The 57671-nt window shown below is 39.3% G+C and carries 58 protein-coding genes and 1 pseudogene (2 of these 59 running past the window's edge); 46 read left to right on the forward strand and 13 right to left on the reverse strand.

Annotated elements, in window-relative coordinates:
* The 3 genes in view from ORH16_RS09715 to ORH16_RS09725 are tightly spaced (at most 21 nt apart) and all read right to left on the reverse strand, a layout consistent with a single transcriptional unit that may run on beyond the window.
* Nucleotides 1–69 carry the 5' end (the start) of a glycosyltransferase family 2 protein gene (locus ORH16_RS09715; RefSeq protein WP_265458397.1) on the reverse strand. Its footprint begins 666 nt before the window's first position, so 69 of the gene's 735 nt are visible here — the first part of the coding sequence; the start codon lies at nucleotides 67–69; its stop codon lies beyond the left edge, outside the window.
* Nucleotides 66–893, reverse strand: coding sequence for a glycosyltransferase family 2 protein (locus ORH16_RS09720; protein WP_265458398.1), 828 nt, complete (start codon nucleotides 891–893; stop codon nucleotides 66–68). Before ORH16_RS09720 ends, ORH16_RS09715 begins: the two co-directional genes overlap by 4 nt.
* Nucleotides 894–914: 21 nt before the next feature.
* Nucleotides 915–1706, reverse strand: a complete 792-nt coding sequence (locus tag ORH16_RS09725; protein ID WP_265458400.1) for a glycosyltransferase family 2 protein — start codon at nucleotides 1704–1706, stop codon at nucleotides 915–917.
* 174 nt (nucleotides 1707–1880) lie between these two features.
* Here ORH16_RS09725 and ORH16_RS09730 point away from each other — a divergent pair, with 174 nt between their 5' ends.
* The 9 genes from ORH16_RS09730 (at nucleotide 1881) to ORH16_RS09770 (ending at nucleotide 12320) form a co-directional block, all read left to right on the forward strand.
* Nucleotides 1881–3005, forward strand: a complete 1125-nt coding sequence (locus ORH16_RS09730; protein ID WP_265458402.1) for an MraY family glycosyltransferase — start codon at nucleotides 1881–1883, stop codon at nucleotides 3003–3005.
* A gap of 129 nt (nucleotides 3006–3134) precedes the next feature.
* Nucleotides 3135–4004: a glucose-1-phosphate thymidylyltransferase RfbA gene (gene rfbA / locus ORH16_RS09735; protein WP_265458404.1), complete on the forward strand. Its 870-nt coding sequence runs from the start codon at nucleotides 3135–3137 to the stop codon at nucleotides 4002–4004.
* Between the two features lie 2 nt (nucleotides 4005–4006).
* A complete protein-coding gene (rfbC, locus tag ORH16_RS09740; protein WP_265458406.1) occupies nucleotides 4007–4588 on the forward strand; it encodes a dTDP-4-dehydrorhamnose 3,5-epimerase in 582 nt (193 codons plus the stop codon).
* Between the two features lie 19 nt (nucleotides 4589–4607).
* A complete protein-coding gene (rfbB, locus tag ORH16_RS09745) occupies nucleotides 4608–5636 on the forward strand; it encodes a dTDP-glucose 4,6-dehydratase (protein ID WP_265458407.1) in 1029 nt (342 codons plus the stop codon).
* Between the two features lie 111 nt (nucleotides 5637–5747).
* Entirely contained in the window at nucleotides 5748–6593 is an 846-nt protein-coding gene (gene rfbD / locus ORH16_RS09750) for a dTDP-4-dehydrorhamnose reductase (RefSeq protein WP_265458409.1), read from the forward strand.
* A gap of 46 nt (nucleotides 6594–6639) precedes the next feature.
* Nucleotides 6640–8211 carry a DUF2142 domain-containing protein gene (locus ORH16_RS09755; protein WP_265458410.1) on the forward strand — a complete coding sequence of 524 codons (1572 nt, stop codon included), beginning with the start codon at nucleotides 6640–6642 and terminating at the stop codon, nucleotides 8209–8211.
* Nucleotides 8212–8614: 403 nt separating this feature from the next.
* Complete coding sequence (locus ORH16_RS09760) at nucleotides 8615–10267, forward strand: CHAP domain-containing protein (protein WP_265458412.1); 1653 nt, start codon at nucleotides 8615–8617, stop codon at nucleotides 10265–10267.
* Between the two features lie 266 nt (nucleotides 10268–10533).
* On the forward strand, nucleotides 10534–11601 hold the full coding sequence (locus ORH16_RS09765; RefSeq protein WP_265458414.1) for an acyltransferase family protein: 1068 nt from the start codon (nucleotides 10534–10536) through the stop codon (nucleotides 11599–11601).
* A gap of 2 nt (nucleotides 11602–11603) precedes the next feature.
* Entirely contained in the window at nucleotides 11604–12320 is a 717-nt protein-coding gene (locus ORH16_RS09770; protein WP_265458415.1) for a hypothetical protein, read from the forward strand.
* Between the two features lie 102 nt (nucleotides 12321–12422).
* Here ORH16_RS09770 and ORH16_RS09775 read toward each other — a convergent pair whose 3' ends face one another.
* Both ORH16_RS09775 and ORH16_RS09780 read right to left on the reverse strand, forming a co-directional pair.
* Complete coding sequence (locus ORH16_RS09775) at nucleotides 12423–12959, reverse strand: 3'-5' exonuclease (RefSeq protein ID WP_265458417.1); 537 nt, start codon at nucleotides 12957–12959, stop codon at nucleotides 12423–12425.
* Nucleotides 12960–12983: 24 nt separating this feature from the next.
* Nucleotides 12984–13739, reverse strand: a complete 756-nt coding sequence (locus ORH16_RS09780) for an exodeoxyribonuclease III (RefSeq protein ID WP_265458419.1) — start codon at nucleotides 13737–13739, stop codon at nucleotides 12984–12986.
* Nucleotides 13740–13831: 92 nt separating this feature from the next.
* On the opposite strand from ORH16_RS09780, the gene ORH16_RS09785 reads away from it, so the two are divergent.
* A complete protein-coding gene (locus ORH16_RS09785; RefSeq protein WP_265458421.1) occupies nucleotides 13832–14746 on the forward strand; it encodes a Gfo/Idh/MocA family protein in 915 nt (304 codons plus the stop codon).
* Nucleotides 14747–14829: 83 nt separating this feature from the next.
* Nucleotides 14830–15741 (forward strand): UDP-N-acetylmuramate dehydrogenase, encoded by a 912-nt coding sequence (gene murB / locus ORH16_RS09790; protein WP_265458423.1) that lies wholly within the window; start codon nucleotides 14830–14832, stop codon nucleotides 15739–15741.
* An 82-nt stretch (nucleotides 15742–15823) separates the two neighbouring features.
* Here the strand turns inward: murB and ORH16_RS09795 are convergent, their stop codons facing one another.
* Nucleotides 15824–16105 carry a hypothetical protein gene (locus ORH16_RS09795; protein ID WP_265458425.1) on the reverse strand — a complete coding sequence of 94 codons (282 nt, stop codon included), beginning with the start codon at nucleotides 16103–16105 and terminating at the stop codon, nucleotides 15824–15826.
* 141 nt (nucleotides 16106–16246) lie between these two features.
* On the opposite strand from ORH16_RS09795, the gene fumC reads away from it, so the two are divergent.
* The 14 genes from fumC to ORH16_RS09865 all read left to right on the forward strand — a co-directional run bounded on the left by fumC (nucleotide 16247) and on the right by ORH16_RS09865 (nucleotide 30405).
* A complete protein-coding gene (gene fumC, locus ORH16_RS09800; protein ID WP_265458427.1) occupies nucleotides 16247–17614 on the forward strand; it encodes a class II fumarate hydratase in 1368 nt (455 codons plus the stop codon).
* A 120-nt stretch (nucleotides 17615–17734) separates the two neighbouring features.
* A complete protein-coding gene (gene metG, locus ORH16_RS09805) occupies nucleotides 17735–19741 on the forward strand; it encodes a methionine--tRNA ligase (RefSeq protein WP_265458428.1) in 2007 nt (668 codons plus the stop codon).
* A gap of 156 nt (nucleotides 19742–19897) precedes the next feature.
* The gene (locus ORH16_RS09810; RefSeq protein ID WP_265458430.1) at nucleotides 19898–21463 is read left to right on the forward strand and encodes a glucosyltransferase domain-containing protein; all 1566 of its coding nucleotides are present in this window, start codon (nucleotides 19898–19900) and stop codon (nucleotides 21461–21463) included.
* 434 nt (nucleotides 21464–21897) lie between these two features.
* Nucleotides 21898–22329: a PTS sugar transporter subunit IIA gene (locus tag ORH16_RS09815; protein WP_265458432.1), complete on the forward strand. Its 432-nt coding sequence runs from the start codon at nucleotides 21898–21900 to the stop codon at nucleotides 22327–22329.
* Nucleotides 22329–22610, forward strand: a complete 282-nt coding sequence (gene yajC, locus ORH16_RS09820; RefSeq protein ID WP_265458434.1) for a preprotein translocase subunit YajC — start codon at nucleotides 22329–22331, stop codon at nucleotides 22608–22610. The genes ORH16_RS09815 and yajC overlap by 1 nt, the downstream gene beginning before the upstream one ends.
* Before the next feature lie 94 nt (nucleotides 22611–22704).
* A complete protein-coding gene (gene agaB, locus ORH16_RS09825) occupies nucleotides 22705–23187 on the forward strand; it encodes a PTS galactosamine transporter subunit IIB (protein ID WP_265458436.1) in 483 nt (160 codons plus the stop codon).
* 27 nt (nucleotides 23188–23214) lie between these two features.
* Complete coding sequence (locus tag ORH16_RS09830; protein WP_265458438.1) at nucleotides 23215–24018, forward strand: PTS mannose/fructose/sorbose/N-acetylgalactosamine transporter subunit IIC; 804 nt, start codon at nucleotides 23215–23217, stop codon at nucleotides 24016–24018.
* Nucleotides 24008–25051: a PTS system mannose/fructose/sorbose family transporter subunit IID gene (locus ORH16_RS09835; RefSeq protein ID WP_265458440.1), complete on the forward strand. Its 1044-nt coding sequence runs from the start codon at nucleotides 24008–24010 to the stop codon at nucleotides 25049–25051. The genes ORH16_RS09830 and ORH16_RS09835 overlap by 11 nt, the downstream gene beginning before the upstream one ends.
* A gap of 209 nt (nucleotides 25052–25260) precedes the next feature.
* Complete coding sequence (locus ORH16_RS09840; protein ID WP_265458442.1) at nucleotides 25261–25983, forward strand: GntR family transcriptional regulator; 723 nt, start codon at nucleotides 25261–25263, stop codon at nucleotides 25981–25983.
* Between the two features lie 34 nt (nucleotides 25984–26017).
* Complete coding sequence (gene nagA, locus ORH16_RS09845) at nucleotides 26018–27169, forward strand: N-acetylglucosamine-6-phosphate deacetylase (protein ID WP_265458444.1); 1152 nt, start codon at nucleotides 26018–26020, stop codon at nucleotides 27167–27169.
* A gap of 161 nt (nucleotides 27170–27330) precedes the next feature.
* Nucleotides 27331–28104, forward strand: coding sequence for a TatD family hydrolase (locus tag ORH16_RS09850; RefSeq protein WP_265458445.1), 774 nt, complete (start codon nucleotides 27331–27333; stop codon nucleotides 28102–28104).
* Nucleotides 28097–28684 carry a ribonuclease M5 gene (gene rnmV, locus ORH16_RS09855; RefSeq protein ID WP_265458446.1) on the forward strand — a complete coding sequence of 196 codons (588 nt, stop codon included), beginning with the start codon at nucleotides 28097–28099 and terminating at the stop codon, nucleotides 28682–28684. Before ORH16_RS09850 ends, rnmV begins: the two co-directional genes overlap by 8 nt.
* Complete coding sequence (gene rsmA, locus ORH16_RS09860; protein ID WP_265458448.1) at nucleotides 28681–29568, forward strand: 16S rRNA (adenine(1518)-N(6)/adenine(1519)-N(6))-dimethyltransferase RsmA; 888 nt, start codon at nucleotides 28681–28683, stop codon at nucleotides 29566–29568. Before rnmV ends, rsmA begins: the two co-directional genes overlap by 4 nt.
* A gap of 261 nt (nucleotides 29569–29829) precedes the next feature.
* Nucleotides 29830–30405 (forward strand): hypothetical protein, encoded by a 576-nt coding sequence (locus tag ORH16_RS09865; protein WP_265458760.1) that lies wholly within the window; start codon nucleotides 29830–29832, stop codon nucleotides 30403–30405.
* A gap of 225 nt (nucleotides 30406–30630) precedes the next feature.
* On the opposite strand, the gene ORH16_RS09870 is transcribed toward ORH16_RS09865, so the two are convergent.
* Together ORH16_RS09870 and ORH16_RS09875 are read right to left on the reverse strand one after the other, a co-directional pair.
* The gene (locus tag ORH16_RS09870; protein ID WP_265458450.1) at nucleotides 30631–31251 is read right to left on the reverse strand and encodes a flavin reductase family protein; all 621 of its coding nucleotides are present in this window, start codon (nucleotides 31249–31251) and stop codon (nucleotides 30631–30633) included.
* Between the two features lie 218 nt (nucleotides 31252–31469).
* Nucleotides 31470–32444, reverse strand: a complete 975-nt coding sequence (locus ORH16_RS09875; protein ID WP_265458451.1) for a ring-cleaving dioxygenase — start codon at nucleotides 32442–32444, stop codon at nucleotides 31470–31472.
* Nucleotides 32445–32629: 185 nt separating this feature from the next.
* Here ORH16_RS09875 and ORH16_RS09880 point away from each other — a divergent pair, with 185 nt between their 5' ends.
* Entirely contained in the window at nucleotides 32630–33283 is a 654-nt protein-coding gene (locus ORH16_RS09880) for an HAD hydrolase-like protein (protein WP_265458453.1), read from the forward strand.
* Nucleotides 33284–33561: 278 nt separating this feature from the next.
* Here the strand turns inward: ORH16_RS09880 and ORH16_RS09885 are convergent.
* Together ORH16_RS09885 and ORH16_RS09890 are read right to left on the reverse strand one after the other, a co-directional pair.
* Nucleotides 33562–34113: pseudogene (locus ORH16_RS09885) on the reverse strand (sugar O-acetyltransferase); the annotation flags it as partial.
* Between the two features lie 359 nt (nucleotides 34114–34472).
* On the reverse strand, nucleotides 34473–35330 hold the full coding sequence (locus tag ORH16_RS09890) for an AraC family transcriptional regulator (protein ID WP_265458457.1): 858 nt from the start codon (nucleotides 35328–35330) through the stop codon (nucleotides 34473–34475).
* A gap of 281 nt (nucleotides 35331–35611) precedes the next feature.
* On the opposite strand from ORH16_RS09890, the gene ORH16_RS09895 reads away from it, so the two are divergent.
* Nucleotides 35612–36481: a class II fructose-bisphosphate aldolase gene (locus ORH16_RS09895; RefSeq protein WP_265458459.1), complete on the forward strand. Its 870-nt coding sequence runs from the start codon at nucleotides 35612–35614 to the stop codon at nucleotides 36479–36481.
* Nucleotides 36482–36527: 46 nt separating this feature from the next.
* Here ORH16_RS09895 and ORH16_RS09900 read toward each other — a convergent pair whose 3' ends face one another.
* Nucleotides 36528–37277: a helix-turn-helix domain-containing protein gene (locus ORH16_RS09900; protein WP_265458461.1), complete on the reverse strand. Its 750-nt coding sequence runs from the start codon at nucleotides 37275–37277 to the stop codon at nucleotides 36528–36530.
* Nucleotides 37278–37459: 182 nt separating this feature from the next.
* On the opposite strand from ORH16_RS09900, the gene ORH16_RS09905 reads away from it, so the two are divergent.
* The 3 genes from ORH16_RS09905 to ORH16_RS09915 all read left to right on the forward strand — a co-directional run bounded on the left by ORH16_RS09905 (nucleotide 37460) and on the right by ORH16_RS09915 (nucleotide 40392).
* The gene (locus tag ORH16_RS09905) at nucleotides 37460–38737 is read left to right on the forward strand and encodes a UDP-N-acetylglucosamine 1-carboxyvinyltransferase (protein ID WP_265458462.1); all 1278 of its coding nucleotides are present in this window, start codon (nucleotides 37460–37462) and stop codon (nucleotides 38735–38737) included.
* The gene (rho, locus tag ORH16_RS09910; RefSeq protein WP_265458464.1) at nucleotides 38734–40029 is read left to right on the forward strand and encodes a transcription termination factor Rho; all 1296 of its coding nucleotides are present in this window, start codon (nucleotides 38734–38736) and stop codon (nucleotides 40027–40029) included. Before ORH16_RS09905 ends, rho begins: the two co-directional genes overlap by 4 nt.
* A 99-nt stretch (nucleotides 40030–40128) precedes the next feature.
* Nucleotides 40129–40392 carry a type B 50S ribosomal protein L31 gene (locus ORH16_RS09915; protein ID WP_265458465.1) on the forward strand — a complete coding sequence of 88 codons (264 nt, stop codon included), beginning with the start codon at nucleotides 40129–40131 and terminating at the stop codon, nucleotides 40390–40392.
* 100 nt (nucleotides 40393–40492) lie between these two features.
* Here ORH16_RS09915 and ORH16_RS09920 read toward each other — a convergent pair whose 3' ends face one another.
* A complete protein-coding gene (locus ORH16_RS09920; protein WP_265458467.1) occupies nucleotides 40493–41725 on the reverse strand; it encodes an MFS transporter in 1233 nt (410 codons plus the stop codon).
* Nucleotides 41726–41944: 219 nt separating this feature from the next.
* On the opposite strand from ORH16_RS09920, the gene ORH16_RS09925 reads away from it, so the two are divergent.
* The 13 genes from ORH16_RS09925 (at nucleotide 41945) to ORH16_RS09985 (ending at nucleotide 53511) form a co-directional block, all read left to right on the forward strand.
* The gene (locus tag ORH16_RS09925) at nucleotides 41945–42154 is read left to right on the forward strand and encodes a helix-turn-helix transcriptional regulator (RefSeq protein WP_265458469.1); all 210 of its coding nucleotides are present in this window, start codon (nucleotides 41945–41947) and stop codon (nucleotides 42152–42154) included.
* Entirely contained in the window at nucleotides 42144–42557 is a 414-nt protein-coding gene (locus tag ORH16_RS09930) for a hypothetical protein (protein ID WP_265458471.1), read from the forward strand. The genes ORH16_RS09925 and ORH16_RS09930 overlap by 11 nt, the downstream gene beginning before the upstream one ends.
* Nucleotides 42558–42863: 306 nt before the next feature.
* Entirely contained in the window at nucleotides 42864–43763 is a 900-nt protein-coding gene (locus tag ORH16_RS09935) for an ABC transporter ATP-binding protein (RefSeq protein WP_265458472.1), read from the forward strand.
* Complete coding sequence (locus ORH16_RS09940) at nucleotides 43747–44607, forward strand: ABC transporter permease (RefSeq protein ID WP_265458474.1); 861 nt, start codon at nucleotides 43747–43749, stop codon at nucleotides 44605–44607. The genes ORH16_RS09935 and ORH16_RS09940 overlap by 17 nt, the downstream gene beginning before the upstream one ends.
* 16 nt (nucleotides 44608–44623) lie before the next feature.
* On the forward strand, nucleotides 44624–45079 hold the full coding sequence (locus ORH16_RS09945; protein WP_265458476.1) for a LytTR family DNA-binding domain-containing protein: 456 nt from the start codon (nucleotides 44624–44626) through the stop codon (nucleotides 45077–45079).
* Complete coding sequence (locus tag ORH16_RS09950) at nucleotides 45080–45493, forward strand: DUF3021 family protein (RefSeq protein WP_265458478.1); 414 nt, start codon at nucleotides 45080–45082, stop codon at nucleotides 45491–45493.
* 241 nt (nucleotides 45494–45734) lie between these two features.
* Nucleotides 45735–46568: a sulfide/dihydroorotate dehydrogenase-like FAD/NAD-binding protein gene (locus ORH16_RS09955; protein WP_265458480.1), complete on the forward strand. Its 834-nt coding sequence runs from the start codon at nucleotides 45735–45737 to the stop codon at nucleotides 46566–46568.
* Nucleotides 46561–47958, forward strand: a complete 1398-nt coding sequence (gene gltA / locus ORH16_RS09960) for an NADPH-dependent glutamate synthase (protein WP_265458482.1) — start codon at nucleotides 46561–46563, stop codon at nucleotides 47956–47958. The genes ORH16_RS09955 and gltA overlap by 8 nt, the downstream gene beginning before the upstream one ends.
* A gap of 300 nt (nucleotides 47959–48258) precedes the next feature.
* Nucleotides 48259–49272: an ABC transporter ATP-binding protein gene (locus tag ORH16_RS09965; protein ID WP_265458483.1), complete on the forward strand. Its 1014-nt coding sequence runs from the start codon at nucleotides 48259–48261 to the stop codon at nucleotides 49270–49272.
* Entirely contained in the window at nucleotides 49269–50135 is an 867-nt protein-coding gene (locus ORH16_RS09970) for an ABC transporter permease (protein ID WP_265458485.1), read from the forward strand. The genes ORH16_RS09965 and ORH16_RS09970 overlap by 4 nt, the downstream gene beginning before the upstream one ends.
* Nucleotides 50136–50145: 10 nt before the next feature.
* Nucleotides 50146–51729 (forward strand): Gldg family protein, encoded by a 1584-nt coding sequence (locus ORH16_RS09975; RefSeq protein WP_265458487.1) that lies wholly within the window; start codon nucleotides 50146–50148, stop codon nucleotides 51727–51729.
* Nucleotides 51730–51738: 9 nt separating this feature from the next.
* On the forward strand, nucleotides 51739–52746 hold the full coding sequence (locus ORH16_RS09980) for a DUF4340 domain-containing protein (protein ID WP_265458489.1): 1008 nt from the start codon (nucleotides 51739–51741) through the stop codon (nucleotides 52744–52746).
* Nucleotides 52747–53043: 297 nt separating this feature from the next.
* Complete coding sequence (locus ORH16_RS09985) at nucleotides 53044–53511, forward strand: Lrp/AsnC family transcriptional regulator (protein ID WP_265458491.1); 468 nt, start codon at nucleotides 53044–53046, stop codon at nucleotides 53509–53511.
* Between the two features lie 172 nt (nucleotides 53512–53683).
* Here ORH16_RS09985 and ORH16_RS09990 read toward each other — a convergent pair whose 3' ends face one another.
* Nucleotides 53684–54592: a lactate/malate family dehydrogenase gene (locus ORH16_RS09990; protein ID WP_265458493.1), complete on the reverse strand. Its 909-nt coding sequence runs from the start codon at nucleotides 54590–54592 to the stop codon at nucleotides 53684–53686.
* A 136-nt stretch (nucleotides 54593–54728) separates the two neighbouring features.
* Here ORH16_RS09990 and ORH16_RS09995 point away from each other — a divergent pair, with 136 nt between their 5' ends.
* The 3 genes from ORH16_RS09995 to ORH16_RS10005 form a co-directional block, all read left to right on the forward strand.
* The gene (locus tag ORH16_RS09995) at nucleotides 54729–55154 is read left to right on the forward strand and encodes a GNAT family N-acetyltransferase (RefSeq protein WP_265458495.1); all 426 of its coding nucleotides are present in this window, start codon (nucleotides 54729–54731) and stop codon (nucleotides 55152–55154) included.
* Between the two features lie 14 nt (nucleotides 55155–55168).
* The gene (locus tag ORH16_RS10000) at nucleotides 55169–55519 is read left to right on the forward strand and encodes a DUF488 domain-containing protein (RefSeq protein WP_265458496.1); all 351 of its coding nucleotides are present in this window, start codon (nucleotides 55169–55171) and stop codon (nucleotides 55517–55519) included.
* A 319-nt stretch (nucleotides 55520–55838) separates the two neighbouring features.
* Nucleotides 55839–57671 carry the 5' portion of an endonuclease MutS2 gene (locus ORH16_RS10005; RefSeq protein WP_265458498.1) on the forward strand. 72 nt of this gene lie beyond the right edge of the window, so 1833 of the gene's 1905 nt are visible here — the first part of the coding sequence; the start codon lies at nucleotides 55839–55841; its stop codon lies off the right edge, out of view.

Below are 57671 nucleotides of genomic sequence, written 5' to 3' on the forward strand. Positions count from 1 at the left end.
TAAAATCGAAACTAATTGTTTTTCAATGACTTTAGCGCCATTATAAGTAGCCATGCAAACTGAAATCATGTCGATCCTCCAGTTAAATTTTTAAAGGCAGCCAGTGTTTGCCGCCAAATTTTACGATTTTTAACTTTGATAAATTGTTTGACAAGTCGTTTGAGTAATTGCTTTTTATGGTTCGGCAGCAATTCTTGTTGGTAGTGTTGATAATAATTTGCTTCAGCTGTTAAGATACTTTGATAGCGTTGATTTGAGACTTGACTATAATTCAAAACAGAGAGTTGATGCTGTAATTGTGAGTCTAAAATTTCAACTGTATAGCCTTGTTGAAAGATTTTCCAAAAGAGCCAATGATCGAGAAAATCTAGTGGAAAGTCTTCATTAAAGCCGCCGATATTTTCAAGAAGGGCTAGCGGTATCAAACTACCAGAATTAATGGCCATCACATGCCGCTGACAACTGCCAGGCGTTGGAAATTGGCTGGCACGATTAATATAAACATCAGCAAAAACTGGGGAAATCTGCTGGCCGCCTGCAACAATTTGCGGCACAATGGCACCGGTAGTGGGTTCGATTACAACGGATGCAATTGTGTCAAAAAAATCCTCAGTAAGAGCAGTATCATCATCTAATAGAAGTAAAGCGTTAGCACCGAATTGCTGGGCCTGATGCCAGGCATAATTATACGCTGTCGCTATACCTAAATTTCGTTGGTCATGGTGATAAAGCACTTGATCAGCAGCAAATGGATTTTCTTGAGGCTGCGGGCTATTATCATAAAAAATAAGTTGAAAATTTTTTTGAGAGGTGAGTTTCTCTAAGACCGCCAAGCTAGGCAGGTCAGAAATTTTTTCTTGGTACAAAACCACCACTGCAGTAATTTTATTCATAGGCACCTTTCAAGGCTGGTTTTAAAAAAAACGCCAGCCCCATTTATTAAAATAGCTGACCATCGAGCACATAAAAATCATAAAGACTTTGCGGCTGCGGTGGGAATCTCGACCGTAAAAATGAATAACAGAAGCTTGCGGGACATACATAATTTCTTTGCCACTTTGGCGCGTTTTTTGGCAGATGTCATTGTCTTCAAAGTACATAAAAAAGCGTTCATCAAAGCCAGCAATTTGATCAAAATCTTTTTTGCGATAAAACATAAAACAACCAGAGACAAACGGAATCTGTTGAATCTCAGTGCGGTCGGTCTGTTCACGGGTTTCAAAAAAAGCTAAGCGTTTTTTGAAAATATCCTTAACAAACTGAAAAGGAATAAAACGTAGCATATAGTCAAAGACATCGAGTTTTTGGCGCATTAAATACTGAGTGGTGCCGTCAGGATATAAAACCTTTGGCGCACTTAACGCAGCCTCAGCATTTTCTTCCATATAATCATACAAAGCTTTTAAACTATGTTGGTCAATTAAAATATCTGGATTGCAAATGACCAGATACTCACTGTCAGTTAAGCGGGCGTTGTGATTGTGGCCAAAACCAAAGCCTTTATTTTCTGGATAAAAGGTAATGGTGACTTGCTCGGAAGCATAGGCTTGCAGCTTCTCTTGATAGTCAGGTGTTGAATTATTGTCAAAAATGAACAGTTCTGCTGAAAAGTGCGGCAGTATTTCTGTTATTAAGTTATCGATAGTTTTAAAGGCGTCACTACTATTATAAGTGACTACGCTTAAAGCGATTCTTTTAATACGCATCCTGCTCCTTTTCATGAAATTATGAAAGTCATGATAATACTACTCAATTTAAGAAAAAAAAGCAATCTGTGACGTATTTTCCAACGGATTCATTAAAAAATCTTAGCCAACCTTGAGAAAATAAGTCGCAAATGTTATGCTTAAAATGATTTTTTATAGAAAAGAGAGTCGGACATGCACATTATGTTTACAGTGATCGTTCGTTTAATTGTCACGATGTTTATCGGCATTATTTTGACCCCCTTGGTAAAGTTATTGTCCTATCAAGTGGGAGCTGTGGATAATCCCGGCCCGCGACGAATAAATACTAAAGTGATGCCTACAATGGGCGGCTTAGCGATTTTTTTGGCCTTTGCTTTTTCCACGATTTTTTTGTTTCAAGATTTGATTCCCCGCAGCTTTATCTTTCCGCTGCTGCTTGGCGGGTTAGCCATTGTGATTACGGGAATTATTGATGATATTTTTGAATTGAAGCCACTGCCTAAAACAATTGGCGTCGTGATTGGCGCTTGTATTGTTTATTTTATCGGCGATGTTCGGTTTGATAGCTTGAGTTTGCCGATGATTGGTTTCATTGATTTAAGTTGGATTTCCTTTCCGTTAACCATTATTTGGATTTTGGCGATTACCAATTCGCTGAATTTGATTGATGGCTTGGATGGGTTGGCCTCTGGGGTTTCGATTATTGCTTTGACGACGATAGGCATTATCGGGTATTTCTTTTTAACGGAGCCGCAGATTTTTGTCCCAATTACAATTTTTGTTTTGGTGGCATCCATTGCTGGATTTTTCCCGTATAATTTCCATCCGGCCCGGATTTATCTCGGCGATACCGGGGCGTTATTTCTCGGGTTTATGATTTCAGTTTTATCCCTACAGAATTTGAAAAATGCCACTTTAATCAGTTTGGTTACGCCGATGGTCATCATGGGAGTGCCAGTCACCGATACTGTTTTTGCGATTATCCGCCGGCATATCAACAAACAAAAAATTTCATCAGCGGATAAAATGCATTTGCATCATCGTTTATTGTCGCTGGGATTTAGCCACAAGGGTGCGGTGCTGACTATTTATGCTTTGGCACTGATTTTTTCCTTTATCGCTTTGATTCTCAGTTACAATACTTCAATTTGGGCAGTGCTTTTATTAGTTGCGGCCGTTGCTATTGGTTTAGAACTGTTTGTTGAATTAATTGGCTTAATGGGCCCAAATCGTCAGCCGTTGATGTGCTTATTTAAATTCTTCGGTGATAAGGATTATCGAACTCAGTTAAAAGAAAAATGGTTTTCAAAAAAATAATCAAGCCTTTAAAGCTATGTTAATTTCTATTGACATAGCTTTGTTTATGGAAAAGGCTATGATATAATCTTAAACTGTTGAGAGCAGAAATTTTGTTAAAAAAATAGATGAATTGAGGTTAAGGAAACGATGAAGGGAATTATTTTAGCAGGCGGTTCTGGTACGCGTTTATATCCGTTGACGAAGGCTACATCAAAGCAGTTGATGCCAGTCTATGACAAACCAATGATTTATTATCCAATGTCCGTTTTGATGTTGGCTGGAATTCGGGATGTGTTGATTATTTCAACGCCGGATGATACGCCGAGATTTGAACGGCTTTTTGGCGATGGCCATGAACTTGGCATGAATATTGAATATGCCGTGCAGGCCAGTCCTGATGGCCTGGCGCAGGCATTTATTATTGGAGAAGAATTTATCGGCGATGACAGTGTCTGCTTAATTCTCGGTGATAATATTTATTACGGCGGCGGCTTGTCTAAAATGTTGCAGCGGGCAGCTCAAAAAGAACAGGGAGCTACAGTTTTTGGGTATCATGTCAACGATCCGGAACGTTTTGGCGTGGTAGAATTCGATGCAAATATGCAGGCGTTGTCGATTGAAGAAAAACCCGAAAATCCCAAATCAAATTATGCAGTCACTGGGCTGTATTTCTATGATAATGACGTGGTTGAAATTGCTAAAAACATCGAACCTTCGCCTCGAGGAGAATTAGAAATTACCGATGTTAATAAAGAATATTTAAATCGTGGAAAATTGTCGGTTGAATTAATGGGCCGCGGCTTTGCGTGGCTGGACACGGGGACCCACGAATCATTATTAGAAGCTTCAACTTTTATTGAAACGATTGAAAAACGCCAAAATTTAAAAGTTGCCTGTTTAGAAGAAATTGCTTATCGCATGGGCTATATTACTAAAGAGCAAATGGTTGAACTGGCGCAGCCTTTAAAGAAAAACGCTTATGGTCAATACCTTTTGCGTTTGGCAAATGAGGAGTAATCATGGGAAAATTAAACGTAACAAAAACTAATTTGACAGATGTCTTAATCATTGAACCAGCAGTTTTTGGCGATCATCGTGGCTTTTTTACTGAAAGCTATTCAGAAGAAGATTTTACGAATGCTGGTATCACGACAAAATTTGTTCAAGATAATCATTCCTTGTCCTCTGAGGCAGGAGTTGTACGAGGCCTGCATTTTCAAAAAGGCCAGGCGAGTCAAACAAAATTAATTCGGGTTGTCACCGGCGCCGTGTTAGATGTGATTGTGGACATTCGAAAAGGTAGTCCGACCTATGGAAAATGGGAAGGCTACATTCTTTCTGAGAGTAACCATCGGCAATTATTAGTGCCTCGTGGCTTTGCCCACGGCTTTATGACATTAACACCAAACGTGAATTTCATGTATAAGTGTGATAATTATTATAATGCTCAAGCAGACGGCGGAATTGCTTTTGACGATCCAGAATTGGGCATTGACTGGCCGATGGATTTAGAAAAGGCCATCACCTCTGAAAAAGATAAGCATCATCCAACTTTAAAAGCTTTTGAAGCTGAAAATGATTTTGTTTATGGCGAAATTTAAGCAAGGAGAATTTTAATTTATGAAAAATATTATTGTCACGGGCGGAGCCGGCTTTATCGGTTCAAATTTTGTCCATTATGTAGTCAATCATCATCCAGAAGTCCACGTTACAGTTTTAGACAAACTAACCTATGCTGGCAACAAAGAAAATATTGCTGGCTTACCTGAAGATCGCGTTGAGTTAGTTGTCGGCGACATTGCCGATGCGCCTTTAGTGGAACAACTGGTTGCAAAAGCTGACGCAGTTGTGCATTATGCGGCTGAATCCCACAATGATAACTCATTGAAAGATCCATTTCCTTTTGTCCAAACCAATATTATCGGTACCTATACTTTAATCGAAGCTTGCCGCAAACATCAAGTGCGTTATCATCATGTTTCAACTGACGAAGTATACGGCGATTTGCCGCTAAGAGAAGATTTGCCCGGTCATGGCGATGGCCCCGGTGAAAAATTTACTGCGGAAACGCCTTATAATCCATCCAGTCCGTATTCCTCAACGAAGGCGGGTTCTGATTTATTAGTGAAGGCTTGGGTTCGTTCATTTGGTTTGGCGGCAACTATTTCAAATTGCTCAAACAATTATGGACCTTATCAACATATTGAAAAATTTATTCCCCGCCAAATTACCAATGTTCTTTCGGGGATTAAACCAAAACTTTATGGCGATGGTAAAAATGTACGGGACTGGATTCATACCAATGACCATTCGTCAGCTGTCTGGACGATTTTAACAAAGGGTAAAATCGGTGAAACTTATTTGATTGGTGCCGATGGCGAAGAAAACAATAAAGAAGTTTTAGAATTAATTTTAGAATTGATGGGTCAATCCAAAGATGCCTACGATCATGTCAAAGATCGTGCCGGGCACGATTTACGCTATGCAATTGATTCAACAAAATTAAGAGACGAGTTAGGCTGGACTCCGGAATTTACCAATTTCCGTGATGGCTTAGCCAATACAATTCAATGGTACACCGATAATCGCCAATGGTGGGAAGCTGAAAAAGCTGCCGTCGAAGCGAATTATGCGAAAAATGGACAATAATTTTTACAATTGAAAGAGGCTGTGGCACTAGTCAACAACCCCAATGAAGCTTTCATTGCTGGCGACTTTTGTTTCAGCCTCTTTTTACATCAGAAAAAAGGAGCAGATTAGATGATTTTAATTACAGGCGGCAACGGCCAATTAGGAACAGAATTGCGCCATTTATTGGATGAACAAAAGGTAGACTATATTTCAACAGATGCGGCAGAAATGGATATTACTGATGCGAAAGCGACGATGGCAAAAGTCAAAGAAGTTCAGCCAAGTTTAATCTATCATTGTGCAGCTTATACAGCCGTTGATAAGGCTGAAGATGAAGGCAAAGAACTAGATGAGCTAATCAATGTAACAGGGACTAAAAATGTTGCTGCAGCAGCCAAAGCTGTGGGAGCAACTCTCGTGTACATTTCCACAGATTATGTCTTTGATGGCACAAAAAAAGGCGGCATGTATCAAGAAAATGACGCCACCAATCCCCAAAGCGAATACGGTCGTACTAAGTTATTAGGCGAGCAAGCAGTTCAAGAAATTATGGAGGATTATTATATTGTCCGTACCTCTTGGGTCTTTGGAATTTATGGGCATAATTTTGTTTACACCATGCAAAAGTTAGCTGAAACTAGAGATACGTTAACGGTAGTCAATGACCAATACGGTCGTCCAACTTGGACTAGAACTTTAGCCGAATTTATTACCTTTTTAAATGCCAATGCTGCTCCTTTTGGCATCTATCATTTATCTAATGAAAACAGCTGCTCATGGTTTGAGTTTGCCACAGAAATTTTGAAGGATACCAATGTTAAAGTTTTGCCAGTAACCTCAGAAGAATATCCGCAAAAAGCGAAACGCCCGCAATATTCTGTGATGGATTTAAGTAAAGCCGAGGCACTAGGCTTTAAGATTCCTACTTGGCAAGAAGCTTTAGCTCAGTTTTTGGAGTTGGAGAAGGGGAAATAGGGTTCGAGTATCATATTAAAAAATATAGGAAATTTTTGGGGGATTTATGAAATTTATAAAAAATTCATTTGCAGAGTTTTTGCAAAATAAAACAATTCTTGTTTGGGGTATTATCATTTTACTTACTTGTCAGTTTGCGATTCAATATCGTGGAGCTTTATGGCCAAAATTATACATGTTGATTGTTGGAGCTGTTTTTGTAGTTGCGCTATTTTTGATTCGAGTTAAAGATCCAAAAAAAATTGCGAGGAATGGTTTTCTGATTATTGTACTATTTGGGTTATGTGATTCTTTAATCACACCAGTTCGTCAAGATCTTGATGAAAACCACCATTATTATAATGCAATGCAGCTAGCTGATGGTAAATTTAGAATTCAAAGTACAGAGATGGACTTTTTAGAAATCTCACCTGATTTTTTAACAATTTCTGGGTTTCCTAGTCGACCAGAAACCGGAGAGCCTACAAATACCAATCTTTATTATGAAGCGTTTATGTCTTTGGAACACCAGCCGTCAAATTATCAAGAAGATTTGCTTACCAAAGGAAATCTTATTAGCCCGTCTTATTATGCTAGTGGTTTAGGAATTGCTGTCGGGCGCTTATTGAGTAATAAAGTTGCTTTTTCTTACTATATGGGACGTTTTTTTAATTTGCTTTCTTTTGCATTGCTCGCTTATTTAGCAATCAAAATTTCAAAAGTATTTAAGCTACAATTATTAGTTATGGCTACTTTGCCATATGCATTATGGATTACGGCTGGCTTTAATTATGATTCGCTATATTATGGTTTAGCTTTATTAGCAGTGAGCTTGTTTACTAATATTCTGCATGAAAAAAAACTTACACCAAAATCAGTATGGCTTTATGGCTTAGTTTGTGTCGGCTTTGTCACAAATAAAGTGCCAGTATTTTTACTAATATTTCTTTTGTTGTTTTTACCAAAAAGTTATTATTCTAAGCAGTTAAATCGTCTAAAAGCTTTCTTTATTACAATTTTTTACTCAATTATTGGTGGAGCTTGGTTAGTACAAGGAATATTTTTCCGTTTATTAGGGGAGAGCTCGGCTAAGGTAGCGTTAGGTAATGATCAGTCATTGTTTTCAAGGATAGCCTATTTTGTTTCTCATCCAGCTTATACAATTGGAGTAATTCTTCGAGGTATTTCAGAATTATTTTTGAGTATCATTGGTTGGATTGGGAAACCTCAGCCCTATAATATGCCATCACAGACTCTCTGGATTATCAATGTAGGGATATTTTTATTGCTATTCATTATGATAAGTTACAATTTAAAAATTTCGCTTTCAAAAAACATGTATATAGTCACTTCAATTACAATACTGATAATAGGACTAGCTTCTATTTTTGCGATTAGTGGCGATATACGAGTGTTCGAATTAGGAGATCTTTATGTTAGTGGTGTTCAGGGAAGGTATTTTTATTTTCTATTTGGTTTCTTACCATTACTGTTGGGTCCTTTAATGAACAAAATGACAGAACAATTAGGAATATCAGTATCTGGATTGAATACTGAAGTTCGGTATACGATGATTGTAAAGATTATTCTTCTAATTACTTTTTTTAATACTTGTATGGGCATGTATGGGTTCCTATAAGATTTAATCAGCAAAAACCAAACTGCTTTCTATTATTTCAAATTAATTTGAAAAATAATAGAAAGCTTTTTTGTTCAAGTATCTTAAGTAAGTATCAATGGATTGAGAAGGTTCAAGGATCTGGGGAATTACATTTTTTCGATGAGCTGTTGATTTAAAAAATGCGATTTTTTTTATTGATATATTTAATTTGCAATCAGTCTTAAAAAAAAAATACCATTATGCTATACTTATGTTGTTAATAATTTTTTTATTTTTGAGTATCTGAATTTTTTTCTTGGGGTAGTTTTTTTAGATAGTCAAGTTGGTTTAACTTTGGGGAAAGTAATTATTATTTGTTGCACATGTGGAGTAATATTGGAGCATTTAATAATGAAATAAGAATATTTGGGGAGGATGAGGAATGAAAAAGTCGATTTACCAAGCAGGTGTAGTCTGCTTGACTGGGGTTTTGATTTTAGGCTTAGCTGAAGGAGCCCAAGCAAGTGAAATTACTGCAACAACAGCAACGACAGCGTCAAGTGAACAATTGCTGACAGAAACTAGTGAAGCTTCAACGGAGGACTCTAGCAGCAATTTAAGTGAAAATAGTAGCACTATCGAAGAAGCCACAGTAGATAGCTCGACAACAATCAATAGCAGTGAGGAAATCCAAGAAGCTTCACAGGCAGAAGAGTTTATTGCTGAACCTCAGATAACTTATCAGGCCCACGTAGAAAATATCGGCTGGCAGGCACCGGTTTTTGACGGTCAGCTTGCTGGAACAACCGGCCAAGTGCTACAAATGGAGGCTCTTAGAATTGGTTTGGAAAATTCACCATATACCGGCGTCCAAATTGAATATCGAACCCACTTAAAAAATATTGGTTGGACCAATTGGGTTAGTGATTCTGAATTAAGTGGAACTGTTGGGAAGAACGTGCCAATTGAAGCAGTGCAAATTCGCTTAGTAGGTGAGATTGCTGAGGAGTACGATGTTTATTATCGGGTTCACTCATCGAATTTTGGCTGGCTCGATTGGGCCAAAGGCGGTATTGATAACAAAGGAGCTGGCACAAGCGGTTTTGCATTAGAAGCTGAGGCAATTGAGATTCAATTAGTCAAAAAAGGCGAAGTCTTTAATCAGCCAACGACTCGACCATTTGTCGAGTTTGCAAATTCAACGATTTCCTATCAGGTTCATGGTGCTGACTACGGATGGCAAAATCCAGTTGGAAATGGTGGAGCTGCCGGAACAGTTGGCCAAGCTCGGCGGCTTGAAGCAATTAAAGTGAATGTAGCTAACCCGAATTTAACTGGGGCTGTTCAAGTCTCAGCCCATGTTCAAGAACTTGGCTGGCAAAGTTATGTTGGCGTTGATCAGGTGGCTGGAACCACTGGTCAAAGATTACGGATGGAAGCTCTAAAAATTAAACTAACCGGCGAGTTAGCTCAATATTTTGATATTTATTATCGGGGTCATGTTCAAGACAAAGGCTGGTTAGGCTGGACCAAAAACAATGGCATAATCGGCAGTATCGGTGCTGCTAAACAAATGGAAGCCATTGAAATTCGATTAGTCAAAAAAAAATCAGTGTATATTCCCGAAAGTAAATCATATTGTACGGCAGAAGATTTTATTAATTATTCCGAAATTAATCGGAATAAACTTTTAAACGTAGCTCGTAGCTATGTATCGAGTTATAAATACAGTCAAAATAATGTATTTACCTCTAAGTATAATAAGCCGCATAACGGCTGGTGTTCCTTATTCATTGAATATGCTTTTGAAAAAGCAGGCTTAGGTAGTCTCTTCTACGGTGGACAATATGAGTGGAATCCACGTATTATCTTTGCCTACCATCAAGCGAGAGGCCAAGTAGTAGCCAACCCACAACCGGGAGATATTGCATTTGTTGACTGGGCAGGACATGGCTACATCACTCATGCAGAAATAGTCGAGACAGTAGGAAACGGTAGCACAGTTGGAGTGATAACTGGAAACTGGGGCGACATGGTGACGCGAGTAAATCGTCCTAAGAGTCAGGTTGTATATTATGTAAGACCTAATTATTAAAAATTATCAAGACTGCAGCCATAGATTTACAGGGAAGATTTTCAGAGGCAGTGCCATTAGTTAAAAAAGATTTATAATTTACGAACGATATGCAGCAGGTGCTAATAATTTTGTGAATTTGTGACGAGGACCGCTTGGACCACGGAGACTAACCCATAAAGTCCGAAATTTCATCTGTCCAAAAGACTAATGGCATGGCTTCAGAGGGATTTCTTTTAATCTGTAATTTTTTTATGCGCAGTCTTTATTTATGAGGTTGTGTAATTGTGAATAAAAGAATGTATCAATTTGAGCTGATTCGAATTGTGGGTATGTTTATGATAGTTCTGCATCATGTAACTGTTCATGGTCATTATGGTGAGAATATGGGGATTTATAGCTTTAATATAGAGCTTTTTTATCCCCAAGCCTTATCAATTTTTGGAAAAGTCGGGGTAATTTTGTACACAATGGTTTCCGGTTACTTTCTAATCGAAAAACAGCCGCAATTAAAAAGACTAGGTCCGATTATCTGGCCGACTCTATTTTATCTGTCGTTAGGATTTATACTTTCAGTCAGGGGTCTCTGGAAAATGGATGCCCTTGACTTATCAACTTTTTGGGAGGTTCTTTGGAATTCCTATTATCCATTTAGTGGGTATTGGTTTGTCAATAGTTATATAGTATTGTATTTTTTTATTCCTTATATAAATCAAGTTTTGATTACTCTAGAAAAAAAAGATTTTGAGAAACTATTAGTAAAACTTCTGTTTATTCTTTCAATTTTTTTCTTATTGACGACAGACTATGCTCCGCTGGGAGGTCTAGGAAATCTTTTAATGGGATATACACTGGGAGCCTATTTGAAACGTTTCCCTCTTAAACTTAAGACTAGACAAATTTGTTTCGGGTTAATTGGCTCTATAGGTCTGACAGTTCTTTTTATTTATATAGCAGACCTGTTTCCTCCGACTAAAGTAGGATTACTTATGCGAATCATTAATTCTCCACTGATTATTGCTTATGATAACAGCTTAATGATGGTCCTAATTGGCTTTTTTGCATTTTTACTTCTGACAAGAGTGCAGATCAAAAATAGTTTTATTCAAAATACCTTATTAATTCTTGGTAACAGCATGTTTGGCGTTTATTTGCTCCACGATAATCGGGTGATTGGCGATCGAATTATGGTCTATTTAGCTCAATTCTTACAGGATACTTCTGTTGTGATTGTTCCCATAATAATTGTTTTGGCGATTGGTTTGTTTGTCTTGTGTACAGTCTTTGAATCAGTAAGACAATATTGTGCAAAAAGGTTTTTCAAAATAATCGGGCGAAAAAAATTTAGGAGTTGACTATGAAAAAATATTTAGGAATGTCCATCACGGCTCTGTTCCTGTTAGCCGGATGTCAGGAAAATAACGATACGTGGGAAGCGAATACTGCCGAGAGTGCTCAGCTACAAGCTCAAACTTCGACAGATTCACAGTATTCTCAAACGGAGGGTCTTTTGACTTATAATTATGACGACAGCCGTTCAACTTGGCTGTACCTCAATGAAGCTAATGATGTTGTAGAGGCAGAGGGAAATTATCAAACGGTCCTCGCAATGGAATCAGTGATTAGCAACGAGTTTCGCCAAGAACTACAACAATATTATGATGATGGTTATGCACTGGAGTTGGAAACTGGGGAGCCAACTGGTTTAATTCTAGCCAGAAAAGCTGAGGCTGAGACCATTGAGATTTCTGTTGGATTAAGTAATCTTGATTATGATCGAGGTAAAGAAGCTGCTGAAGAAATCTCTGCGGCAGAAAAAGCTACTGCTGAGACGCAAGTTATCACAGACAGTTCTGAAAATAGCAATCAAAAAGTTAACGATTTTGACGAGGCAGTCTCTGCGATAAAAAATGTTCTAGATTTATCTGAGGATGATTCGACGTATACTTTCTACGATTTTGGCATACAAAATGATCAACGAAATTTTTATTATGTGATGTATCGCTTAGCTGATGAGTCAGCAGAAAATTTTGCTAAGGTTTATCAAGATGACGGGGAAGTCGTTTTTGAGTAAGGAAAGCTGAAAAAAAATTATGGTAGTAATTCGTTTTTAAGAGCTAGTAGATAAAAAGTTGTGCTTAGTTTGTCGAATGACATAAGCACAACTTTTTTATTTTTACTGTTCCAACCGCACTAATTTCTTAAGCGGTGCCACGCCGAAATGATCCTCTTGGTAAAGCAAAATATTTGCACAGGCGCGGCTATCCTCTAAGGCATCATGATGATTTTCTAAAGTAATGCCTAACTCTTGGCAAACTGTGTTTAAACGGTGATTTTTCATTTCCGGAAAAAGCTTGCGGCTAGTTCTGACTGTACACAAAGAAAGATACTCAGGTCGAGTCAGCTGGTAATAATCTAAGCAGCCCGCTAAAACTTTCGTGTCAAAGCCGGCATTGTGGGCGACAATCAAACGGTCCCGTTGAAAATATTGCTGAATCGTCTGCCAGACTTCAGGAAATGTAGGCGCTTCACGAACATCTTCTGGATGGATGCCGTGAATTTGAATATTGCGGTAGAAAAATTCTGTTTCAGGTTTAATCAGTGAGTAATACTGACCGACAATCTGACTGTTTTGAACCATGACTAGAGCTAATGAGCAAGCGCTGTGGCTTTGGTAATTAGCCGTCTCGAAATCCATTGCAATAAAATTCAAAAGGATTCCTTCTTTCTTTTAAAACTAAAACGTAAGGTCAACTTCCACAGGACAGTGGTCGCTGCCAAAGATTTCACTATGAATTTTAGACTCTGTCAGCTTACTTTGCAAGTCATCAGAGACGACAAAATAATCAATCCGCCACCCTGCATTGTTTTGGCGAGCATTGAAGCGATAGCTCCACCAAGAATAAGCACCTTCTAAGTCCGGATAAAAATAGCGGAAGGTATCAGTAAAGCCAGTCGCTAATAACTCGCTGAACTTTTCCCGCTCCTGCGGTGTAAAGCCGGCATTTTTTTGATTGGTTTTCCAATTTTTTAAATCAATATTTTCATGGGCGACATTTAAATCGCCGCATAAAATCACTGGCTTATCAGCTTTTAATTTATTTAAATACTCTCTAAAGGCATCTTCCCAAGTCATTCGGTAGTCTAAGCGGCGTAATTCGTTTTGAGAATTTGGAGTATAACAAGTAATCAAATAAAAATCTGCATATTCTAAAGTGATTAGCCGGCCCTCTTGATCGTGTTCCTCAAAGCCCATGCCGTAGCGAACATTCAAAGCTGGCTCCTTGGCAAAAATCGCCGTACCAGAATAGCCCTTCTTCACCGCATAATTCCAGTACTGTGTATAGCCTGGCAAATCTAAATCAATTTGTCCTTCTTGAAGTTTGGTTTCTTGAAGACAAAAAAAGTCGGCGTCCAACTCCTCAAAGACTTCCATAAAATTTTTTTTAACCACAGCCCGCAGACCGTTGACATTCCACGAAATAAATTTCATTGCTGCTACATCCCTTCTTAAATACTTTTCTCTCTTCATTTTAGCGGAATTTATAGTAAGATGAAAGTAACTAAATTCAGGAGGACAACAAAATGAAATTTGGAGTTATTGGTCTAGGGGGCATTGCTCAAAAAGCTTATTTGCCAACCTATAGTCAAAGTAGAAACTTGGGAGAGTTTATTTTTGCGACCCGCAACCCAGAAACCCGCCAAGAAATTCAAGAAAAATATGGTTTTTTCAAAATGGTTGCAACCATCGATGAATTGCTAGCAGCGAATATAGATGCTTGCTTTATTCATGTAGCCACTAAAGCACATTATGAAGTGGCAAAAGCTTGTTTGACAAATGGTGTTCATGTTTTTATGGATAAACCAATTTCTGAGCGGGTTTATGAGGTGAAAGAGCTGCAAGAATTAGCTGCAGAAAAAAATCTGATTTTCATGACTGCTTTTAACCGTCGTTTTGCCCCAATGGTGGATCAATTAAAAAGTTTACCGGAAAAACGCATCATTCAAGTACAGAAAAATCGTGAAAATAATCAAGGAGCAGTTACTTTTGCTATTTATGATTTGTTTTCACATGTGATTGATACGGCAGTTTATCTGTTAGATGGACCGATTCAGCTGATTGACAGTCGTGTGGTGGAAAAAGCTGGCCAATTAGAATTTGTGACGGCCACCTTATCAACACCAACGAGTACAGCTTTTGTCACGATGGATTACCGTAGTGGCGCCAATACTGAAATTTTTCAGGTGACTAGCCCAGAAAAAACCTTGATTCTAGATGATTTGACCAACTTAACGATAATCGAAGGAGAAAAACGGAGCCAAAAATCCTTTGGCAATTGGGACACGACTTTATTTAAACGGGGCTTTGAACAAATGGTGACGAGCTTTATCAGTGCAGTTGACTTAGGGGATGACCGCTTTTTGCGCCAAGAAAAAGTTTTGTTAACCCATGAAATTTGCGGAGAAATTATCGCTCAGCATCAAAGACATTTACTATAGCTTAAGGCTTTCTAGACTGGCTAGAAAACTCTTTTGGAACATGCTAAAATAAGAAGGATGTTTTTAAAGAGAGGAATAAAATCGTGGAAACAATCATTATACCTAAAGAGTTAACTCATATTACAGTATTAACCAATGAACCTTTAAAAAATTATACGTTCACAAAAACGGGTGGGCCAGCTGATTTACTAGCTTTCCCCAAAAATACTTCTGAAGTAGAAGAATTAATGGCTTTTTGTCGGGATGCTCAGCTGCCGTGGCTGGTGCTAGGCAATGCCAGTAACTTAATTGTTCGTGATGGTGGCATTCGTGGGTTGGTCATTATGCTGTCTGAGATGAAGCAAATAACCGTGTCAGGCAACATTATTAGCGCTGAAGCGGGTGCAAAATTAATTGATACCACTTATGCAGCTTTAGAGCATTCCCTGACTGGCATGGAGTTTGCCTGCGGAATTCCCGGCAGCATCGGTGGCGCTGTATTTATGAATGCGGGAGCCTACGATGGTGAAATTAAAGACTGTTTTGATTCAGTCGATATTTTATTGGCAGACGGCAGCTTAAAAACGTTGACTGCCGCTGAGATGCAGTTTACTTATCGTCATAGCGTGATGCAAGAAACAGACGGCATTATTTTAACCGCTCGCTTCGCCTTAGAAAAAGGCGATTTTGCGGTAATTAAACAACGCATGGATGAATTAACCGAATTACGGCAATTAAAACAGCCTTTGGAATATCCTTCCTGCGGTTCTGTTTTTAAACGACCACCAGGACATTTTACCGGCAAGTTAATTCAAGACGCCGGCTTACAAGGTCTAAAATGGGGTGGCGCTCAAATTTCTGAAAAACATGCGGGCTTTATCGTAAATATCGATAATGCCACAGCTACAGACTATGTAGAATTAATTGCCCACATCCAAGCAGTGATTAAAGAAAAATTTGCTGTCAACTTGGAGACCGAAGTGCGGATTATTGGGGAAGAGGTTTCTGATAGCTGATTTTATTTATAAGAAAAAGGGACAAAAATCCAAACAATTTTGGATTTTTGTCCCTTTAAACATTCATTGTCCCTCTCATCTTTTAGTTAATCGAAAATAAAAAGGGCAAGAGTAGATTAAATAAAAAGAAAGCGACATAAAAAAGCATGGCCCGCGTTTTTTGCTGCCGTAGGGCCCAGTAGCCGCCAATAATTGTTAGGATATAAATCAAGACTCTGAAAATTTGGACGGCGATTAAAAAGCCGCCTAATTGATTGTTTGTGTTGAAATATGCGTAGAGAGGCAAATAGCGTAGAGCTAGAATAAAATTTGCCAAAGAAAAGACGATAGTGAGGAGGGCTGTCCATGTTGCCATTTTTTTCATTTAGATAACCAACTTTCTAAAAATTCATTTTATTATAGCAGAAAAAAATCAATTGCTGCAGCCTTTCGCTATTTATTCTTGGATTTTCTTATCGTATGATAAGGACAACGATTTAGTTTTTCATTATAAGGAGGAAAAGTTGTGACAGAATATCGAATTGAAAAAGATTCTTTAGGTCCAGTTGAAGTACCAAAGGCGGCCATGTGGGGAGCGCAAACCCAACGCAGTTTAAATAATTTTAAAATTGGCGGACAAAAAATGCCGCAGGGGCTCTTATTAAGTCTCCTGTTAGTCAAAAAAGTAGCCGCTCAAGCCAATTTTTCAATAGGAAAATTATCGGAAGAAAAAAATCAAGCTTTACAACAGGCAGCGCAGCAAATGCTGGATAAGCCTGATTTTAGTCAGTTTCCTTTAGTGGTTTGGCAAACCGGTAGCGGCACTCAAACAAATATGAACATCAATGAAGTCTTAGCTCACCTGGCCTCTACATCTGAGTTGATTATTCATCCCAATGATGATGTCAATATGTCGCAAAGCTCAAACGACGTTTTCCCAACAGCCATGCACATTGCAGCAGTCACTGAAATAACTCAAAAATTATTACCAGCAATTGAAAAAGCGGTAGTACAGTTAAAACACATTGAAAAAGAAAATCACAAGGTGATTAAAATTGGTCGTACCCATCTGCAGGATGCCACGCCAATCACCTTTGCCCAAGAAGTCAGCGGCTGGCGAACCGGTTTGGAACACAATCAAAAAATGCTGGAACAAAGTTTAAGTGAATTACGCCAACTAGCAATCGGCGGGACGGCTGTTGGGACTGGCCTTAATGCAACAGCTGAATATACTGTAGCTTTCATTGATAGTTTAAATCAGGAAACACAACAAAATTTTGTCAGCAATCCCAATAAATTTCACGCATTAGCTAGTAAAGATGCCTTTGTCTTTGCCAGCGGTGCTTTAAAAGCGTTAGCCGCAAATGGAATGAAAATGGCTAATGATATTCGCTGGCTGGCTAGCGGCCCCCGCAGCGGCTTAGGTGAGATATCGATTCCTGCCAATGAACCCGGCAGCTCGATTATGCCTGGGAAGATAAATCCCACGCAAGCAGAGGCTTTGACAATGGTCTGTGTTCAAGTAATGGGCAACGATACTGCCATCGGGATTGCAGCTTCTCAAGGAAATTTTGAATTGAATGTCTTCATGCCAGTGATTATCTATAATTTTTTAGAAAGCGTCGAGCTATTAACAGACGCTTTGGATTCTTTTGTTGATCACTGCCTGATTGGGCTAAAAGTCAACCAAGCAAAAATGACAGAATTATTAGAACAATCATTAATGCTTGTCACGGCTTTAAATTCTCATATTGGCTATGACAAAGGGGCTGAAATTGCCAAGAAAGCATTTGCTGAAGGTACAACTCTTAAAGAGGCTGCACTGGCTTTAGGCTATGTAAGTGCAACCGATTATGACGCTTGGGTTCGACCAGAAAAGATGGTTAGAGAATAAAAGAATTAGAGAGGCCAGTATTTTTTCCAGTAAACAGCTTTTTTTAAAAATTCATTATGATTTATGTTATACTGTTTGGGAAACATTTTGCTTAAAGCTGAAAGAGGAGGCTACGTTTAGATGGCTGAAAAAGGAACTTTTTATATCACCACGCCAATCTATTACCCAAGTGGAAAACTGCATATTGGCAATTCCTATACAACAATTGCCTGTGATGCAGTTGCTCGTTATAAACGTTTGATGGGCTTTGATGTCTTTTATTTAACCGGTGTTGATGAGCACGGTCAAAAAATTGAAAAAAAATCTGCTGAACTAGGTGTTCATCCCCAAGAATATGTTGACAAAATGGCAACAGACATTAAAAAATTATGGAATGTTTTAGACATTTCCTATGACAAATTTATCCGCACTACGGATGGCTATCACAAGGAAGCCGTTCAAATGATTTTTGACCGCCTATTAAAAAATGGCGACATTTATCTAGGAGAATACGAAGGCTGGTACTCTGTTTCCGATGAAGAATTTTTCACTGAAACCCAGTTAGCTGAAGTCTATCGGGATGCCGATAATAAAGTGATTGGCGGAAAAGCCCCCAGCGGACACGAAGTAGAATTAGTCAAGGAAGAATCTTATTTCTTCAGAATGAGTAAATATGCGGATCGTCTAGTTGAATACTACGACGCACATCCTGATTTTATCCAACCAGAGTCACGGAAAAATGAAATGTTGAATAATTTTATCCGTCCAGGTTTAGAGGATTTAGCAGTTTCGCGGACAACCCACACTTGGGGCATTCCAGTGAAGAGTGATCCAAAACACGTTGTCTATGTATGGATTGATGCGCTATCCAATTATATTACGGCTTTAGGCTATGGTTCAGATGACGATAGTCTGTTTAAAAAATATTGGCCAGCTGATGTCCACATGGTCGGTAAAGAAATTGTCCGTTTCCACACGATTTATTGGCCGATTATGTTAATGGCGTTAGATTTGCCGTTGCCAAAGAAAATCTACGGTCACGGGTGGCTCTTGATGAAAGACGGTAAAATGTCGAAATCAAAGGGCAATGTCGTTTATCCAGAAATATTAGTGGAGCGTTATGGCTTAGATGCCTTGCGTTATTATTTATTGCGGGCGGTACCATTCGGCAGTGACGGTGTCTTCACACCAGAAGATTTTGTCTCCCGGGTTAATTTTGATTTAGCCAATGACTTAGGCAATTTGTTAAATCGAACAATTGCTATGATTAATAAATACTGCGAGGGCATTGTGCCTAAATATGCCTCATTAGTAACGCCTTTTGACAGCGAGTTGTCGACCACTGCTGCCAAAGTGATTGGTAATTATCATTCCGCGATGGAAAAAATGGAATTCAATACAGCTCTAGCCGAAATTTGGAGCTTGATTTCCCGCGCCAATAAATATATTGATGAAACAGAGCCGTGGATTTTAGCCAAAGATGAAGAAAAACGAGCAGAACTTGATTCAGTCATGGTTCACTTAGCTGAAAGTTTGCGGATTGTGGCTATTTTACTGCAACCGATTATGACAGAAGCACCGAAACAAATTTTCGAACAATTAGGTCTTGATGAAAGCAATATGAATTTAGAAGGCCTGCATTTTGGAGAATTTCCTGCCGACACTAAAGTGGTCAGCAAAGGAACACCAATCTTCCCCCGTTTAGAAGTCGAGGTAGAGGTCGAATACATTCAAAATAAAATGGCCGAAGGGGCAAGCGTTCCCGCTGAAGAAATGAAATGGGATCCTGAAGAAACCGAGCTAAACCTAAGCAAGTCTGAAATTAAATATGAAGACTTTGACAAAATTGAGCTGAAGGTAGCCGAAGTCATCGACTGCCAACGAGTGAAAGGCGCCGACAAACTTCTACAATTCCGTTTAGATGCCGGCGACTCCCAACATCGCCAAATTCTTTCAGGTATCGCCGAGTTCTACGACGATCCGACAGAATTAATCGGCAAAAAAGTCGTCATTGTCGCCAATCTTAAACCTCGAAAAATGCGGGGCCAAATTAGCCAAGGAATGATTTTATCTGCTGAAGATGACCAAGGAAATCTAACAGTCATTCAAGCACCTAAAGGCATGCCAAATGGGTCGATTGTGGCTTAAAATAGGAATAAAGCTTAAACAGTATTTTTCCTTGAAAGTATCCGAGTGATATACGATTTGCTAAAAAGTTAATTTTAGTCATGTCAGTTATCATCTCGGATATTTTGTTGAAAAGATACTGTTTGGTATTTGAGATAGAAAATATTGGAGGGAATTATGTTAACTGGATTCAAAGACTTTGGTGATTTTGTTAAGAAGAATATTGGTTTGACGGTATTTACATTTGTTCTGACATTTGTATTATACGGAATAAAAATAACAAATTATGCTTATGGCATGGATAGTATTAATTACATCAATAACTATGAAGGCTATTTAGATCATTGGTATGGCATTGGTCGTTTTGGAGAGGTATTTTTAAAAAAATATTTGTGGGGTTCCTACACAAATATTTATTTGTTAAATATATTAGCTTTCATATTGTTTGCTCTTAGTTCTTTATTGATTTGTTATTTGTTTTCAAAAATTATTGATAGTCAAAAATTTAAATACCACTTTTTTATTATCCCGGCTCTATTTTTGACCAGTTCTATTTTTGTAGTTCAATTCTATTTTATACTACAAAATTTTGAATTTGCTTTAGGAATATTCTTTGTTGTTCTATCTATATTACTGATTCAAGTTTCCAGTAATAAGTTAAGCTTAAAAGTAATCTCTTATGTTGTTTCTGCAATTTTATTATTTTTAGCAATTGCTATATATCAAACATTTATTCTATTCTTTGCGGGCATAGTTGCTGGAATCCTACTGTTAGAATGTTATAAAAGCTATAAAGAAAAGCTTGAGTATACGTTTATCAACATGTTGTTTCAAGTACTACCGTTTGTATTAATTTTAATTATAAGTACTGGTAGCTATTTTGTCGCAAATAATCTAGTTTTGAGTTATTTAGGGATTGAGAGCAAAAATCATTCTATGGGTATGATGGTTTGGCCCACTCTAGGCTTCAAACAGGGGATGGTATCATTACTTAAAGCTATGCGGGATATTGTTTTTTTACCAAATGATTCAACAAGATATTTAATGTACAATTATGGAGTTTTGATTAGCACCATCTTACTAATTCCAGTTGCAATCATGTTTATCCTCAAAAAGGGGAAAAATATTTTAGTTGCTTTTATTAGTATTATGACTATTTATGTGATGGGTTTTGGAATCATTCTGGCAACAGGTACTTTGCCAACTCCAAGAAGTATGGCTCCACAATTTCCATTTCTCATTGCATTTTTATTCTTTTTCATTAGCCTTTTTATTGAGAAAAAACAGTTTAAAGTTTTATTTGCTATGGTAATTATTTTTATGGGTTGTTCACAATTCAAAACTTCGAGTAATTTATTGTTTTCAGAAGAGATGACTTTCCAAGAAGATCAGCGCAAGGTTCTCGAAGTAAACCAAGCAATCAATAATTTACAGCTAGAAAATACTTCGAGTTATAAGCTAGTTATAATCGGTACATCTTCTCCTCAAAATATCTTTACCATACCGGTATACAATGAGCTAATTGGAGTATCAATGTTTCAATTTGCTTGGTCTGATGATTTAGGTTCTTATTATATAAATGATAATATTATTAGCATTTTGAATATCATGGGCAATAAGTATGAGACTCCAACTTTAGATGAATATTTAGATATCTGGCAAAATAGAACATCACTAAATGATTCATCACCAAACCTAGCTACTGAAGTTATCGATAATTATATCGTTGTCAAAGTAAAATAGCTTTAGAATATCAAAGTAAATTTTTTAAAGGGAGTTAGATTATCTTATCTTGCTTCTAGTCAAATCTACAAGTAATTACTCTTAATAAAATTATCTAAAAACTGTGATTTGAAAAGATTGCGGTTTTTTATTTTGTGGATTACTATTTTCGAAATTAAAAAAACTGAAAACTTTATACTTCTCCCTATTTATCCTCTCCTAAGGAATGCTTTTTTTTAAGGTTTTATTTCGAATCCATTTCTCAAATTTTACCACCACATAGTAAAACGTGATAAAAAACTCCTCAATTTTACAATTTGCATTGAAAATAGTTTGCTTGTTAAACTTTAAAATCTTTTATTGACTTAATTTTGATGAAAGAAAGAAAAACTTATTGTGCAACTGGTAGTAACATGTTAAAATTATTACGATAAGTTAAGAAGGAGGCGAGATGAATGATTGGCTTTATTGTGACAGGTCATGGCTCTTTTGCACCGGGACTAGTTGGAGCCGTTGAAATGATTGCTGGGGAACAGACAGCATTTCGGACGATTCCTTTTCTTGAAGGAGAAAGTATTGATGCTTTTGAAGAAAAAATGAAAGCGGAAACAACGACTCTTTTAAATGAAACAGGGGGTGTGATTATTTTTAGCGATTTGCTGGGAGGCAGTCCATTTAGAGCGGCTATGTTAGCGGCAGCAGATCAAGAAAAAGTCGAAGTTGTAGCAGGAACGAATTTGCCCATGCTAATCGAAGGCGTTGGCATGCGCAGTTTTGAAAAAAAACTTTCGGTATTGCTGACGAATTTATTAGAAACTGGTCAGGCTGGGATGGTCCATGCACAGTTACAGATTCGAGAAGACGAAGCAGAGGAAGAAGGAATTTAATGATGTGGAATTATATTCTAGGTGCTTCAATTGTGATGATTGCTTTCTTACTTGTTTTTGCATTGCTTTACTTTATTGCAACCTCCAGAGGAATGAAGACACAGCGCAACCATTTTAAAGAGTTGCATCAAAAATTGGCAGTGGGTAATAAAGTAAAATTTTCAAATGGGATTTATGGGAAAATCAACGCCATCAACGATAGTGAAACGGTTGATATTCAAATCAAATCGGGGGAAATCATGGAAGTTTCCCGCTATGCAATTTCAGAAATAATTGAGTAATTGGTAAACTGAAATCATTTTTATATTTTATTGAACATTGAGAAAAAATTTAAAAAAAATAATCAAAATCATGAAGATGTAGGAGGAAGTAATTATGTCTGAACCAAATATTTTATTAACAAGAATTGATAATCGTCTAATTCATGGACAAGTGGCAACACAGTGGAATGGGACTTTAGGAGCTAATTTAATCTTAGTTGCTAATGATAAGGTAGCCGTTGATAAGTTGCGGCAGGGCTTGATGGATATGGCGGCACCAAATGGCGTTCAAACTCGGTATTTCACGATTCAAAAAACCATAGATATTATCCACAAAGCATCACCAAAACAAAAAATCTTCATTATTGTCGAAAATCCTGAAGATGTTTTGAAATTAGTTGAAGGGGGAGTGCCAATTAAAAAGCTGAATATTGGGAATATGCATATGGCTGAAGGTAAACGGCAAGTTGCAACGACTGTTGCGGTGGATGATGCAGATGTTGCAGCCTTTAAAAAGCTGCAGGCAGATGGTGTGGAATTAGAAATACGTCGTGTTCCATCGACACCGATTGAGGACACAAACAAGCTATTTAGTTAATTCATTAAAAATTGGGGAGGAGTAAAGATGGACTACAACATTGTACAGATTCTTTTAGTATTTATTGTTACCTTCATCGCTGCGATTGATCAGTTCAGCTTTTTGGAATCACTATACCAGCCAATTGTGACAGGTATGGTTATCGGACTTATTTTAGGAGATTTACAAACTGGTTTAATCGTTGGCGGGACTTATCAGTTAATGACCATTGGGAATATGCCAGTCGGAGGAGCTCAACCGCCTAATGCCGTTATCGGTGGGATTATGGCAGCAATCTTAGCCATTACCTTAAAATTAGAACCGACTGCTGCAGTAGCAACAGCAATTCCATTCTCATTATTAGGTCAGTATGGTGTGACTTTAATCTTTACATTAATGTCACCGTTAATGACTGTAGCTGATAATTATGCCCACGAAGCAAATGACAAAGGAATTAATCGGCTTAATTATTTGGCTATGATTTTATTAGGAGCCGTTTTTGGGTTAGTTGTTACGTTATTCTTCATTGGTGGTGCAACCTTTGGTGAAACAGTTGTGAATGCAATTCCAGCTTGGCTGATGAATGGCTTATCAGCTGCAGGAGGCATGATGCGCTTTGTCGGTTTTGCTATCTTAATTAAAGTAATGATTTCTCGTGACATGTGGGGCTTTTACTTCTTGGGCTTTGCTTTAGCACTCGTTGTAACAGCTGCTTCTTCACTACAAGGTTCTGCTTTAATTATTTTGGCATTAATCGGCTTTGCTTTAGCTTTCTGGGACTTCCAAATTCAAACCAAATTCAAACAAACAGCTTCTGCTAATTCCTATGGAGGTGACGAAGATGGCATATAATATTCCAGATAATTATCAAGACTTAACGCCAGGTGAACAACTGGACAAAAAGACTCTGAATAAAATGGTATGGCGTTCTCTTTTCCTGCAGGCTTCTTTTAACTATGAAAGAATGCAATCTGGAGGCTGGCTGTATGGAATTTTACCAGGCCTGAAGAAAATTCATAAAAACAAAGATGACTTGGCAGCTTCCATGAGTCATAACTTGGAATTCTTTAACACCCATCCATTCTTAGTAACTTTTGTAATGGGGATTGTTTTATCACTAGAACAAAATAAAGTCGATATTCCAACTATTCGGGCCGTGCGGGTTGCCGCAATGGGACCATTAGGTGGGATTGGGGATGCGCTGTTTTGGTTTACTTTAGTGCCAATCACTGCTGGGATTACCTCGAATATGGCAATCAATGGCAGTATCGCTGCACCATTTATTTTCCTACTGATTTTTAATATTGCTCAATTTGCAATTCGTTACTTCTTAATGCACTGGTCTTATCGTTTAGGAACTGATGCGATTTCGATGCTGACGGAAAATGCTAAAGAATTTACACGGGCTGCCAGTATTCTTGGGATTTTCGTTGTAGGTGCCTTGACGGTGACCTTTGGTGGCACAACGATTGATGTAAAAATTCCTAATGGCGAGACGAGTCAAATTCATTCTGTGACGACAGTAGTTCCTGCTGGGGAAGAACATCGCTATGATGAATACATCTATAAAACAGATGACAATGGCAATCTGACAGATGAAGTACAAGATGCTGCAGATGGCGAAAAGTCACTTGGCGTTTCAGAATTGGCTTCTGGTGATTATGAAGTTACTTTTAATCAAGCAGACGTTGTACCAGTGACGATTGACTTACAAAGTATTTTAGATGGTATCTTACCGAAAATTATTCCATTAGCAATTACATTATTACTGTATCTGCTAATGGCAAAACGAAATTGGACGCCATTAAAATGTATTGCCTTAATCTTAGTTTTAGGTCTATTAGGCTCAGGATTAGGATTGTGGCCGGGTATCTGGCCGCAATAGATTGAAGGCTAAACGAGGCTGTGACATAAGTTTTTGACAGAAAAATATTCGAACTATTTTTAAAGTGCTCCTAGAATTTAAGCAGTTTAGATTGCGAAAATAAAAATTTTAGATACTGTGAGAAATTACTGTTCGAGCATTCCCCTTCTGTTTTACTTATGGCTCAGTCTCGTTTTTTATTTTGAGAAGTGAAGGAAGAGTGATGATAGATGACGATTCCGACTAAACAACCTCTTTATTCTCAAATGGTTGAAAAACTTAAGCTGACAATTGCGACAGCATTAAATCCGGGAGATCAATTGCCTTCTGAACACGATTTGATTGCAGATTTTAATGTCAGTCGTACTACAGTTCGTTTAGCATTAAAAGAGCTGGAGCGTTTGGGTTATATTTATCGAAAAAAAGGCAAGGGCAGTTTTGTCTCTGATAGAAATCAAAAGATGACTAACTTGTCTAAAAACTATAGCTTCACTGAACAGATGGAGCTTGCAGGGAAAAAAGCACAAACTCTTGTGCTGGAATTCAGTATTGTTCCTGCTACTTGCTTTTTAGCAAATGCCCTGCGTGTGAAACAAGATGAAGAGGTAATTAGACTTAAACGCTTGCGTTGTGGCGATGGTGAACCAATGATGCTGGAATTATCTTTTCTACCGCAAAAAAAATTTGCTCAGTTAACTTTAGAAATGATTGAGGCTAAGCCTTTGTATGATATTTTTTTTGAGGAGTTTCATGAAGTGATTCGTTTCGCTGACGAAGAGTTCTATGCCAGTGTTGCTAGTAAGGAGGATGCTGAGTTGTTGAACATTTCTTGTGGTTCTCCTGTCTTAAATTTAGTACGCACGACCTATAGTGATGAAAACGAAGTGATTGAATATACGTTAAGTGTTGCTCGTGGGGATTTATTTCACTATAAATATAGTTTCAAGCAGTAAGAATTGGTTTAATTTAGAGAAAGAGGATGAGAATATGCATTACCTGATTCAAGCCGAACGGTTCTTTTTAAGAGGCGGAATGGTTACTGGCGGTTATCTGGAGATTGTCGATGGCTGTTTTGGTACTTATTTTCCTGAGCTGCCAAAAGGCGACTGGGAGGTAAGGGATTATGGAACTAGTTGGATTGCTCCTGGTCTAGTTGATACTCATATTCATGGCTATAAAGGCCACGATGTCATGGACAATGATTTTGAAGGAATAAAAATCATGTCTGAAGGCCTGTTAAGCTGTGGGGTTACATCATTTTTACCGACGACCTTAACCTCTGATCGTGAGACACTAAAAAATGTTAGTCGTACAATTGGTGAGCATTATCAAGAAGTCAACGGTGCAAAAATTCAGGGCATTTTCTTTGAAGGTCCCTTCTTTACCGAAAAACATAAAGGCGCCCAAAATCCTGGATATTTTAGCGATCCTAATTTAGAAGTTTTCCATGAGTGGCAAACTTTAGCGAAGGGTCTGATAAAAAAAATCGCCTTGGCTCCTGAGCGGGAAGGTACAACTGAATTTATCGAAGCCGTTACTAAAGAAGGTGTGCATGTCGCTTTAGGTCATAGTGATGCTAGTTATGAGCAAGCACGGGCGGCTGTCTATGCCGGTGCAGATATTTTTGTTCACACGTATAATGGTATGAGCGGTTTGAATCACCGGGAACCGGCGATGGTTGGAACAGCAATGGCAACTCAAGAGACCGTGGCAGAATTAATCTGCGATGGGCATCATGTGCATCCAGCCGCTGCTAAAGCTCTTATTAGAAGTAAATCACCAGATAAAGTTGCTTTAATCACCGATTGTATGCGGGCAGGAGGAATGCCTGAAGGAGAATATATTTTAGGAGAATTTCCAGTTATTGTGAAAGATGGGGCTGCTCGCTTGAAAGATGGCGATAGTTTAGCTGGCAGTATTCTCGAATTATTCCAAGGTGTAAAAAATGTTATCAAGTGGGACCTGACTTCAGTTGAAGAAGCCATTCGCATGGCATCTTATGTACCTGCTGTCAGTGTGGGGATTGAAAATCAATGCGGCAGTATTCAAAAAGGCCATGAAGCTGATTTTATCGTGATTACTCCTGCAGTAGAATTGAAAGAAACCTATTTGAACGGACAATCCGTCTATAAAAAATAATTTTTTTAAAGGTTGTGATGTATTCAAAACCATCACAGCCTTTTTGATTGCTAACTTTTCCTAATCACCAGCATTTTAGGTTTAGCTTTTTAGCAAAATGTGCTAAAGTGGATAAGGATTAACGGAGCCTTGTCGTAAGGTGTTCCATGGAGGGATTTACAGTGATTTTTGATTCACATACACATTTAAATGCAGAACAATTTAACGAAGACATTCCAGAAACAATCGCTCGGGCTAAGGAGCTTGGCGTGACTGAAATGGCGGTGGTTGGTTTTGATACGCCCACGATTGCAAAATCGCTGGCGTTAAGTGCTGAATATTCAGATATTTATAGCATTATTGGTTGGCATCCAACTGAGGCTGGCAGCTATTCAGAAAGTATTGAAAAAGATTTGCTGGAAAAATTGACTTTGCCCAAGGTGGTTGCCCTCGGTGAAATTGGTTTGGATTATTATTGGATGGAAGATCCAAAGGAAGTTCAAGAAAAAGTTTTTCGCCGGCAAATTGCGATTGCAAAAGAATTCGGGTTGCCGATTAGCATTCATATGCGGGATGCGATTGAGGATACTTATCGTGTATTGCAGGATGAGGAGGTTCAAGCAATCGGTGGAATTATGCACAGCTTCAGCGGTGATGGAGAATGGGCGAAAAAATTTCTTGATTTGGGAATGCATATCTCCTTTAGCGGTGTCGTGACCTTCAAGAAGGCATTAGAAGTGCAGGAGGCTGCTAAAATTGTGCCACTAGATAAACTGCTAGTTGAAACAGATGCCCCATATTTGGCGCCGGTTCCTTATCGTGGCAAGCGCAATGAGCCAGGTTATACTCGTTACACGGTGGAAAAAATTGCTGAGCTGCGGGAAATTCCTTTTGACGAAGTAGCTGAAATGACCCGACAAAATGCCCACAAGCTTTTTGGTATCGCTAATGACTAAACCAATTATTGAAGAAATTATTGTTGTAGAGGGCAAAGACGATACGAGAAGACTGCAGGAAGTTGTGGTGGCTGATACGATTGAAACCATTGGATCTGCGATTAATGATGCTATTTTAGAACAAATTGAACATGCCCAAGAAACACGGGGCGTGATTGTTTTTACAGATCCAGATTTTTCCGGTGAAAAAATTCGCAAGAAAATTATGGAAGTAGTGCCGGATGCCAAGCACGCCTTTTTGGCAAGGCGGGATGCAGCACCGATGAAGGGCTCTTACAAGAGCTTAGGCGTAGAACACGCCAGTGACAATGCCATTTTAGAAGCGCTGAAGAGCGTAAGTACGCCTTTGACAGCGGCTGAAGAGGCAGAACAGCTGAACTATCCGATAATTTCCAAAAATGATTTGCTGGAGTTTGGTCTGATAGCCGGCGATAAAGCCAAGGAACGGCGGGAACGTCTCGGAGAAATTTTGCGAATTGGTTATACGAATGGCAAACAACTAGAAAAAAGGTTACGAATGTTTCGCATCACCCCCAAGGAATTGGCGGTTGCGATGAAACAAGTGGAGGAATTAATTTGAGTCAACGAGATATTGCGACACCTTCAAGAACCCGTGAAATTCTTGAAGAACACGGCTTTTCCTTTAAGAAAAGTCTGGGACAAAATTTTTTAACCGAGCCGAATATTTTACGGAAAATTGTCGAGACAGCTAACATTAATTACGAAACTAACGTCATTGAAGTTGGCCCGGGTATCGGGGCCTTAACGGAGCAATTAGCTCGCTCAGCTAAAGAGGTATTAGCCTTTGAAATTGATGAGCGGCTAATTCCAGTTTTGGCGGATACTCTAGCGCCATACCCGAATGTGACCGTGATTAACGAAGATATTTTGAAGACCAATTTACCGGAGAAGGTTAAATTATTTAAAGAGGTTCTACCGCTTAAAGTCGTAGCGAATCTGCCGTACTACATCACAACGCCGATTATGATGCACTTTTTGGAATCTGAGATTAAAGTCAGCGAGATGGTCGTGATGATGCAAAAGGAAGTGGCAGATCGAATTTCTGCTCAGCCGGAGACAAAAGCTTACGGCTCCTTGAGTATTGCTGTACAGTATTACATGGAAGCTAGCTTAGCTTTTATCGTCCCGAAAACAGTTTTCATGCCACAGCCCAATGTGGACTCTGCTATTTTAAAATTAGTGCGGCGTGAGCAGCCGGCAGTGACTGTCAGCAATGAAAAAGAATTTTTCAAATTGACCAAGGCGGCCTTTCAGTCCCGTCGCAAAACCTTATGGAATAATTTGCAACAGACCTTTGGCAAAGAGCCAGCCACAAAAGAATGGCTGGCAAAAAGTTTAGCGGAGGCGGCTATTGATCCACAACGCCGTGGCGAGACTCTCTCTTTATCAGAATTTGCAGAGTTAAGTAATGCGATGGAGGCATTGAAGCCAACAGATAAATAAAAAATTTTCAGGAACCAATCTCTAAAGTGTTTAGCCTAGAGATTGTTTTTTTTCATGAAATTATTTTCAAAATAAATTTCAGAAAAAGTTGCTTGGTGTCTTGACACATAATCGGAAAATCTATACACTTAAGACAATTCGAATCTGTCATGACACCTTTTAGTTTTTAAATTGATTATTTCTGCAACAGCAGAAGGAGGAAAAAGTGTGAAAACCAAAAATTCTGTACGTCAGTTAACCATTGCGGCTTTGTTGATTGCGATGGGTATTATTATTCCAATGGTTATGCCAAAGATTGTTATCGGACCAGCATCTTTTACATTAGCTAGCCATGTGCCATTATTTATTGCAATGTTTATTTCACCGGCTGTGGCTGTGGCTGTAGCTTTAGGAACGGCTTTTGGCTTCTTTGTCTCACTGCCATTAGTTGTGGCATTAAGAGCATTATCCCATTTAGTTTTTGCGATTATCGGCTCGCTTTACCTACAAAAAAATCCCGGCATTTTAATGACAAATGGCCGCTTTACTTTGTTTAATTGGAAATTTCAAAGCTATAACGTGATTTTAGGCATTATTCATGCGGCAGTGGAGATGGTGGTTGTCAGTGTCTTTTTCTTTGGCGGAAATATGCCAGAGGTTTATTACACGCAAGGATTTTTCTACACGGTATTTGTTTTATTGGGAGTTGGCGGTTTTGTTCATAGCCTAGTGGATTACAACATTGCTTACTTTGTGGCTAATCTTCTCAGCAAACAAATTGATATTCCTGTTTTTACAAAAGCCAAGGCTTTAGCGAAAACTGAAACGCCTGATTTGAAAAAAGTTCCGAGTGTCTAAAACGCATAATGTGAAAAGACCAAAGTCTGCGCAGACTTTGGTCTTTTCTTTTACTATCAAAAAAGGGTAGGAGTATAAAATGAAATCTGCGGTCGTCAGATTTGCCAAACTTTGTCATCGGCTGAAAAAGAAAGTTTTATACTATACAAATATCTTAGCATAGCGACCTAAATTCTCTAGTAATTGTGCTGGAGGTCGCAAGCATTTTTTTAAAAATACAAAGAATTATTGTGGTCGCTCTATTTCAATAATATTGCTTAAGTGACCATAAAAATTCCCGGCGAGACGGGAAACCGGCTGAAACGCTTCGGGTAAGATATATTGATTTTTTTCGTCAAAGATAGCCTCATCAAAGTGAAATTCTAAAATTTCTAAGATAAATAAATCACTGATGATTTCACCCTCGTGATCTTTGATTGGGAGATATTGATGGACAACGGCTTCCATGCGAATTTGAGCGTCAGCAATGGCCGGCACTTGAATGGCTCTGCTGTCAGTTAATTCAAGCTCTAAATTATCCAATTCACTTTGCTCGCTTTCAAGGCTGGCCGCTGTTTGATTCATGCTTTCTAAGACGGCATCATTGACTAAATGAATCACCGTTTGGCCATTGTCCAATAAGTTGCGGGCGCTATCCTTCAGCTGCCCGTTTTTCCGATTGATTGATACGCTGACTAAAGCGACTTCTTTAGCCACGACATTGAAATAACTAAAGGGGGCCGCATTTACAACGCCATTTTTTTTATTGTGGGTGGTTAACCAAGCAATTGGCCGGGGAATAATACTGCCCGTTAGGAATTTGTAAATCTGTTTGGTGGTTAAATCTGCCGCTTTAAAATGAATCATCCTGTTGCGCCTCCTAGCTAAGTAATCAAAATTTGTTAATATTATTCCTGTTAATTTGCTTCATTCACTACTAGTTCTTTTAGAAAATCCACAACTTCCTTATTTGAAAAATGTCGCACTTATTTGCACTATGAAAAATATTTTTTCTCAGTAAACAATAGGGTCGCCAAAAACCAAAGAATGGCTGCGGCAACCCTATTTTAGCAATACTAATTAAATTAAGCACGTTTTTGATTGGCATCTGAGGTATCAAAAGGGCGCACAAAGTCTTCAATTTCTTGACGTTTTGGTTCTAAAAATGGCGGCAATGAAAGAATTTCACCGGCGTGTTCATAAGTTTCATCTTCTAGGAAGCCAGGGCCGTCGGTTGCCAATTCAAACAAGACACCAGGTGCGGCCATAAAGTATTCTGATTCAAAATAGAAGCGTTCAACAAAGCCTGAGTTTGGAAATTCCAATTCATTGATTTTTTGAATCCAAAATTGTAGGGCTTCAACATCGGCTACCCGCAAAGCTAAATGATGAACATTACCAAAGCCTTCGCCGGCTAATGGCAGGTCTTCCCGATGCTCCACAATAATGGTAGCACCATTGCCGCCTTCGCCAATTTCAAATTGATAAAAATCACCGTCTTGGCCGGTTGCTTTAAAGCCTAAAACATCTTCTAAAACTAGACGCATGTGTTTAAGATTTTGGACAGTGACGAAAGCTGGTCCTAAGCCAATGATTGAATGTTCTGCTGGCACATTTGAATTTTTCCAAGGAGTTCCGCCAGCTACACCGACATTTTTTTCATCGGAAATTAATTGGTAGCGTTGGTTATCGAAGTCTTCAAATTCAAAATATTTTTTCCGGAAGCGTTCTTTAACTTCACCGTGTTCTACATTTTTTTCATTGAAACGATTGAGCCAATATTCTAATGAGGCATCGCTAGGTACTCTAAAGGAAGTCCGAGAAATTGTATTCGTGCCTTTCGTGCCTTTAGGAATATTTGGAAAGTCAAAAAACGTCATATCAGTGCCGGCAGAACCAGCGTCATCGGTAAAATACAAATGATAAGTTGCAATATCATCTTGGTTGACCGTTTTTTTAATCATCCGCAGCCCTAAAATATCAGTAAAGAAGCGATAAATTTTTTCGGCACTGCTAGTCATTGCTGTTACATGGTGTAATCCTCTAATTTGTGTATCCATTTTAAAATTCCTCCTGAGTTGTTTTAAGGTGCCCACTTTGAGTTGCCTCAACCAGAACCTGTTCTTACTAAAAGTAAGTATAAAGGTTTTTACTCTTTTTGACAAACAAATAGGCTTTGACAAATTTTTTTGGATAGCAAATAATAAAGGCAACAATCTATTTGGAAAATTAAGGAGCTGGAGCAATGACGATTAAACGGATTTTTTTTGATTTAGACGGTACCTTGACGGATTCAAGCGAAGGGATTTTCAATTCGGTGCGTTATGCCATAAAGAAATTTGATTATCCAGAGCCAAGCTTGACTGAATTGCGGGGCTATGTTGGCCCACCTCTGCTAGCGTCTTTTATGGAAAACTATCAGCTGACTGAAGCGCAAGGGCAGGAAATGGTTCAGGCCTATCGGGAATATTATACCGATCAAGGAATGAAGGAATTATTTGTTTATCAGGGAATTCCCGAAGTCTTAGCACAATTAAAAGAAAATTATCAGCTATCGGTTGCCACCTCCAAGCCCGAAATTTTTGCCAAGCAAATTATTCAGACAACTGACTTGGCCAAGTATTTCTCTGGAATTTTTGGGGCAGACTTAGAAAGTCAGCGGGTCGCAAAGGCCGATGTTATCCACTATGGCTTAGCTGAATTAGGCCAAACAAATCCAAAGGAAGTTATCATGGTAGGTGATCGCTCCCATGATATTCTGGGGGCTGGAGAAAATAATATGTCAGCAGTCGGTGTTCTTTATGGCTTTGGCGACCTGGAAGAACTAAGTTCAGCCGGAGCAAAATGGTTAGCTGAAAAACCAACAGATTTAATTGGAATTTTTCAAAAATTTAGTTAGTTCACTAGCAAACCAAAATGCCCCTCAACTAAGTTAATGGTTGAAGGGCATTTTATTTGGTTCAATAACTGGAATTTTGGTTTTCACATTTAAGATGGCTAAGATAGTAGCGGGGAGTGACAGAGCTTCAAAAATTTGAATCTTCTAAAAGAAACTTGTAGTTTTTTTGAAATTATTTCAGGAGTCCTTTTTTAAATGCGAGCTAAATAAAAATGCTTTAGAACTGAACGACTCCCTAGTGCAAACCATTGCTGGCTTTTCATTTTTCTTTAAAATCATTTTTCAATTTCTTTAATCACCCGAGCTGGATTGCCACCGAGAACGACATTGTCTGGGAATGATTTTGTCACAACAGCGCCAGCTGCTACTACAACATTGTTACCTAAAGTAACACCAGGCACGATGATGGCGCCGCCACCAATCCAGACATTGTCGCCAATAGTTATGGCTTTGGTAAATTCAATCCCATCGTTGCGCTCCTGCGGATTTAACGGGTGAGCCGCAGTATATAACTGCACGTTTGGGGCGAGCATGCAATTGTCACCAATCGTAATCGGACCACCATCTAAAAATGTACAATTAAAATTGGCGTAAAAATTTTCTCCCACATGAATATTATAGCCATAGTCAAAGGCAACATTGGCTTCAACATGGACAGCGCCTTTTGAGCTACCAAAGGCTTCTTTGACAAGCTGGTTGCGCAAAGCTTCATTTTTTTCACTGTTGATGGCGGCCATTTTTTCTTTGGCCTTTTGTCGATCGACCACTAGGGTTGTCTCCCACGCTTCATAAAATTCACCAGAAATCATCTTTTCTTTTTCAGTTTTCATTTTATTCCTCCAATTTTTATTAGTTTTATTATAGCGGAATAGTGTGAGGACGGGATGATTTTTTTGACGATAGACAGTCAAAACCAACGTGTCTGTATCGCTATACCTCTTACTAAGTTAATTTGCTGAGAATGAGCTTTGTAACGCCAACAGCTGAAATACTGGAAAACCAATTTTAAAATTTGCTGAATTTTTTAGAATAGTTTCGAGAGCTACTTCGCTGATACTTGTTTGGTACCTGGCTTTCAATAAAAATTTTCAAGAAAAAAAACCTGCGAGGATTTAGCTAAAAACTAAATCCCCGCAAGTATTGAGTAGAATAAAAATTAAACTAACTTTTTTTAAAGGTTTTCCCAGAATTATTTGCTCTTAGGTTTAACAGGAAACCAAACTTGGAATTCGGCATTCTGAGGGTCTGCATTTAAATAGACTTCAATGTCTGGTAGATTGGCATACTCATAGCCTGAGGTTGGCAGCCATTCGGTGTAAATTCTTTTTTGCAGTTCTTGAATGGAAGTCGGCATCGTACCCGTACCAGAAAAAACAGCCCATGTAGCTGCTGGAATCTCAAAGGATTTAAAATCAGCAACTTTTTGATCAGTGGCAACTCCAATGACATACTCCCATTTTTCTGCATTCATTTCAGTCATGTAACTAACACCTAAAACTCCCGGCACATCTTGGCCCATCAAAGGAAAAAGTTTTTCCAGTGCGCCTGCTTGACTAGTTTCATTCCAAAATTCAGGAATGAGTCGCTGACTTTTCTCCATGTCTTTGTCTAAGGTCAAACTTGGCCCCGTGACGGTAAAACTTGATTTTTCGATGATTTGATATTCCATTTTTTCGACTCCTCTGATTTGGATGGCAAAATTTAACTGGGGATAACTCACTAAAACGGCTCCGTTTTGTTTAGCGGCCTGCGGGGTGATGCCGTGAATACTTTTGAAGGCCCGATTAAAAGCAGTCGGGGAATCGTAGCCGTATTTCAATGCAACATCGATTACTTTGGCGCCGTGCTGCAAATCGACACCAGCCAGACTCATTTTGCGCCGCCGCAAATATTCTCCTAAAGAAACATCCGCCATATAAGAAAACATCCGCTGATAATGATAAGTCGAACAGCGGGCAATCTTGGCTGCCTCATCAATCGAGACTGTTTCCGTTAGATTTTCTTCCAAATAAGCTAAACTTAAATTTAGTTGTGTTAACCAATCCATTTTGCCACCTCAGTTATTTACCAATCGTTTTGGTATGTCTATAGTTTAAAGGTTGTGAAAAAACTTTACCTCTTTATTTTGACACAGGTTTTAGGAGCTTTTCAAGTAGGAAAAGCCTTCAGGTGAGAAAATCTTTGTGAAAAATATGTAAGGCCTTGTGAAATTTCCAATAAAACGTGTTTTTAGTAGAAAAGTACCTTAATGTCTGATAGAATATAAACGTTGGTTGGACAAGGTCCGACAAAAAACAAAGTTTATTTAAAACTAGGAGGAATATTATTATGCCAGTAGTATCAGGAGCTGAATTTTTACAAGCTGCTCGTAAAGGTGGATATGCCGTAGGTGGATTTAACACCAACAACTTAGAATGGACGCAAGCGATTTTGAAAGCTGCGGAAGCTAAGAAAACACCTGTTTTAATCCAAACTTCAATGGGTGCTGCTAAATATATGGGCGGCTACAAATTGGCTAAAGACTTAGTAACTGATTTAGTTGAATCAATGAACATCACTGTTCCAGTTGCGATTCACTTAGATCACGGTGACTACGAAGCTGCTTTAGAATGTATCGAAGTTGGCTACACTTCAGTTATGTTCGATGGTTCTCATTTACCATTCGAAGAAAACTTGAAATTAGCTAAAGATGTTGTAGAAAAAGCTCACGCTAAAGGCGTTTCTGTAGAATGTGAAGTTGGTTCTATCGGCGGTGAAGAAGATGGTATCATCGGCGCTGGTGAATTAGCAGATATCGAAGAATGTAAACAAATGGTCGCAACTGGTATCGACTACTTAGCATGTGGTATCGGTAATATCCACGGTGTTTACCCTGCAAACTGGAAAGGTTTAGCATTTGACCACTTACAAGCAATTGCTGATGCAGTTGGTCATGATGTACCTCTAGTATTACACGGTGGCTCAGGTATTCCTAAAGAACAAATCCAAAAAGCAATTTCAATGGGTGTCTCTAAAGTTAACGTGAATACTGAATTCCAATTATCATTTGCTAAAGCTACTCGTGAATACATTGAAGCTGGCAAAGATTTAGAAGGCAAAGGCTTTGACCCTCGTAAATTATTAGCACCAGGTGTTGCAGCAATCGTTAAAGATGCTGAAGAACATATCGACTGGTTCGGTTCTGCTGGTAAAGCATAATTAAATTTTCGATGAATAAAAAAACTGTCCAGTGATGGGCAGTTTTTTATTTTGAATTAAACTGTTGAAATAAATTTTCGCCGCTTACAATACTGGAAATAAGTTTTTGCTGATCGATTACGGGGATGTTTTGCCGCTCTAAAAAAGCGGCAAATTGCGGTAAGAATTCCTTCACAGGCATCTCCAAATTTAAAGGAAATTTTTTATCGCCACTAATCAAAGACAGCGTGAAGCTATCTGGCCCAAAGTCAAAGGGTGAAGTACGGATTTTTCGCCGGTAAAGCAAGGTGACTTCTTGGAGATTTTGGTACCCAATGAAATTTATCTCAGGTTTTTGTTTAAGCAGTTGTTTGATTTTTCCTAACGGCTTTTTTGAATAGGTAGCCACAGAAATGCCACTTTGTTCAATAACCCAATAGTCAGTGAAAGCTATTGGTAGCATCAGAAGCAAGAGTACCACGAGAGCAATCAAAAAATTCATCAAGAAATTGCCGACCATCTGACTGATAATAAGCGCAAAAAGCAGACAATAACCAATTAGCAGCAGGCTATTTTGTTTTTGATAGCGTTTACCGATGCGATACGGCTTTTTAAAAAAAGGGCTGCCTTGCACTAGCTCATCTATTGAGATATTGTATAAATCTGACAGCGCCAATAAATTATCCACATTCGGAACAGATTGCCCCAACTCCCATTTCGAAACAGCTTGCGTTGTAACAAAAAGTTTTGTGGCGACTTGCTGCTGGGTCAAACAATTTTGTTTGCGATAATTTTTTAATAGTTGACTAAGCTCCATAAAATCCCCTCCCTACAAGTTTAGCTTACTATTTTCTTTTAAAATCAACAATCAACTAGCAGTTGTAACGGGTATATTCTTCAAAAAACCAGCAATTCTCGCCGCTGCATATCATCCTAAATAGAAATATGGTAAGATAAAAAGGGTTTCAACTAGAAAAAATAAATATAGGTGACTTATATATGAAAAAATTAGTAATCAACGGCGGTCGGCCTTTATCAGGTGAAGTAACCGTCAGCGGCGCTAAAAACAGTGCCGTCGCATTAATCCCCGCTGCTATCCTTGCTGACTCTCCGGTAATTTTAGATGGTGTCCCCGACATTCAAGATGTGCATTCCCTTATTGAAATTTTAGAAATCATGGGTGCTGAAGTCACCTTTGAAAATAATCAAATGACGATTGACCCCCGTGGCTTAGTTTCAATTCCAATGCCCAGCGGAAAAATTAACAGCTTGCGGGCATCCTATTATTTTATGGGCTCTTTGTTAGGAAAGTTTGGTGAAGCAGTGGTTGGACTACCTGGCGGCTGTTATTTAGGACCACGGCCAATTGATTTGCACATTAAGGGCTTTGAAGCTTTAGGCGCTGCTGTCAGCAATGAACATGGTGCGATGTATTTGCGGACTAAAGCAGCTGGTTTAAACGGAACACGTATTTTTATGGATATGGTATCGATTGGCGCTACAATCAATGTGATGCTGGCTGCAGTGAAAGCAGAAGGCAAAACAATTATTGAAAATGCTGCTAGAGAACCAGAAATTATCGATGTGGCGACCCTGCTAAATAATATGGGGGCCAACATTCGTGGAGCAGGTACGGATATTATTCGGATTGAAGGCGTCAAAGAGTTGCACGGTTGCCGCCATTCAATTATTCCCGATCGCATTGAAGCGGGAACTTATTTGTCGATGGCCGCTGTGATGGGTGCGGGTGAAGGCATTGTGGTGAAAAATGTCATTTTTGAACATTTGGAAAGTTTTATTGCGAAGCTGCAGGAAATTGGTGTCCATATGGAAATTTCTGAGGATGCGATTAAAGTGTTTCCAACGGAAGAATTACAGGCAGTCAGTGTCAAAACTTTCCCTTATCCCGGCTTTGCTACCGATTTGCAACAACCGATTACGCCACTTTTATTAAAAGCGCAGGGGCGGGGAGAAATTTTGGATACCATTTATTCTAAACGTGTGAATCATGTGCAGGAATTAGCCCGGATGGGAGCCAATATTTCAGTCAAAGAAAATTTAATTGTCACAGAAGGTCCTTCCGAGTTGCAGGGGGCTGAAGTGGTTGCTTCTGATTTACGAGCTGGTGCTTGCTTGGTGATTGCCGGCTTGATGGCGAGCGGTACGACGACGATTTACAACGTGGAATATATTTTAAGAGGTTATGATCACATTGTTGAGAAATTAACCAATCTTGGTGCGGATATCAAGATGATTGAGGAAGAGGAAAAAGCATGAGCGATTATTTAACAATGGCAGAGCTTGAAAATAAAACTCTGAAGGAGATTTATACCTATGCTAAGGAATTTAAAATTCCTTATTATAGTCAAATGAACAAAAAAGAATTGGCGCTGGCTGTCATTCGGGCCCAAGCGGAAAATCAGGGCTTCTTTTATATGGAGGGCGTCTTGGATATTGTCGGTCAAGAGGGGTATGGTTTTTTACGGCCGATTAATTACGGCCCCAGCCAAGAAGATATTTATATTTCTTCCTCACAAATTCGCCGCTTTGGTTTAAGAAACGGCGATAAAGTCGCCGGCAAAGCGCGGCCACCGAAGGAATCAGAACGCTATTACGGCTTGATGCATGTTGAATCAGTTAACGGTAAAGACCCAGAAGAAGCGAAGGAACGGCCACATTTTCCAGCGCTCACGCCATTGTATCCAGATCGCCAATTAATTTTAGAAACGACGGCTGGCCGTTTATCAACTAGAATGATTGATATGTTTGCGCCGGTCGGCTTTGGTCAACGGGGCTTAATTGTAGCGCCACCAAAAGCGGGTAAGACAACGGTCTTAAAAGAAATTGCCAATGGGATTACAGAAAATAATCCCGATGTGGAATTAATTTTACTGTTGATTGATGAACGTCCGGAAGAAGTGACGGATTTAGAGCGCAGTGTTAAAGGCGATGTCGTGTCTTCCACCTTTGACCAACAGCCGCAAAATCATACCCGCGTTTCGGAATTAGTTTTAGAGCGGGCGATGCGTTTAGTCGAGGACAAACGCGACGTCGTGATTTTGATGGATAGTATTACCCGCTTAGGGCGAGCATATAATTTGGTGATTCCGCCAAGTGGTCGAACTTTAAGCGGCGGGATTGATCCCGCGGCGTTGTACAAACCGAAAAAATTCTTTGGAGCGGCCCGCAATGTTGAAGAGGGCGGCAGCCTGACTATTTTGGCGACGGCTTTAGTGGATACTGGTAGCCGGATGGATGACATTATCTACGAAGAATTTAAAGGAACCGGTAACCAAGAATTGCATCTGTCCCGTGATTTAGCAGAGCGCCGGATTTTCCCAGCAATTGATATTAAGAAATCCGGTACGAGAAAAGAAGAATTGTTAATGTCAGCGGGTCAATTGGAGGAAACGTGGAAGCTGCGGAATCAAATGAGCGGCGATTCTTTAGAATATACCGACCAACTAATTCGCTTCTTAAAGAAAACCAAAAATAACGAAGCTTTCTTAAAAGCCTTCCAAGATGTTGAATTCGGCGGCCGCAGCCCGAAAAGAAATCAAAAAAGATAATTGTCAAAGCGATTCATTCATGATATTATATGAATGTTGTTTATCGACAAATAACTCTGATTCAGCAAATGTTTCAGGGCCTAAGGAGCGTAATAAGTTATGAAACAAGAAATTCATCCAGATTACCATCCAGTCGTATTTATGGATTCTACAACAGGTTTCAAATTCTTGTCAGGTTCAACTAAATCTTCACAAGAAACTGTTGAATGGGAAGACGGCAACACTTATCCAGTGATTCGTGTCGAAGTAACTTCTGATTCTCATCCATTTTACACTGGTCGCCAAAAATTCACTCAAGCCGATGGTCGAGTGGACCGTTTCAACAAAAAATACGGTTTGGCAGACGCAAACGCAGAACAATAATCTGCACAATAAATTTTGGTATAACCAAGATGATTCGAAACCTTCCCAAATTTTGGGAAGGTTTTTTTCTGTGTTTTTGAAGAATGCTTCAACTTTATTCTTATACAACATAAATATCACTTTCTTTAGTTTGCTTAAACCAAAAGAAACACAGGCAGGAAATAAGCAAAACAAAGCTGCTGACAATCATCATGGGGATAAAGAAAGAGGTCAGGCTGTTCTTAAATAAAATCCCCATGATAAATTGCCCCACGGGAACGGCGCATTGAGCAACCGCAATGATGGTCGCCATGACTTTCCCCAGATTTTCCTTTGGCGTGATTCTTTGCACCAAAGAAATCAAGTAGATGGAGATGGCACTCATCATCATGCCGATAATTGTTCCAATAATCATAACAACGCTGTAGCCTACTCCACCGCCGAAAATGCCTAGTAATAGGTTCATGACAATCAAGAGAATTCCTGAAAAGGCGAAGGTTAGGTACAAATTATTAAAGCGTAAATTTTTCGTTAAGACGCCGGCAAAGAGGGCACCCAAAATATTGGAAAGACTGAAGACCGCCATGCCAATTCCATATAACGTATCATTGACGTTTAAAATAATTCGCAAGATGATCGGCAAGCCGACAATGAAAAACGATGAGAGGGAAAAATTAATTAATGCGGCGATAATAATGGTCTTTGAGATAACTGGATTGTTTTTCACTTCACGAAAGCCAGCCTGCAAATCTTTGAATAATGTTTTGACTATCGCTCCACTGCGTTCTTGATGGACTCGCGGAATTTTTAAGAAGCTTTCAAAGATTGCCGCTAAAATGAAAAAGAAAATACTGATACCGATTAAAAGTTGAGCGCCTAAGATACCGTATAAAATACCGCCAATAATTGGTGCAACAACATTTGATAATTGCAAAATTCCGTTTGACAGTCCGTTAATTTTCTCTAATTCATGTTCTTCGACAATTAAGGGAATACTGGCGCCAACTACTGGTGTATCAAAGCTGCCGACAATGGCTAATAAAAATAGAATGAAGCCAATTCCCCAAATTGATTCACTCCAACCGACGACTAAGAATAAGCACAGAGCTAAAATTGCATTGGCGACATCCATCAGCACCATCAAAATTTTGCGGTCAAAGCGATCGGCAATTGCCCCACCAATCGGCGCAAATAAAACCGGAATGCTGGAAATCGCCAAGACTGTCGCAAAGACATCTGCCCGTCCCGTTATATCCAAAACAAACAACGATAAGGCAAAGCGCAGAATTGCTCCGCCAAACACAGAAATAAATTGTCCTAAAATTAAATAGCTAATATTTTTTCTTTTTCCCATCCTTTTTTTCCAACTTTCTTCATTTTTAAAATAAGTTTAGAGGATGATGAGCAAAATCTCATCCGCCTTTAGTCTTATGCGCAAACGAACTTTAGTTGGAGAAGCCAATCCTCGCTAACAATAAAATCAAACGCAATGTAAAATGAACTTTACGTAAAAGAGAAATTTTGATACACTTAAAACGTAAAGTACACTTTCCGTCAGAAGGGAAGGAAGTCTATGAAAAATAATTTAGAAAAAATTCGCAAAGAGCGGGGCATCACTCAAGAGGACTTGGTGCAGGCCTTGCTAGTTTCCCGGCAAACCATTAGCTCCTTAGAAAATGGACGCTATAATCCATCGATTCTATTGGCTTTTAAACTGGCCCGTTATTTTGACGTGGCGATCGAGGATATTTTTATTTACGAGGAGGAAGAAGATGAAAGCTAAGCTGGTAAAATTAAGTGGGAGTCTGGTACTTTTTTTAGTTGGTCTATTTGGATTGCAAAGAGAAATTTGGTTGGGCTGGGGCTTACCGTATTTTTTGATTGCCTTTGGCTGTGGCCTGTTTGGTAATTATTTAGGAGCCATTTTACAGGAGCTGGCATTCAAAAAAGATGCGGTAGCAAAAAAAGCTTTTGAAATTGAAGAAAACGATGAGTGCAATGTCCAAATTGCGCTGTTAGCAAAGGCCAAAGGTTTTGATTTGATGACAATTTCACTCGGTGCTTTAATGCTGGCCTATGCCTTGATGAAGGAAAATTTGCCGATAGTGTTCTCGTTGGTGGCTGTCTACTTAGTGATTCAAGCCTACGCACTTTTTTGGTGCTTGAAATTGGCTAAAGAAATGTAAACTGCATCATCATCACTTTTTAAGAGTCTGTGACATTAGTTAGAACAGAGCCGAACTATACGAACGGTAGCTAGTGAAAACCACTAGATATGGTTCATTTGCGACGAGGACACTGGACCGCAGGAGCAAATACAATATAGTTTGGGATTTCATCTGTTAAAAAGACTAATGTCACAGGCTCTTTTTTGTTAAAATTTCACAGTATTTTTCTGACCACTCAGTTTCAAATTATTACCACTTACCGCCTTTTCAGTCACAAGGGCGGAGGAATTTTATAAACTGAGTATACGAAAAGAGGTGCTGAAGATGTTAACAGTTAATAATCTGACTAAAAATTATGGAACACTTCAAGCGGTTAAGGGAATAAATTTGGAAATAGCAGCGGGTTCCTTTGTGGCCTTTTTAGGGCCCAACGGTTCGGGAAAATCAACCACAATATCTATGCTGACTAAATTAGCCCCACCAACCGGTGGCCAAATATTATTAGACGGTCAACCCGTCAATACGAGTGACTATTATCAGCAAATTGGCGTTGTCTTTCAAAATAGTATTTTAGATGATGAGTTGACAGTTTGGGAAAATTTAACTTTGCGGGGGAAAATGAGTGGACGGGTTTCAAAGGCGAGAATTCAAGAATTATCGGAGCTTTTTCAATTGACTACCTTTGAAAAACAAAAATACGGCACCTTATCCGGTGGTCAAAAAAGGCGAGTTGATATTGCTAGAGCTTTGTTACATCAGCCCCGGATTTTATTTTTGGATGAACCAACGACCGGTTTAGATATTCAATCCCGTAAAATGATTTGGCAGCTTTTAGAAAAATTACAGCGGGAGACACAGCTGACGATTTTTTTAACCACTCATTATCTGGAAGAAGCGAATAATGCGGACTACGTTTATATTCTCAAAGAGGGTCAGATTATTGCAGAGGGGACAGCTGAAAAATTGCGACAAGTTTACACCACCAATGTTTTAGAAATCGAAACGGTAGTTCCTGAAAGAATTAGCGAAAAAATCCCTTCAGAAGTGTCCTTTGAGCAAGAGGGTCAGCTGTTGACTTTTTCTAATATTCACGTTCAAACCGCAATTGAAATTTTAACGATGAACCGTGATCAAATTAGCAATTTTCATTTTCATGAGGGCAGCATGGATGATGTCTTTTTAGCAGTAACTAAGGAGGAAACTAACGATGAGCGGATTAATTGAACGAAATTTAATGATTTATTTTAGAAATCGCAGTGGCGTAATTTTTTCAGTCTTGGGGGCCTTGATTTCATTCGTTTTGTATATTATTTTTTTGCGGGACACGATGATGGGGAACTGGACTCAAGTGGCACAAGGCGTTCAGCTATTAGATTTATGGTTGATTGGTGGAACACTGGCGGTGACGGCAATTACCAGCACTTTGGCAGGCTTAGGTCAGATGGTGGAGGACCGGGAAAGAAATGTGCTGCAGGATATTACTCTAGTTGGTTTGAAGGAAACGCAAAAAAATCTCAGCTACGTGTTGAGTGCAACTATCATTGGTAGTGTGATGCAGCTGATTTTATTGCTAATCATGTCTTGCTATTTTGTGTTGGTGGACCAAATTGAAATTCCTTTTGGTCAATTGCCAATGGTCTTACTGATAGTGCTCTTTAGTTCATTTTGTTTCAGCCTGCTCTTTTTTGCGGTGATTAGTTTTATTAAGCGCAAAAATACACTTGGAAAAATTGAAACTATTTTAGGAACGGCGGCTGGCTTTATGGCTTGCGTCTACGTACCACTAGGCTTATTGCCAGACTTTGGTCAAACTTTGATTAAAGGAACACCAGCCATTTATCTGGCAGCCTGGTATCGCCGACTTTTACTAGGCCCAACGATTGCAGATGCGGCCAACCAATTACCTGCCAACGAATTGGCGGCAGCTAAAACTTCTTTAGGAATTGAGATTGAATGGGGAAACTTTGCGGCAGCTGGCTATGAATTTGGTATACTGATAGGGATTGGTCTTTTAGGATTGCTGCTGATTGTTTTAGCAGCTAGACATAGAAAAGCTGAATTGAGTTAATCTGAGGAGAAACAACATGAAAATTGAGGTGGAATTGACAGAGCAGCTGGCAGAGGATGAATTAGAAATTTTCATCAAAGCCGCTCCCGCTAACCAGCAGGTTCAGCGGCTTGTTGCAGAATTAGAATACTTATTAGAAGAGACACCAACGGCAATTCCTTTAAAACAAAAAGAACGAATTGCCTTAGTCAAGGTTGAAACGATTGCTGTGGTCTCTGTTCAAAAAGCAGAATTGACGATTAAAACCCTGAATGGCGAATATCAAACGAAGGAACGCTTGTATCAATTTGTCGAGCGTTTGCGTAATCCGGATTTTTTACAGATTTCAAAATTTTGCGTGATTAATATCAATCAGTTGGATTATTTGGAGGATAGTTTTTCCGGAAATATGCTGGCATTTTTGAAGGGCGGCTACCAAGAGAGTGTCAGCCGCAAATACCTGCCAAATTTAATGAAAAGGCTGGGCGTGTAAATGAATAAAAAAGTAATCAATAAAATCCTGTCTCGATTTTTTGCTGGTATCATCTTTGCTAGTATCATCTTTGCCATTCTGCGTTTATTTCACATCCATACTGAGCCTTTAACGATTGGGAATGTTGTCAGTGTGTTGTTTTTAGGCGGCTGCTCCGGTCAGCTGACTGGAATTTTTGATCTGGAAATCAATTTTTCCTTTGCGCTGTTATTACATTTCCTATGTACCATGCTGCTCACAATTTTCATTTTTCTGGTAAACGGTTGGCAGGATGCTTTGCTGGAGGATGGTCTTGCTGTGTTTGGCTATTTTTTCATCAGCTACCTTTTTGTCTGGCTCGTATTAAAAATTCTGCAACGCCGTAAAATCAGTAAGATTAATCGGCGATTACAAAAAAATCGCACAGAAAAATAATTTTTAGAATTTTTTTCGTGGGACAATATACTCGCAAATAAATTTTCTGCCCCAAGAGTATATCCGCCGCCAAGTTGCTTATACTTGGCGGCTTGTTTTGATTATGGCAGACCTTGATTTTTCAAAAAATAATGAAGCTTTAAAATAAATCTTCATTAATCTAAGATTATAGGGTAAAATTAGCACTAATTAAGAGTAGCTTTTACCAAAAAAGATAGATTTTTTAGCGGAGGTAATTTAGATGAAAATTATTGCCAAAAATAAACTTGCTGACACAGAATATGAAATTTATATTGAAGATCCTCGAGTTGCCAAAAAAGCACAGGCCGGCCAGTTTGTCATTTTACGCATCAATGATTTTGGCGAAAGAGTTCCTTTAACGGTTGTAGCAACTGATCCAGAGGCCGGCTGGGTGCGGCTGATTTTTCAAGTGATTGGTAAATCCACTGCACAATTGGCAGTGCTGAACACCGGTGATGAGATTCAAGATTTTGTCGGACCTCTAGGCAAGGCCACCGAAATTAAAAATTACGGTCATGTGTTAATGGTCGGCGGCGGTGTTGGGATTGCGGCACTATTTCCAATTGTAAAAGCGCTGAAGGAAGCTGGCAATACCGTCACGACAATTTTAGGTGCAAAAACAGCTGACCTATTAATTTTAAAGGAAGAATGTAACCGTTATTCCGATAAATTGATTTTAATGACAGACGACGGTTCTCTAGGTGAAAAAGGGTTAGTCACCGATGCAATGAAAAAAGTTTTGCAAACAGAAACGATTGATTTCGGCTGGGCAATAGGTCCTAGCCCCATGATGAAGTTTGCGACGCTGACGGCGATGGATTTTGATTTGCCGATTTATGTTTCCTTAAATCCGATTATGGTAGATGGAACTGGCATGTGCGGCGGCTGTCGTGTGACGGTGGCTGATTCTGTAAAATATGCCTGCGTTGACGGTCCGGAATTTTTAGGCGCCGAAGTAGCCTGGGATGAATTTATCGCCCGGATGTCACAGTATCGCAGCGCTGAAGACACAGCCTATCAAAAATATCGAGAGCAGGTGGAGGCCCATGGCTAAAAGAAGCTACACAAAAACGCCAATGGCAGAACAAAAGGCAGAAGTCCGCAACCATAATTTTTCTGAGGTGAGCTTTGGTTATACCTTGGCGGAAGGTCAATTAGAGGCCAGTCGTTGTCTACAATGTAAAAATGCTCCCTGTATTGCCAAATGTCCCGTGGAAATTGATATTCCCGGCTTTATTAAAGCGATTGAGGATGAAAATCTAGCAGAAGCCTATAAAATTTTAAATCGTTATACCAACTTACCGGCAATTTGTGGTCGAGTTTGTCCCCAAGAAAAACAATGCGAGATGGTTTGTCGTCTCGGGCAATCGAAAAAATTTGAACCAGTGGCAATCGGCCGTTTAGAAAGATTGGTAGGAGATTGGGCGATTCAACAGCCAACAGAAAAAGTCACGCTACCAAAAACTTATAAAGGAAAAGTCGCTGTCATCGGTTCGGGACCATCAGGCTTGACCTGTGCCGGCGATTTAGCGGCCTTAGGTTTTCAAGTGACAATTTATGAAGCCTTGCATTTAGCAGGCGGCGTTTTATCTTATGGCATTCCAGCCTTTCGTCTGCCAAAAGAAGTCGTTCAAAAAGAAATTGATGGAATAAAAGCGCAAGGCGTCACCATTGAAACCAATGTTGTGGTGGGTAAGACAATTACCATGACAGAAATTATGGAGGAATTTGACGCCTGCTATCTGGCGGTTGGTGCCGGAGCGCCAAACTTTCAAGGAATTCCCGGCTCGGCATTAAAGGGAGTATATTCCTCTAGTGAATTTTTGACCCGCATTAATTTAATGCACGGCAATCAATTTCCTGATTATGATACACCTATTCAAAATTCGCAAAAAGTCGTGGTCATCGGCGGTGGTAATGTGGCGATGGATGCTGCGAGAAGCGCAAAAAGAATTGGCGCCAAGGAAGTAGCGATTGTTTATCGCCGATCCTTGGATGAACTGCCGGCCCGTTTAGAAGAATATCACCACGCGGTGGAAGAGGGCATCCAATTTTATTGGCTGACGAGCCCTACAGAATATTTAGCAGATGAAAATGGTTCCTTAAAAGGTGTTAAATGTCTGCAAATGGAACTAGGTGAACCGGATGAAAGCGGACGGCGGCGGCCCGTCGCCATTGCCGACAGCGAATTTGTGATTGAAGCTGATACGGCGATTGAAGCGATTGGTCAGGGACCAAATCGTGTTTTATTGGAAACTTATCCAGAGTTGGCCTTAAATAAATGGGGCTATGTCGACGCTGAAGAAGCGACCTGTCAAACTTCAATTCCAGGCGTTTATGCAGGCGGCGACATTGTGACTGGTGCCGCTACAGTAATCTTGGCGATGGGGGCCGGCAAAATTGCCGCCAAAGAAATTGCCAGCTACATTGAAGGAAAAAAATAATTTTTTGCAACAAAAAAAAAATAAATTAATTTCGAAACTGTAACATCAGTAAAAAATAGCTACCTTATCTGTTTGAAACTCTTTAGGGAAACAGTGCTAAAGAGGAGCAACCACTAGGCGGTTAGCTATGAATAACTGGTGAGGCAGTTTCTTTTTTTTTGAAAAATATGAATTTTCCTTAAATTATTTTTGCCTTTTTCCTCAACTAATTATCAGAAAAACTTCAAAAAAAAGCCAAGACTTTTCTCTATATTTAAAAAATGCTATTTTTTGAATATTTATAAAATGGAGGAACACGCTTTGATTGAAGTAAAAAATTTAGTGAAACGTTATGGCAATCAATTGGCCTTGGCAGATTTAAGCTTTACTGTCGAAAATGGAAAAGTTTATGGCCTGTTGGGAGCGAATGGTGCCGGTAAATCGACGACCATGAACATTATCACCGGCTACATCGGCGCAACTTCTGGCACGGTGGAAATTGACGGGTTGGATATCTTAAAAAATCCCGAGATGGTCAAAAGTAAAATCGGCTACCTGCCGGAGCAGCCACCTTTGTATTTAGATATGAAGGTGGAGGAATATTTATCCTTTTGTGGGGAATTAAAAAAAATCCCCCACAATAAACGCCTGCAAAGAATGGAAGAAGTAATTGACAAAGTCCAATTAGGCGACGTCCGTCAGCGCTTGATTAAAAATCTATCTAAAGGCTACAAACAACGGGTTGGCTTAGCTCAGGCAATCATGGGCTATCCTGAGGTTATTATTTTGGATGAGCCGACTGTCGGCTTAGACCCGCAGCAGATTATTGAAATTCGCAGTTTGATTCGAGAACTGGCTGAAGAGCACACGATAATTTTCAGTTCGCATATTTTGGCTGAGGTTCAAGAGGTCTGCGATGAATTTTTAATCATGGCCAAAGGTAAACTAGTCGTCAAAGAAACCACTGACAATATCGGCAGCTTAATGAATGCGCCACTGAGCATCGAATTAACAATTAAAACGACACCAGCTTTAGCGGAGAAGATTTTAGCCGAACTGCCTCAGATTGAGCGGGCGGATTATCAAGCGGAAAATGAGACGACTAAAATTCATTTGCAGATGAAGGATCAAACAGATATTCGTGAAGAATTATTTTTAGCCTTTGCCAAAGAACAAATTGCAATCTTGGAAATTCAGCAATCAACTACCAGCCTAGAGGATGTTTTCTTGGAATTAATTCAAGACCCAGTTGAAGCGGTAGAAGAATTAACTGGGGAAACTGCAACAGATTTAGAAACGGCAGAGAATAAAGATGAGGCAGGTGATGCAAAATGATGGCAATTTATAAACGGGAGCTGAAATCTTATTTTCAGACGATGATTGGCAATGTCTTTTTAGCTTTTTTGATTGCCTTTGTCGGCTTTTATTTTATGGTTTACAACCTCTATTATGGCTATAATTATTTTTCTTATGCGCTTGGTTCAGGGTTATTAATCATGATTATTGCCGTGCCGATTTTAACGATGAAGTCCTTTGCAGAAGAACGCCGCAGCAAAACCGACCAATTGCTGCTGACAGCGCCAGTCAAATTATGGGAAATAGTTTTAGGCAAATACCTTTCAATGATTAGTATTTTGGCGATTGCCTGTTTAATTTTTTGTATTTGTCCGATTATTATTTTGACATTAGGTTCCGCCCATTTGACCATTGATTATTTGACAATCTTCTTATTCTTTTTGATTGGTTCGTTGTACATAGCTTTAGGAATGTTGATTTCCTCTTTAACAGAGAGTCAAATTATCGCGGCTATCGGCACGATGGGAATATTATTACTGCTGTATTTTTGGAGCAGCCTGAGTGCTTATCTGCCGACGATTGGTTTTTATAATTTAATTGCAATACTTTTATTACTGGCAGTCGCAGCTTTAGTTCTGTTTTCTTATCTAGGGAGTGGCCTTTTCAGCGGCCTATTCTTTTTGGTTGCAGGCATAATTGCTGTGGTGATTTATGTGGTAAATGGAACAGCTTATGAAAGCTTGTTGAGTAATTTATTAGCAGGATTTGATTTGACCAGTATCTTGTATAACTCGGTGGACAGCAATCTCTTCAGCGTGCCAAACCTCGTCTTTTTATTGTCCTTGATTGGCTTATTTAATTTTTTGACGCTGCAAGTATTACAAAAACGGCGTTGGAGCTAGGAGGAAGCAGATGAAGAAGAAAAATAAATTATTCGCAAATAGAAGTCCTAAACGCAGTTTAAAGGAAGTGCTGCACTTATTTTCTTGGCAGTCGATTAAAAAATCCTTCCAAACAAAAAATTTCAAGCAGGGGACATACCGTGGCGGCTTAACAGTCTTGGTGATTGTTCTAGTGATGCTCGTCAATTTAATTGCCAATCAATTACCAGCCTCTGTTCAGACAATTGATTTAAGTGAGGAACAAATCATGGAGGTCTCGACAACCTCTGAAAATTTCTTGGAGAATTTGTCAGATGAGATTGATTTTGTGGTCTTAGCCAATCAATCAGAAACTGATACGACCATCAGCACCTTTATTGAAAAGTATGCTGGCCTCACAAAAAATATTTCAGTGGAGTGGATTGACCCGACGCTCCATCCTTCCGCTTTAACTGAATACAGTGCCGATGAAGATACTTTGGTGATTATCGACCAGACGACGGGAGAGTCTATGACCGTCAGCTTCAGCGAAATTTTATATTCTGGTTATGACAGCAGCTACAACACGGTAACAACCTTTGACGGCGATGGGGCAATTACCAGTGCGCTAAATGCTTTGACTAGCAATGAAGCCCAAGTTATTTACACAACGGAAGGGCATGGCGAAACGGATTTGCCGACATCAATCACCGATGCTTTTTCAAAAAATAATTATGCTACAGAGACTGTCAACACTTTGATGACTGATGAGCTGCCAACGGATGCTGATTTATTATTAATCTACGGGCCGACCACTGATTTCACAGCAGATGAAATCACTCAGCTGGAGGATTATATTGCGGCTGGTGGAAAAGTTATGGTGGTGTTAAGCGCTGATGATCCTGACCTGCCGAATTTAAGCAGTTTTATGGCGGCTTATGGTTTAGCAGAAACCGCCGGCTATGTTGCCGATACGGAACGCTCGTATCAAGGACAGCCTTATTATTTATTCCCGAATCTGACCTTAAGTGGAACTTATGCAGAAGGTATAGAAAATGAAATGGTTTTGATTTTAAATACTAAAGGCTTCACGGAAGTTGATCCGACGATTGAAAATGTTACGGTTACTTCTTTGATGGAAACTAGCTCAGGTGGCTATGATGTTACAGAGGACGATCAGGTTCAAGGCACGTATCTTTTAGGGGCAGTTGCCACGCAAACGGTGACCGCTGAAGAAGAATCGACAACTGATTCAACTAGCGAAGCTACGACAGAATCGACAACGGAGTCAACCACCGAAAGCAGCACTGAATCAACTGAAAGTAGTGATGCCGATGAAGATGCGGAGACTGAAGCAGTTTCTGACGGCATGTTGACCGTTGTCAGTAGCACAAATATGATGGATGATTCAATTTTAGCTTCTGTTTCAACAATTGAAAACAGCACGTTGTTTATGAATATGGTAACGGCTAATTTTGCTGATGTTTCCAATATTAGTATTGAAGCAAAAACTTTATCATCTAACACTAATACGGTCACAAATCCCGGCAGCTACAGTCTGTTTATGATTTTAATCATTCCACTGATTATTTTAATTGTTGGTTTTGTTATCTGGTTGAGAAGAAGAAAGGCTTAGGAGGTTATTATGCAAAAAGTTTATAAGAATCCTTATGTGATTTTAAGCGGGTTGTTAATTATCGGGATGATAATCTATATTTTTCTAGCCAATTATAATGAGGACGTTGCTGCTGAAACAGCGGCCTCCTCTGAAGCGGCGACAATTTACGTGACAGATTATGCGGACGTAACCAGCTTTAGTTATTCTGATAGCAGTGACACACTCAGTTTTGAAAAAATGGATGATGACTGGGTGGATACCAGCGTGCCGGATGTTTCTTTAAGCACCTCAACATTGGAAGTCACCGCCCAAGCAATTGGTCAGCTGACAGCAACAAAAGAATTAACGGAGGACTTGGATGATTTAGCGGCCTACGGGTTGGCTGAACCGACTTATCAAATTCAGTTTGCAACAGAAGAAGCTGAAGGAGAGATTTTAATCGGCAATACGCTAAGTGATGGCAGTTATTATGCAAAACTTGCTGACAGTGACACCATTTATGTGATTGACTCAACGCTGGTTTCTTATTTAACTTTTGATGTTAATACTTTAGTGGCGACACCAGAAGTGCCAGCATTAGACAGTGACACTGTGATTAGCGTCAGCCAAATTACTGATGGCATTTATACGGAACTAACGGCTGAAGATGATCAGACGGAAACGACGGAAAGCAGCACAACAGAAGATTCGACAACGGAATCTTCCGCAGAAACTGCGACCACTGAATCAACAGAAGCAGCAGCAACTCCTTTTAGTGATGCAGTTTCTTATTTGACATCTTTATATATTTCTAGCTCAATTAATTATCAGCCGACTGATGAGGAGTTAGTTAGCTACGGATTGTCCACAGATGCGCGAACCACCTATGAAGTGGTCTATCAAGCAGATGATGAAGAAAAAACCTTTACGATGTATATTGGTAATTTGGATAGTGAGACCGGCTATTATTATTTGCAGGTGCCAGATAATTCTGTCGTATACCAATTATCACAAACTACAGTTGAAAATTTGCTGAGCGCTTTTTCAGAGTCATAAAATAAAAATCTTAAAAGGTTTTAGAAAATGAGAAAGTCTTTGTAGTGAATTTTTTCAACGTTGAGGGAATTTCATGCTAGTAAGAATCTAAAAAAGCGTTCTCATAATTTCATCTTTGTCTAGTACAAATTATTTTGTAGACCAATTTTAAAAATAACTAAATTTTTATTGAAATTTCTAGTTAGAATGCGTACAATTATAGACATAATTAAAAATAGATGAGAATTGACTTGAAATTTTCAAATAGGTTGCTTTGAGCAGGTGCTGGTTGTTTCTCGGATAAAGGGGTTGTATCACATGGACGAAATCGATACTAAGATTGTCAATATTATTCAAGAAAACGGCCGGGTCTCCATTAAGCAGATTGCTTCAGAGTGCTTTATCTCTTCACCAGCAGCATCTGTCCGCCTACAAAATTTGGAAAATCAAGGCTTGATAAAAAACTATCAAGCCCAAATTGATTATCAGAAATTAGGCTATCTAATTAAAGCCTACATTCATTGTGCAGTAAATGCCAAAGACAAAGAAGCTTTTTACAGCTTTGTTGGCAGCGTCGCTAACGTATTGGAATGCGACTGCATTACTGGCGATTATTCCATGCAGTTGAAGGTCGTGTTTAAAACCACGATTGAGCTGGATGAATTTATCAATCAGCTGCAGCGCTTTGGCGACACAAGAACTCATATTGTTTTTTCAACACAGGTTGAATCCCGTGGACTCATCTTGGAATCAGAAAAAAATAAATTGAGCGAAAAAGTAATGTAAACTGTCTTATAAAAAAGCTATGACATTAGTTAAAACAGAAGCGAACTTCACGAACAATTTTTAGCAACAACGACTAAGAATTGTCAATTTGCGACGAGGGCCAACTGGAATTCAGAAGCAATCGTATTATTCGGAGTTTCATCTGTTAAAAAAACTAATGGCATAGCTTTTTTTATTGGAGTTCAGCAGTCATTTCTTTGATGCGGGCCACGGAAAGCTGCCATTTTTTTGCTTCAGCTTCATTTAAAATCGGAGGATAAATTTCTTCAATGCCATTTTTTCCAAGACGCGCTAGCTGACTAATATAAATTTTTTCTTTGTGATTGTAAACGGAAACTGGCATAATTTTTTGACTATCTGAAAAAATAGCTTCGGTAATTAAGGCGGCTTGATTAGCAATACCGTAGCTAGTGTAACCTTTCCCTAGAAAAACTGTTGAGGCTTTGCGGCGAAATTCGGTTTCTAATTCAGCAAGCTCAGCTAAAGATAAATTTTCAGCGTAGAGGCTGCCGGCAATTTGTAAATTGGACCACTGGGTAAACTGTGTATCGCCGTGCTCGCCAAAAACATAACCGTTAATTGCTGTCGGGTGAACGCCGGCCCTTTCAGCAAGTGTTTGTTTCATGCGGGCAGTGTCCAGAGAAGTGCCTGTTCCAAAAACCTTTTCAGTTGGTAACTGGCTAAGTTTTTGAAAATAGCAGGTAATCACGTCACAGGGATTGGTGATAATCAGCGAGCTGCCGGAAAAACCGCTAGCTTTGATTTTCGGTGCCCATTCTTCAATCACCTGCTGGGTAAAGTGCAATTCCTCTACCCGGTCGACATCACCGGCTAATAAACTGCTGTCACCGGCTGCCATGATGATGAGCTGGCAATTTTTTAATTCTGCTAGCTGGTTAGCAGCTAATTTGACTGCTAAGGTGGTATCAATCTGACCTTGCAGCAAATCATTGACCTCAGCCTCTGCTACCTCAGTATTTTTATCAAATAAAATTAATTCATCGACTAGCCCCCGCTGAATCAGTAGCTGAGCGGTGGTGCTGCCGACATGACCTAAACCAATGATAGCAATTTTACGCATTTCCTTCAGTCCCTTTTTATAGAATAGTCTTTATTATTTCAAGAGAGTTTCGACTTGTCCAGAGGTTTTCGACAAATATTTTTCAGTCTTTATGCTATGATGTTATTGTAAGAAGGACAGAGAAAGAAGGATTACGATGATTAATAAAGTTGCTGGACCGGAGGATTATCCGGTTATTGTTGAGCTGTGGGAAAAATCAGTGCTTGCCAGCCATGAATTTTTGACAGCCGCCGATTTTAATGAGATCAAGACCAGCCTGCCGCAAATGCTGCCAGAAGTTGATTTGCTGTTATGGTACGACAAAAGTCAGCTCGTTGGTTTTTCTGGAACACGGGACACGGCCTTGGAGATGCTTTTTTTAGATCCCAATGTTTTTGCTCAAGGCTATGGCCGCCAAATTATCGACATTTTGAAAAACGAATATGGCGTGCAAACCGTTGATGTCAATGAACAAAATCGACGGGCGAAAGAATTTTATTTGAAAAACGGTTTTGCTGTGGTTAGTCGCAGTGAATTAGACGATGCGGGCCGGCCTTATCCATTACTGCATTTAAGTTTATAAAAGGAGTGGTCTGCATGCTTCAACTTAAACGAGTCTATGCTACCGCCGCTGAAGATGACGGCTATCGAATTTTAGTTGACCGAATTTGGCCTCGAGGCGAAGCCAAAGAGAAAGCCAAAATTGATTTATGGCTCAAAGAGATTGGTCCTAGTAAAGAACTACGCCAAAGCTTTCATCATGAGGAAATAACTTTTTCTCAGTTTAAAACAGCTTATCTAAAGGAATTGGAAACAGGAGCAACTGCTGCAGCTTTTCAAGAGCTGCAGCAAATTGTCAGTGAACAGGCGACTGTGACGCTGCTCTTTGCTTCAAAAAATCAAACAGAAAACCAAGCGGTGATTTTAAAGGAAGTATTGGAAAAGTAAAATTACGGCTTGTATTTTAAAAATATTTCTAGTACACTGATTTTGTGAAGAAAAAGTTTAACCTGAAAGAGGTATATTTGTGAGTGTAGTCGGTATCTAATCAAGCAATTTAATAGCTGAATAAGCCCAAGCTTATTTGGCGTGCTAATAGATACCTGTCAATAATAGTAAAATTTTCCAGACGGTAGGGTGTCTTTGTCCTACCGTCTTTTTTTGACGGACAAAGCTGCTGCCGGAAAAAACTTTTAAACTAAAACGACTTTTTGTTCACAGGAGAAAGACTGTCTGCAGGTGTCTATTCCCAAAGAAAGGAATAGAGATGAATACTCAATTATTACAAACCACCCAATATAACGAAATTAATGATCGGCTGATTCACTTAACCATCAGTGACTTTGCCAAAGAATTATTAGCAGACCGCAGACCATTGACTAATTTCAATGCCGTAAAGCGAAAACTAGCTGAGACTGACGAGGCCAGCAATTTACTTGGCTCAGGTCAGCACGTTCCGTTTATGGGATTGACACGGATTCAACAGCTGACCAAAAAAATTGAAAAAGGTTTGATTTTAGAAATTGGCGAACTGATTGAATACGGCGACTTTTTACGGAGCTTTCGACTGATTGCCAAGCTGTTTGAAAAAAATCAGTATCAAGCGCCGACCTTAGCCAGCTATGCCAAAGACTTGGCTGATTTATCTGATGTTGAGGAAGCGATTAATCAAAGCATTCAAGGCAATCAAATTGCCAGCGAAAGTTCTCGTCAGCTGAGGAAGATCCGCAATCAGATTCAAAAAATTGAAAAAGATATTGAAGGCAAGATGGCCAAGCATTTAAGAAATTGGAGCGGCAGCAATTTTCTGCAGGAACGGCTGATTTTGAAAAAAGCCGACCGCTATACATTACCAGTCAAGGTCGAATTCAAAAATAAAGTCAAAGGTTCGATTGTTGAAAGCTCTCGCCAAGGTCAAACCGTCTACATTGAGCCGAATGATGTCAGCAAACTCAATGAAGAATTAATTTTTGCGAAGGCTGAGGAAGTGGCGGAGGTCTATCAAATTTTAGCTTATCTGACAGGACTGATTGCTGAGAATCTGCCGACGATTCATTACAGTAAAGATATTATTGTCGAGCTAGATATTATTTTTGCCAGAGGAAAATTAAGCCGCAGCTTCGGTGGTCGCAAACCGGACATCAATCATGAAGATGTTTTGCGATTGAAACAAGTCAAGCATCCTTTATTAGATAATCCAGTTCCATTAAGTTTGGAGCTGGGTGCTGCACATCGAGGATTGATTATCACTGGTCCAAATGCTGGCGGAAAAACGGTTGTCTTAAAAACCGTCGCTTTAACTTGTTTGTTGACGATGTCAGGAATTTTTGTCGCCAATCAAGCAGGGACGACAATTCCAATTTTAGATGAACTTTTTATTGATATCGGCGATCAACAAAGTTTGGAAAATGCCTTAAGCACCTTCTCTGGTCACATGCAAAATATTTCGCAAATTTTAGCCAAGAGCCGCAATCATACCCTCGTGATCTTAGATGAAATCGGCAGCGGCACTGAACCAAAAGAAGGGGCTGCTCTTGGCATTGCCTTGATGGAGGAAATGTATTTAAAGGGAGCTTTGGTGATTGCCACCACCCACTATGGGGAAATTAAAGATTTTGCTTTGCAGCATCAGGACTTCGTCACAGCAGCGATGGCCTTTGACAGTGCCAGCTTGTCGCCGAAATACCAGCTGTTATTAGGAGAAGTTGGCGACAGTAATGCCTTTTGGATTGCGAAAAAGATGCAGGTACCGGCTAATGTCTTGACCCGCAGTCGAGATTATCTGCAAACTAAAAATTATTCTTCAGAGAAAAAAGTATTTGCTAAACGACAGCAGGCAGCGCCTAAAGTCGAGGCGATTGCCTTTGACAAAGGCGATCGGGTCTACTCCGCTGAGTTGCAGAAAACCGGCTTGTACTATGAAGAAAAGGATGCATCTTATGGCATCATTTATTTAGATGGTGATTTTAAAACCGTCTTAAAGCGCCGTTTAGAACTAAAAGGCGCCGCAAAAGATTTGTATCCTACTGATTATGATTTAGAAAGTTTATTCGCTGATTTCCATGAGCGCAAGAAAATTCGTGATTTGGAACGGGGTTCA

The organism is Enterococcus sp. HY326, from assembly GCF_026157065.1.
GTDB lineage: Bacteria > Bacillota > Bacilli > Lactobacillales > Enterococcaceae > HY326.

What these genes read in the sequence shown, in the direction of transcription:
- ORH16_RS09755 (WP_265458410.1), top strand. Translation starts at nt 6,640, where the DNA reads ATGAAATTTATAAAAAATTCATTTGCAGAGTTTTTGCAAAATAAAACA.
- nagA (WP_265458444.1), top strand. Translation starts at nt 26,018, where the DNA reads ATGCATTACCTGATTCAAGCCGAACGGTTCTTTTTAAGAGGCGGAATG.
- ORH16_RS09895 (WP_265458459.1), top strand. Translation starts at nt 35,612, where the DNA reads ATGCCAGTAGTATCAGGAGCTGAATTTTTACAAGCTGCTCGTAAAGGT.
- metG (WP_265458428.1), top strand. Translation starts at nt 17,735, where the DNA reads ATGGCTGAAAAAGGAACTTTTTATATCACCACGCCAATCTATTACCCA.
- ORH16_RS09940 (WP_265458474.1), top strand. Translation starts at nt 43,747, where the DNA reads ATGAGCGGATTAATTGAACGAAATTTAATGATTTATTTTAGAAATCGC.
- gltA (WP_265458482.1), top strand. Translation starts at nt 46,561, where the DNA reads ATGGCTAAAAGAAGCTACACAAAAACGCCAATGGCAGAACAAAAGGCA.
- ORH16_RS09785 (WP_265458421.1), top strand. Translation starts at nt 13,832, where the DNA reads ATGAAATTTGGAGTTATTGGTCTAGGGGGCATTGCTCAAAAAGCTTAT.
- ORH16_RS09770 (WP_265458415.1), top strand. Translation starts at nt 11,604, where the DNA reads ATGAAAAAATATTTAGGAATGTCCATCACGGCTCTGTTCCTGTTAGCC.
- ORH16_RS09730 (WP_265458402.1), top strand. Translation starts at nt 1,881, where the DNA reads ATGCACATTATGTTTACAGTGATCGTTCGTTTAATTGTCACGATGTTT.
- ORH16_RS09995 (WP_265458495.1), top strand. Translation starts at nt 54,729, where the DNA reads ATGATTAATAAAGTTGCTGGACCGGAGGATTATCCGGTTATTGTTGAG.
- ORH16_RS09890 (WP_265458457.1), bottom strand. Translation starts at nt 35,330, where the DNA reads ATGGATTGGTTAACACAACTAAATTTAAGTTTAGCTTATTTGGAAGAA.
- ORH16_RS09865 (WP_265458760.1), top strand. Translation starts at nt 29,830, where the DNA reads ATGGGTATTATTATTCCAATGGTTATGCCAAAGATTGTTATCGGACCA.
- rnmV (WP_265458446.1), top strand. Translation starts at nt 28,097, where the DNA reads ATGACTAAACCAATTATTGAAGAAATTATTGTTGTAGAGGGCAAAGAC.
- ORH16_RS09870 (WP_265458450.1), bottom strand. Translation starts at nt 31,251, where the DNA reads ATGATTCATTTTAAAGCGGCAGATTTAACCACCAAACAGATTTACAAA.
- rfbA (WP_265458404.1), top strand. Translation starts at nt 3,135, where the DNA reads ATGAAGGGAATTATTTTAGCAGGCGGTTCTGGTACGCGTTTATATCCG.
- ORH16_RS09905 (WP_265458462.1), top strand. Translation starts at nt 37,460, where the DNA reads ATGAAAAAATTAGTAATCAACGGCGGTCGGCCTTTATCAGGTGAAGTA.
- ORH16_RS09830 (WP_265458438.1), top strand. Translation starts at nt 23,215, where the DNA reads ATGGACTACAACATTGTACAGATTCTTTTAGTATTTATTGTTACCTTC.
- agaB (WP_265458436.1), top strand. Translation starts at nt 22,705, where the DNA reads ATGTCTGAACCAAATATTTTATTAACAAGAATTGATAATCGTCTAATT.
- rho (WP_265458464.1), top strand. Translation starts at nt 38,734, where the DNA reads ATGAGCGATTATTTAACAATGGCAGAGCTTGAAAATAAAACTCTGAAG.
- ORH16_RS09950 (WP_265458478.1), top strand. Translation starts at nt 45,080, where the DNA reads ATGAATAAAAAAGTAATCAATAAAATCCTGTCTCGATTTTTTGCTGGT.
- yajC (WP_265458434.1), top strand. Translation starts at nt 22,329, where the DNA reads ATGATGTGGAATTATATTCTAGGTGCTTCAATTGTGATGATTGCTTTC.
- ORH16_RS09985 (WP_265458491.1), top strand. Translation starts at nt 53,044, where the DNA reads ATGGACGAAATCGATACTAAGATTGTCAATATTATTCAAGAAAACGGC.
- ORH16_RS09835 (WP_265458440.1), top strand. Translation starts at nt 24,008, where the DNA reads ATGGCATATAATATTCCAGATAATTATCAAGACTTAACGCCAGGTGAA.
- ORH16_RS09900 (WP_265458461.1), bottom strand. Translation starts at nt 37,277, where the DNA reads ATGGAGCTTAGTCAACTATTAAAAAATTATCGCAAACAAAATTGTTTG.
- ORH16_RS09935 (WP_265458472.1), top strand. Translation starts at nt 42,864, where the DNA reads ATGTTAACAGTTAATAATCTGACTAAAAATTATGGAACACTTCAAGCG.
- ORH16_RS09780 (WP_265458419.1), bottom strand. Translation starts at nt 13,739, where the DNA reads ATGAAATTTATTTCGTGGAATGTCAACGGTCTGCGGGCTGTGGTTAAA.
- ORH16_RS09975 (WP_265458487.1), top strand. Translation starts at nt 50,146, where the DNA reads ATGAAGAAGAAAAATAAATTATTCGCAAATAGAAGTCCTAAACGCAGT.
- ORH16_RS09815 (WP_265458432.1), top strand. Translation starts at nt 21,898, where the DNA reads ATGATTGGCTTTATTGTGACAGGTCATGGCTCTTTTGCACCGGGACTA.
- rfbD (WP_265458409.1), top strand. Translation starts at nt 5,748, where the DNA reads ATGATTTTAATTACAGGCGGCAACGGCCAATTAGGAACAGAATTGCGC.
- ORH16_RS09990 (WP_265458493.1), bottom strand. Translation starts at nt 54,592, where the DNA reads ATGCGTAAAATTGCTATCATTGGTTTAGGTCATGTCGGCAGCACCACC.
- ORH16_RS09930 (WP_265458471.1), top strand. Translation starts at nt 42,144, where the DNA reads ATGAAAGCTAAGCTGGTAAAATTAAGTGGGAGTCTGGTACTTTTTTTA.
- ORH16_RS09955 (WP_265458480.1), top strand. Translation starts at nt 45,735, where the DNA reads ATGAAAATTATTGCCAAAAATAAACTTGCTGACACAGAATATGAAATT.
- ORH16_RS09795 (WP_265458425.1), bottom strand. Translation starts at nt 16,105, where the DNA reads ATGAAAAAAATGGCAACATGGACAGCCCTCCTCACTATCGTCTTTTCT.
- ORH16_RS09810 (WP_265458430.1), top strand. Translation starts at nt 19,898, where the DNA reads ATGTTAACTGGATTCAAAGACTTTGGTGATTTTGTTAAGAAGAATATT.
- ORH16_RS09920 (WP_265458467.1), bottom strand. Translation starts at nt 41,725, where the DNA reads ATGGGAAAAAGAAAAAATATTAGCTATTTAATTTTAGGACAATTTATT.
- rfbB (WP_265458407.1), top strand. Translation starts at nt 4,608, where the DNA reads ATGAAAAATATTATTGTCACGGGCGGAGCCGGCTTTATCGGTTCAAAT.
- ORH16_RS09915 (WP_265458465.1), top strand. Translation starts at nt 40,129, where the DNA reads ATGAAACAAGAAATTCATCCAGATTACCATCCAGTCGTATTTATGGAT.
- ORH16_RS10000 (WP_265458496.1), top strand. Translation starts at nt 55,169, where the DNA reads ATGCTTCAACTTAAACGAGTCTATGCTACCGCCGCTGAAGATGACGGC.
- ORH16_RS09980 (WP_265458489.1), top strand. Translation starts at nt 51,739, where the DNA reads ATGCAAAAAGTTTATAAGAATCCTTATGTGATTTTAAGCGGGTTGTTA.
- ORH16_RS09925 (WP_265458469.1), top strand. Translation starts at nt 41,945, where the DNA reads ATGAAAAATAATTTAGAAAAAATTCGCAAAGAGCGGGGCATCACTCAA.
- rfbC (WP_265458406.1), top strand. Translation starts at nt 4,007, where the DNA reads ATGGGAAAATTAAACGTAACAAAAACTAATTTGACAGATGTCTTAATC.
- ORH16_RS09880 (WP_265458453.1), top strand. Translation starts at nt 32,630, where the DNA reads ATGACGATTAAACGGATTTTTTTTGATTTAGACGGTACCTTGACGGAT.
- ORH16_RS09840 (WP_265458442.1), top strand. Translation starts at nt 25,261, where the DNA reads ATGACGATTCCGACTAAACAACCTCTTTATTCTCAAATGGTTGAAAAA.
- ORH16_RS09720 (WP_265458398.1), bottom strand. Translation starts at nt 893, where the DNA reads ATGAATAAAATTACTGCAGTGGTGGTTTTGTACCAAGAAAAAATTTCT.
- ORH16_RS09945 (WP_265458476.1), top strand. Translation starts at nt 44,624, where the DNA reads ATGAAAATTGAGGTGGAATTGACAGAGCAGCTGGCAGAGGATGAATTA.
- ORH16_RS09725 (WP_265458400.1), bottom strand. Translation starts at nt 1,706, where the DNA reads ATGCGTATTAAAAGAATCGCTTTAAGCGTAGTCACTTATAATAGTAGT.
- ORH16_RS09875 (WP_265458451.1), bottom strand. Translation starts at nt 32,444, where the DNA reads ATGGATACACAAATTAGAGGATTACACCATGTAACAGCAATGACTAGC.
- ORH16_RS09760 (WP_265458412.1), top strand. Translation starts at nt 8,615, where the DNA reads ATGAAAAAGTCGATTTACCAAGCAGGTGTAGTCTGCTTGACTGGGGTT.
- ORH16_RS09970 (WP_265458485.1), top strand. Translation starts at nt 49,269, where the DNA reads ATGATGGCAATTTATAAACGGGAGCTGAAATCTTATTTTCAGACGATG.